Origin of the sequence: Pseudomonas sp. St29 (assembly GCF_001547915.1) — a bacterium.
Classification (GTDB): domain Bacteria; phylum Pseudomonadota; class Gammaproteobacteria; order Pseudomonadales; family Pseudomonadaceae; genus Aquipseudomonas.
The window spans coordinates 5048454-5105631 of record NZ_AP014628.1 but is presented as its reverse complement, the minus strand read 5'-3'; the positions used below and the strand labels follow the sequence as shown (position 1 = coordinate 5105631).

At 59.0% G+C, this 57178-nt stretch carries 47 protein-coding genes, 6 tRNA genes, 3 rRNA genes, 1 pseudogene and 1 riboswitch (1 of these 58 running past the window's edge); of the genes and pseudogenes, 40 read left to right on the top strand and 17 right to left on the bottom strand.

Translation table 11 applies throughout. The features are described from left to right. Nucleotides 1-78: 78 nt before the first annotated feature. Complete coding sequence (locus PST29_RS22510) at nucleotides 79-894, top strand: sulfite exporter TauE/SafE family protein (RefSeq protein WP_060844384.1); 816 nt, start codon at nucleotides 79-81, stop codon at nucleotides 892-894. 40 nt (nucleotides 895-934) lie between these two features. Here the strand turns inward: PST29_RS22510 and PST29_RS22505 are convergent, their stop codons facing one another. From PST29_RS22505 to PST29_RS31295, 3 genes are all read right to left on the bottom strand, one after another. Beyond that, nucleotides 935-1915, bottom strand: coding sequence for a hypothetical protein (locus PST29_RS22505; protein ID WP_060844383.1), 981 nt, complete (start codon nucleotides 1913-1915; stop codon nucleotides 935-937). 156 nt (nucleotides 1916-2071) lie between these two features. After that, complete coding sequence (locus PST29_RS22500; RefSeq protein WP_060840605.1) at nucleotides 2072-3319, bottom strand: ribonucleotide-diphosphate reductase subunit beta; 1248 nt, start codon at nucleotides 3317-3319, stop codon at nucleotides 2072-2074. 673 nt (nucleotides 3320-3992) lie between these two features. Beyond that, nucleotides 3993-4256, bottom strand: coding sequence for a DUF2790 domain-containing protein (locus PST29_RS31295; RefSeq protein WP_016968107.1), 264 nt, complete (start codon nucleotides 4254-4256; stop codon nucleotides 3993-3995). 411 nt (nucleotides 4257-4667) lie between these two features. Between PST29_RS31295 and acs the strand changes: the two genes are divergently transcribed. From acs to astE, 14 genes are all read left to right on the top strand, one after another. Further along, entirely contained in the window at nucleotides 4668-6623 is a 1956-nt protein-coding gene (gene acs, locus PST29_RS22490; protein ID WP_060840603.1) for an acetate--CoA ligase, read from the top strand. 613 nt (nucleotides 6624-7236) lie between these two features. Further along, entirely contained in the window at nucleotides 7237-8013 is a 777-nt protein-coding gene (locus PST29_RS22485; RefSeq protein WP_060844382.1) for an ABC transporter substrate-binding protein, read from the top strand. A 92-nt stretch (nucleotides 8014-8105) separates the two neighbouring features. Further along, the gene (locus PST29_RS22480; RefSeq protein ID WP_016968104.1) at nucleotides 8106-8795 is read left to right on the top strand and encodes an ABC transporter permease; all 690 of its coding nucleotides are present in this window, start codon (nucleotides 8106-8108) and stop codon (nucleotides 8793-8795) included. Beyond that, nucleotides 8792-9490: an ABC transporter permease gene (locus tag PST29_RS22475; protein ID WP_016968103.1), complete on the top strand. Its 699-nt coding sequence runs from the start codon at nucleotides 8792-8794 to the stop codon at nucleotides 9488-9490. The genes PST29_RS22480 and PST29_RS22475 overlap by 4 nt, the downstream gene beginning before the upstream one ends. 1 nt (nucleotide 9491) lies before the next feature. Next, nucleotides 9492-10604, top strand: a complete 1113-nt coding sequence (locus PST29_RS22470; RefSeq protein ID WP_060844381.1) for a succinylglutamate desuccinylase/aspartoacylase family protein — start codon at nucleotides 9492-9494, stop codon at nucleotides 10602-10604. A gap of 23 nt (nucleotides 10605-10627) precedes the next feature. Beyond that, on the top strand, nucleotides 10628-11392 hold the full coding sequence (locus tag PST29_RS22465; protein ID WP_011062773.1) for an ABC transporter ATP-binding protein: 765 nt from the start codon (nucleotides 10628-10630) through the stop codon (nucleotides 11390-11392). Between the two features lie 112 nt (nucleotides 11393-11504). Continuing rightward, nucleotides 11505-12485 carry a transcriptional regulator ArgR gene (gene argR, locus PST29_RS22460; protein ID WP_060840600.1) on the top strand — a complete coding sequence of 327 codons (981 nt, stop codon included), beginning with the start codon at nucleotides 11505-11507 and terminating at the stop codon, nucleotides 12483-12485. Between the two features lie 307 nt (nucleotides 12486-12792). Continuing rightward, nucleotides 12793-14013: an aspartate aminotransferase family protein gene (locus tag PST29_RS22455; protein ID WP_060844380.1), complete on the top strand. Its 1221-nt coding sequence runs from the start codon at nucleotides 12793-12795 to the stop codon at nucleotides 14011-14013. A 132-nt stretch (nucleotides 14014-14145) separates the two neighbouring features. Further along, complete coding sequence (aruF, locus tag PST29_RS22450; RefSeq protein WP_060840598.1) at nucleotides 14146-15165, top strand: arginine/ornithine succinyltransferase subunit alpha; 1020 nt, start codon at nucleotides 14146-14148, stop codon at nucleotides 15163-15165. An 85-nt stretch (nucleotides 15166-15250) separates the two neighbouring features. Continuing rightward, complete coding sequence (astA, locus tag PST29_RS22445; protein WP_016968175.1) at nucleotides 15251-16276, top strand: arginine N-succinyltransferase; 1026 nt, start codon at nucleotides 15251-15253, stop codon at nucleotides 16274-16276. After that, nucleotides 16273-17742: a succinylglutamate-semialdehyde dehydrogenase gene (astD, locus tag PST29_RS22440; RefSeq protein WP_173664445.1), complete on the top strand. Its 1470-nt coding sequence runs from the start codon at nucleotides 16273-16275 to the stop codon at nucleotides 17740-17742. Before astA ends, astD begins: the two co-directional genes overlap by 4 nt. A 135-nt stretch (nucleotides 17743-17877) precedes the next feature. After that, on the top strand, nucleotides 17878-19224 hold the full coding sequence (astB, locus tag PST29_RS22435) for an N-succinylarginine dihydrolase (RefSeq protein ID WP_060844378.1): 1347 nt from the start codon (nucleotides 17878-17880) through the stop codon (nucleotides 19222-19224). A 61-nt stretch (nucleotides 19225-19285) separates the two neighbouring features. Continuing rightward, complete coding sequence (locus PST29_RS22430) at nucleotides 19286-19573, top strand: hypothetical protein (protein WP_016968178.1); 288 nt, start codon at nucleotides 19286-19288, stop codon at nucleotides 19571-19573. A gap of 12 nt (nucleotides 19574-19585) precedes the next feature. After that, entirely contained in the window at nucleotides 19586-20596 is a 1011-nt protein-coding gene (gene astE / locus PST29_RS22425; RefSeq protein WP_060840595.1) for a succinylglutamate desuccinylase, read from the top strand. Nucleotides 20597-20652: 56 nt separating this feature from the next. Here the strand turns inward: astE and PST29_RS22420 are convergent, their stop codons facing one another. Continuing rightward, entirely contained in the window at nucleotides 20653-21162 is a 510-nt protein-coding gene (locus PST29_RS22420; protein ID WP_060844377.1) for a 6,7-dimethyl-8-ribityllumazine synthase, read from the bottom strand. 120 nt (nucleotides 21163-21282) lie between these two features. Then, nucleotides 21283-21453, bottom strand: a riboswitch (FMN riboswitch). Between the two features lie 222 nt (nucleotides 21454-21675). Between PST29_RS22420 and ltaE the strand changes: the two genes are divergently transcribed. The 8 genes from ltaE to mgtE all read left to right on the top strand — a co-directional run bounded on the left by ltaE (nucleotide 21676) and on the right by mgtE (nucleotide 29506). Continuing rightward, nucleotides 21676-22680 carry a low-specificity L-threonine aldolase gene (gene ltaE / locus PST29_RS22415; protein WP_060844376.1) on the top strand — a complete coding sequence of 335 codons (1005 nt, stop codon included), beginning with the start codon at nucleotides 21676-21678 and terminating at the stop codon, nucleotides 22678-22680. 146 nt (nucleotides 22681-22826) lie between these two features. Next, complete coding sequence (gene alaS / locus PST29_RS22410) at nucleotides 22827-25451, top strand: alanine--tRNA ligase (RefSeq protein ID WP_060844375.1); 2625 nt, start codon at nucleotides 22827-22829, stop codon at nucleotides 25449-25451. Between the two features lie 97 nt (nucleotides 25452-25548). Then, on the top strand, nucleotides 25549-26790 hold the full coding sequence (locus PST29_RS22405) for an aspartate kinase (protein ID WP_016968182.1): 1242 nt from the start codon (nucleotides 25549-25551) through the stop codon (nucleotides 26788-26790). 188 nt (nucleotides 26791-26978) lie between these two features. Beyond that, entirely contained in the window at nucleotides 26979-27167 is a 189-nt protein-coding gene (gene csrA, locus PST29_RS31290) for a carbon storage regulator CsrA (RefSeq protein WP_002554426.1), read from the top strand. Nucleotides 27168-27229: 62 nt separating this feature from the next. Beyond that, nucleotides 27230-27320, top strand: a tRNA-Ser gene (locus PST29_RS22395). Nucleotides 27321-27427: 107 nt separating this feature from the next. Then, a tRNA-Arg gene (locus PST29_RS22390) sits at nucleotides 27428-27504 on the top strand. Nucleotides 27505-27576: 72 nt separating this feature from the next. After that, nucleotides 27577-27653 (top strand) — tRNA-Arg (locus PST29_RS22385). Between the two features lie 410 nt (nucleotides 27654-28063). Then, complete coding sequence (gene mgtE, locus PST29_RS22380; RefSeq protein ID WP_060840590.1) at nucleotides 28064-29506, top strand: magnesium transporter; 1443 nt, start codon at nucleotides 28064-28066, stop codon at nucleotides 29504-29506. A 109-nt stretch (nucleotides 29507-29615) separates the two neighbouring features. Here the strand turns inward: mgtE and PST29_RS22375 are convergent, their stop codons facing one another. Further along, nucleotides 29616-29942, bottom strand: coding sequence for an Arc family DNA-binding protein (locus PST29_RS22375; RefSeq protein ID WP_016968184.1), 327 nt, complete (start codon nucleotides 29940-29942; stop codon nucleotides 29616-29618). A gap of 379 nt (nucleotides 29943-30321) precedes the next feature. On the opposite strand from PST29_RS22375, the gene phnN reads away from it, so the two are divergent. Beyond that, a complete protein-coding gene (gene phnN / locus PST29_RS22370) occupies nucleotides 30322-30903 on the top strand; it encodes a phosphonate metabolism protein/1,5-bisphosphokinase (PRPP-forming) PhnN (RefSeq protein WP_060840589.1) in 582 nt (193 codons plus the stop codon). Here the strand turns inward: phnN and PST29_RS22365 are convergent. Together PST29_RS22365 and PST29_RS31970 are read right to left on the bottom strand one after the other, a co-directional pair. After that, nucleotides 30878-31057 carry a PA3371 family protein gene (locus PST29_RS22365; RefSeq protein WP_060844374.1) on the bottom strand — a complete coding sequence of 60 codons (180 nt, stop codon included), beginning with the start codon at nucleotides 31055-31057 and terminating at the stop codon, nucleotides 30878-30880. The two genes, phnN and PST29_RS22365, sit on opposite strands and share 26 nt — an antisense overlap. Nucleotides 31058-31339: 282 nt before the next feature. Continuing rightward, nucleotides 31340-31561: a hypothetical protein gene (locus PST29_RS31970; protein ID WP_148659670.1), complete on the bottom strand. Its 222-nt coding sequence runs from the start codon at nucleotides 31559-31561 to the stop codon at nucleotides 31340-31342. A 45-nt stretch (nucleotides 31562-31606) separates the two neighbouring features. Here PST29_RS31970 and PST29_RS22360 point away from each other — a divergent pair. Next, nucleotides 31607-31683: transfer RNA gene (locus tag PST29_RS22360), tRNA-Arg, on the top strand. A 135-nt stretch (nucleotides 31684-31818) separates the two neighbouring features. Here the strand turns inward: PST29_RS22360 and PST29_RS22355 are convergent. The 3 genes and pseudogenes from PST29_RS22355 to PST29_RS22345 form a co-directional block, all read right to left on the bottom strand. Further along, entirely contained in the window at nucleotides 31819-32181 is a 363-nt protein-coding gene (locus tag PST29_RS22355; RefSeq protein ID WP_060844373.1) for a hypothetical protein, read from the bottom strand. 44 nt (nucleotides 32182-32225) lie between these two features. Beyond that, complete coding sequence (locus tag PST29_RS22350) at nucleotides 32226-32840, bottom strand: recombinase family protein (RefSeq protein ID WP_060844372.1); 615 nt, start codon at nucleotides 32838-32840, stop codon at nucleotides 32226-32228. A gap of 563 nt (nucleotides 32841-33403) precedes the next feature. Beyond that, nucleotides 33404-33751: pseudogene (locus tag PST29_RS22345) on the bottom strand (tail assembly protein); the annotation flags it as partial. A gap of 559 nt (nucleotides 33752-34310) precedes the next feature. On the opposite strand from PST29_RS22345, the gene PST29_RS22340 reads away from it, so the two are divergent. The 5 genes from PST29_RS22340 to rrf all read left to right on the top strand — a co-directional run bounded on the left by PST29_RS22340 (nucleotide 34311) and on the right by rrf (nucleotide 39512). Further along, a 16S ribosomal RNA gene (locus tag PST29_RS22340) occupies nucleotides 34311-35849 on the top strand. Nucleotides 35850-35972: 123 nt separating this feature from the next. Then, nucleotides 35973-36049, top strand: a tRNA-Ile gene (locus tag PST29_RS22335). A 10-nt stretch (nucleotides 36050-36059) separates the two neighbouring features. Next, nucleotides 36060-36135 (top strand) — tRNA-Ala (locus PST29_RS22330). A 221-nt stretch (nucleotides 36136-36356) separates the two neighbouring features. Beyond that, a 23S ribosomal RNA gene (locus PST29_RS22325) occupies nucleotides 36357-39248 on the top strand. A gap of 148 nt (nucleotides 39249-39396) precedes the next feature. Continuing rightward, nucleotides 39397-39512 (top strand): 5S ribosomal RNA (gene rrf / locus PST29_RS22320). The 16S, 23S and 5S rRNA genes sit together here with 2 tRNA genes alongside, the layout of an rRNA operon. A 545-nt stretch (nucleotides 39513-40057) precedes the next feature. Here the strand turns inward: rrf and PST29_RS22315 are convergent. Genes PST29_RS22315 through PST29_RS22305 form a run of 3 tightly spaced genes read right to left on the bottom strand, consistent with a single transcriptional unit; the run spans nucleotide 40058 to nucleotide 44287 of the window. Beyond that, nucleotides 40058-40717 (bottom strand): DUF1266 domain-containing protein, encoded by a 660-nt coding sequence (locus PST29_RS22315; RefSeq protein WP_060844371.1) that lies wholly within the window; start codon nucleotides 40715-40717, stop codon nucleotides 40058-40060. Between the two features lie 7 nt (nucleotides 40718-40724). Beyond that, complete coding sequence (locus tag PST29_RS22310; RefSeq protein ID WP_060844370.1) at nucleotides 40725-41966, bottom strand: hypothetical protein; 1242 nt, start codon at nucleotides 41964-41966, stop codon at nucleotides 40725-40727. Further along, complete coding sequence (locus PST29_RS22305) at nucleotides 41957-44287, bottom strand: hypothetical protein (RefSeq protein WP_060844369.1); 2331 nt, start codon at nucleotides 44285-44287, stop codon at nucleotides 41957-41959. Before PST29_RS22305 ends, PST29_RS22310 begins: the two co-directional genes overlap by 10 nt. Nucleotides 44288-44810: 523 nt before the next feature. Between PST29_RS22305 and PST29_RS22300 the strand changes: the two genes are divergently transcribed. The 4 genes from PST29_RS22300 (at nucleotide 44811) to PST29_RS22285 (ending at nucleotide 50124) form a co-directional block, all read left to right on the top strand. Continuing rightward, entirely contained in the window at nucleotides 44811-46415 is a 1605-nt protein-coding gene (locus PST29_RS22300) for a tetratricopeptide repeat-containing response regulator (RefSeq protein WP_060840585.1), read from the top strand. Beyond that, nucleotides 46412-47101 (top strand): sensor histidine kinase, encoded by a 690-nt coding sequence (locus PST29_RS22295; RefSeq protein WP_060840584.1) that lies wholly within the window; start codon nucleotides 46412-46414, stop codon nucleotides 47099-47101. The genes PST29_RS22300 and PST29_RS22295 overlap by 4 nt, the downstream gene beginning before the upstream one ends. Before the next feature lie 336 nt (nucleotides 47102-47437). Beyond that, on the top strand, nucleotides 47438-48679 hold the full coding sequence (locus tag PST29_RS22290; protein WP_173664444.1) for a glutamine synthetase family protein: 1242 nt from the start codon (nucleotides 47438-47440) through the stop codon (nucleotides 48677-48679). 74 nt (nucleotides 48680-48753) lie between these two features. Then, nucleotides 48754-50124 (top strand): MFS transporter, encoded by a 1371-nt coding sequence (locus PST29_RS22285; RefSeq protein ID WP_060840582.1) that lies wholly within the window; start codon nucleotides 48754-48756, stop codon nucleotides 50122-50124. A 58-nt stretch (nucleotides 50125-50182) separates the two neighbouring features. Here the strand turns inward: PST29_RS22285 and PST29_RS22280 are convergent, their stop codons facing one another. The 4 genes from PST29_RS22280 to flgA form a co-directional block, all read right to left on the bottom strand. Next, nucleotides 50183-50929, bottom strand: coding sequence for a flagellar brake protein (locus tag PST29_RS22280; RefSeq protein WP_060844367.1), 747 nt, complete (start codon nucleotides 50927-50929; stop codon nucleotides 50183-50185). 96 nt (nucleotides 50930-51025) lie between these two features. Continuing rightward, complete coding sequence (locus PST29_RS31275; RefSeq protein ID WP_060840580.1) at nucleotides 51026-51493, bottom strand: flagella synthesis protein FlgN; 468 nt, start codon at nucleotides 51491-51493, stop codon at nucleotides 51026-51028. Between the two features lie 48 nt (nucleotides 51494-51541). After that, nucleotides 51542-51859 carry a flagellar biosynthesis anti-sigma factor FlgM gene (flgM, locus tag PST29_RS22270; RefSeq protein WP_060840579.1) on the bottom strand — a complete coding sequence of 106 codons (318 nt, stop codon included), beginning with the start codon at nucleotides 51857-51859 and terminating at the stop codon, nucleotides 51542-51544. Nucleotides 51860-52010: 151 nt separating this feature from the next. Next, the gene (gene flgA, locus PST29_RS22265) at nucleotides 52011-52772 is read right to left on the bottom strand and encodes a flagellar basal body P-ring formation chaperone FlgA (RefSeq protein ID WP_060840578.1); all 762 of its coding nucleotides are present in this window, start codon (nucleotides 52770-52772) and stop codon (nucleotides 52011-52013) included. 75 nt (nucleotides 52773-52847) lie between these two features. On the opposite strand from flgA, the gene PST29_RS22260 reads away from it, so the two are divergent. From PST29_RS22260 to flgE, 6 genes are all read left to right on the top strand, one after another. Further along, a complete protein-coding gene (locus PST29_RS22260; protein WP_060840577.1) occupies nucleotides 52848-53780 on the top strand; it encodes a chemotaxis protein CheV in 933 nt (310 codons plus the stop codon). Between the two features lie 44 nt (nucleotides 53781-53824). Beyond that, nucleotides 53825-54652: a protein-glutamate O-methyltransferase CheR gene (cheR, locus tag PST29_RS22255; RefSeq protein ID WP_016967561.1), complete on the top strand. Its 828-nt coding sequence runs from the start codon at nucleotides 53825-53827 to the stop codon at nucleotides 54650-54652. A 250-nt stretch (nucleotides 54653-54902) separates the two neighbouring features. After that, nucleotides 54903-55310 carry a flagellar basal body rod protein FlgB gene (flgB, locus tag PST29_RS22250; protein WP_016967562.1) on the top strand — a complete coding sequence of 136 codons (408 nt, stop codon included), beginning with the start codon at nucleotides 54903-54905 and terminating at the stop codon, nucleotides 55308-55310. Nucleotides 55311-55313: 3 nt separating this feature from the next. Next, nucleotides 55314-55757, top strand: a complete 444-nt coding sequence (gene flgC, locus PST29_RS22245) for a flagellar basal body rod protein FlgC (protein WP_011062742.1) — start codon at nucleotides 55314-55316, stop codon at nucleotides 55755-55757. A gap of 15 nt (nucleotides 55758-55772) precedes the next feature. After that, nucleotides 55773-56504 carry a flagellar hook assembly protein FlgD gene (flgD, locus tag PST29_RS22240; RefSeq protein WP_060840576.1) on the top strand — a complete coding sequence of 244 codons (732 nt, stop codon included), beginning with the start codon at nucleotides 55773-55775 and terminating at the stop codon, nucleotides 56502-56504. Between the two features lie 29 nt (nucleotides 56505-56533). Further along, on the top strand, nucleotides 56534-57178 hold the 5' end (the start) of the coding sequence (flgE, locus tag PST29_RS22235) for a flagellar hook protein FlgE (RefSeq protein ID WP_060840575.1). 699 nt of this gene lie beyond the right edge of the window; 645 of the gene's 1344 nt are visible here — the first part of the coding sequence; it begins with the start codon at nucleotides 56534-56536; the stop codon falls past the right edge of the window.

Below are 57178 nucleotides of genomic sequence, written 5' to 3'. Positions count from 1 at the left end.
TATTGGCTGACTTGCTGAAGTCGGCCAGGGCTCGATCTTTTATTGTCCTCAGCTTCTTTCCCGGACGGATGCGGCTCGATGTTCTATCTACTGCTGGCAGTTTTTGGCTGCATGACCGGCGTCAGCGCGGTGCTGTTCGGCTTCGGCGGCGGTTTTGTGGTGGTGCCGCTGTTGTACTGGATGCTGCTGAGCAGCCAGGGCGCCGACTCGGCGGCGGGGCACTCGGCCATGCACATCGCTGTGGCCACTTCGACCTGCGTGATGATCGTCAATGCTCTGCTGGCCAGTTGGCGGCATCAGCGGGCCGGCAATCTTGTTCGCCATTACCTGTGGCCTCTGGGGGCCTACATCGCCCTGGGGGCAATGTGCGGAGCGGCCGCGGCGATGTGGGTTAGCGGCGAGGTGATTCGGTATGCCTTCATTGCCTACCTGGGCATCACCATTGCCGACTGCCTGCTGCGGCGCGGCTTTCTTGAGCCGGTGAACCAGGCTCAGGCGCGTCGCCTGGGCACCGGCGAAACCCTATTGGGTGGTGTAGGAATAGGCGTAATCGCGACGTTTCTCGGGGTGGGGGGCAGCGTCATGACAGTACCTCTGTTACGCCGTTGCGGTTTGAGCATGACCCAGGCCACCTCCATGGCCAATCCCCTGAGCGTGCCGGTGGCCCTGGCCGGAACCGCTACCTACCTGGCCCTGGCGCGCTTCAGTCCAGCCGATTTCGGGCCCGGGTTCATCGGCTATGTGGACCTGTTGGCGTTTTCGCTATTGTCCCTTGGCTCGTTGCTGGGTATCCGTCTGGCCACGCCCTGGATCGGTCGTATCCCGGATCGGGTGCATGCGCGGGTGTACATCGGCCTGCTGCTGGTGGTGCTGGTCAGCCTGTGCCTGACGTGACAGGGGCATCGCTGCGGGCAGAACCTGGTGGGGGCTGAGACTACTGTGCGTGAAGCCCCGGTGCCTCGCGGATCACGAAGTGGTCCAGGTTCTCGATGTTGGCGCTGAAGACCCCGAAGGTCGCTTCGGGGTTTTTCTTGCTCGGCACTTGCTTGAGTGTCGGGGTGACACCGTAGAAGAAACAGTACAACTCGCGCTGGCTGTCGATGGCGCTCTTGATCTCTTCGAGGAAGGCTTTGCGCTTGCGATAGTTGTCGATCAGTTTCTTGCTCAGGTAGACGTTGACCGAGTAGGGCTTCTTCTTCGATTCGCCATCGGCCTTGAACCAGACCTTGTGCTCGAAATCGATGCGAAAGCTCTGGGTGTAGTCCTTGATTTCCTTGATCTTGCCCCAGTAGATCAGCCCCTTGTTGTCCAGCAGGTACTCGATCTTCTTGAAGAACGAGGCGTAGGACGCGGTGTGCTCGCCGATCTTCAGCGGCATGCGCTTGAGCAGTTCCTTGTCGTCGATGTTTGACACGAAACATTCCACCGGGTGGGCGAAGACACAGGTCTTGTCCGGAGTGCTATCGCGCCCGGCGTGGTTGTGTTGCAGGCCGGCTGGCACGGCGGGCGGATTGTCCCGGGGCGTCTCTGCCGCCGCGGTCGGGCTGCTCGGTCGACGCTTGTACTCGCGGCGGGTCAACAGCAGTTCCGAAGGGAAGTGTTCCTCGCGTTCATCCTCGGCGGCTGCGCCTTCGATGCTGCCGGCACCTTTGCTGAGCCGGTAAGGGCAGCTTTCTATGTGCAGCGTGCCGGGCAGGTTCTTGAAGTGCGGGGTGCGAAGGTAATTGACGTTCTTGGCATTGAAGGTGCCCAGCTGATTGGCGGCATCGAAGGCAGCGCGACATTCATCGTTGGGGCACTGGAAGCTTTCCTGGGCGGAATCGAAAGCCACGGTTTCATCGAAATTCAGATCCCGCACGTCATAGATCGACAACTTGTCGTCGAGGCTGATGCAGTAGGCGGTATCGAATTTCATGAGCGCTTTGATCCTTAAGCGGGGGAGGGGTCTTTATAACCACAGCTCCTGCAGCCTGCACGCATTTTAATGGGCCGGCTGCGCAGTCTGTTTCCTCGGCCAATAAAAAAGCCCTGAACAAGTCAGGGCTTCTTATTTGTTGCATTGATCCGCGAATCAATCCCAGCTCAGTGCACCGCCAGTTTGATACTCGATCACGCGGGTCTCGAAGAAGTTCTTCTCTTTCTTCAAGTCCATGATCTCGCTCATCCATGGGAACGGGTTGGTGGTGCCTGGGTACTCTTCCTTCAGGCCGATCTGCGACAGGCGACGGTTGGCGATGAACTTGAGGTAGTCCTCCATCATCGCCGCGTTCATGCCCAGCACGCCGCGCGGCATGGTGTCGCGAGCGTATTCGATTTCCAGTTGGGTGCCCTGGAGGATCATCTGGGTGGCTTCTTCCTTCATCTCGGCATCCCACAGGTGCGGGTTTTCGATCTTGATCTGGTTGATCACGTCGATGCCGAAGTTCAGGTGCATGGATTCGTCGCGCAGGATGTACTGGAACTGCTCGGCAACGCCGGTCATTTTGTTGCGGCGGCCCATGGACAGGATCTGGGTGAAGCCGCAGTAGAAGAAGATGCCTTCCAGAACGCAGTAGTAGGCGATCAGGTTGCGCAGCAGCTCCTTGTCGGTGTCGACGGTGCCGGTTTCGAACTTCGGATCGGAGATCGAACGGGTGTACTTCAGGCCCCAGGCGGCTTTCTTCGCGACCGATGGAATCTCGTGGTACATGTTGAAGATCTCGCCTTCATCCATGGCCAGCGATTCGATGCAGTACTGGTAGGCGTGGGTGTGGATCGCCTCTTCGAATGCCTGGCGCAGGATGTACTGGCGGCATTCCGGGTTGGTGATCAGGCGGTACACGGCCAGTACCAGGTTGTTGGCAACCAGGGAGTCGGCGGTGGAGAAGAAGCCCAGGTTGCGCATGACGATGCGGCGCTCGTCGTCGGTCAGGCCTTCCGGGTTTTTCCACAGGGCGATGTCGGCGGTCATGTTGACCTCTTGCGGCATCCAGTGGTTGGCGCAACCGTCGAGGTACTTCTGCCAGGCCCAGTCGTACTTGAACGGCACCAACTGGTTGAGGTCGGCGCGGCAGTTGATCATGCGCTTTTCGTCAACCGCGACGCGGGCGGAAGAGCCTTCCAGCTCGGCCAGGCCTTCGGCGATGTCGAGCTGGTCCAGGGACGCCTTGGCCCGGGCAACGGCAGCGGAGTCATTGGCGGTCACGGCGCGGGCTTCCAGAGCTGCGGCACCACCGGCGCTGTCGAGGCGGTCCATGTTGGCTTCAGTGGCGTGGCCGGCGTTGGCGCCTTTGACTGCAACTTCGCCTTCTTCTTTGTCGAATTCGTCCCAGCTCAGCATGACGTGTCGTCTCCTGCTCGAGGGCCAGATGCCCGTGTGAAAACAAAAGGGTTGGCTTTTCACACGGCGCTACTGGCCGCGTTAAATCAATAGAAATCGTTTGTTGCAGCTGTGAACGCAGGCAATAAACAGAAATATGTGTCCGGGTGCCTTGAGGCTGCTGTCGGGCGGAACTGAGGCTTTCGGTTCCGGCGCGTGATTCAGCAGGTCGTTTTCATCCGGTAAGGGAATGTTGCGGGCCCGTTTTGAGGACGCATTATAAGGATATTTTCCGGCTCGTGGGGTGACCGATGGGCGCAGGCGGGCCGAGGAAGGCAGGGGATCCAGAGCAAAGCGCGGGTTTACAAGGCTTTGACCGCGGAAGATTTTTTTTCGGGCTGAAAAAAATCAGCCGGAAATGGCCAAAAAATAGCCAATTTTACTAGATGTTGTGTTTTTGCAAGCCATTTCACTGTTTTGAACACAACTCAAATCCACCTGGATTGGGCCAGGCAAGGGGCTGGGAACCGGCCTCGGCGGTGGCGAAAAGGTTGCGTGCGATTGCCGTGGTCGCACGTCGCGGGGGCGATGCTGTTGGCCGGACCCCGAACGGGGGCGCTGGCGAGGCATCTTTGCCGCAAGAGGGATTTCTTGCGGCCGGCAGTCATCAAGGTCTATGCAATGAACTTGGCTATTAACCGTTAGAGCAACCGTTGCCCATTACGCGGTATTGAAGAATATGCCGTTGACCGTGGGAGTCTTCATATTCCATACGCGCTGGTACAACTTCGCATACTTCTGGAACTTCGCTCATGGAGATAACTTTGGCGATATCCAGATCAGTGGAGTAAGTGTATTCCTCTACCGGTACTTGTTGCTGTGCGACATCAGTCGGGATCTCATCAGCCATCGCGGTAACGCACAGACTACTGAGGGCCAGAACTAATAAAGCTTTCATTTGCGTTTTACCTTTCTAAGGTCGTGTGGGGTCACGCAGCCTTTATGAGGCTGCGTGTGGAGCTTGAGTAAACGTTTGATTAACTGCCTTCGTGGGGGCTGCAACTTGGTTAATCAGATTGCCTGTTTGGCGAGACGGATTTTAGGCCCGGGGTGGCGGGTCATATAGGTGTACTTTTGATAAACACTTTTGACAGTTTTTGTAACAATCGCCGAAAAAGGCCTGTCTGGATGCCTGCTTGAATATTTTTGCCGAGGCTGAATGTCGCTGTAACCAGCGTTCTTGAAGGGGTGCGGCAAATAGCCGGGCATTTCGCAGGGGGTTGTTACTACCATCGTCGAATGGTTCTATAGGCGCCCCCCGGCTACAACGGGGTCATACAAAAACAACTATGTCACCGAGGTAAGAAAGATGAGTGCGGCTTCTCTGTATCCCGTTCGTCCCGAGGTTTTGGCCAATACGCTGACTGACGAGGCGACCTACAAGGCCATGTACCAGCAGTCGGTCGTTAACCCGGACGGTTTCTGGCGTGAACAGGCCAAGCGTCTCGACTGGATCAAGCCTTTTACCACGGTGAAGCAGACTTCCTTCGACGATCACCATGTCGATATCAAGTGGTTTGCCGATGGCACCTTGAACGTCTCCTACAACTGCCTGGATCGTCATCTCGCCGAGCGTGGCGATCAGATCGCGATCATCTGGGAAGGCGATGATCCTTCCGAAAGCCGCAACATCACTTACCGCGAACTGCATGAAGAAGTCTGCAAGTTCGCCAACGCCTTGCGTGGCCAGGACGTGCACCGTGGCGACGTGGTGACTATCTATATGCCAATGATTCCCGAGGCGGTGGTGGCCATGCTGGCCTGTACCCGCATCGGTGCGATCCACTCGGTGGTGTTCGGCGGGTTCTCCCCTGAAGCGTTGGCCGGGCGCATCATCGACTGCCGTTCGAAAGTGGTGATCACTGCCGACGAAGGCATCCGTGCCGGTAAAAAGGTTCCGCTCAAGGCCAATGTCGACGACGCCCTGACCAACCCGGAAACCAGCAGCATCCAGAAGGTCATCGTGTGCAAGCGCACCGGTGGCGACATCAAGTGGAACCAGCATCGCGACATCTGGTACGAAGACCTGATGAAGGTCGCCGGCAGCGTCTGCGCGCCGAAAGAGATGGGCGCCGAAGAAGCGCTGTTCATCCTTTATACCTCCGGCTCCACCGGCAAGCCCAAGGGTGTGCAGCACACCACGGGCGGCTACCTGCTCTATGCATCGCTGACCCATGAGCGGGTGTTCGACTACCGTCCGGGTGAAGTCTACTGGTGCACCGCCGACGTCGGCTGGGTCACCGGCCACACCTATATCGTCTATGGCCCGCTGGCCAATGGCGCCACTACGGTGCTGTTCGAAGGCGTGCCCAACTATCCGGACGTGACCCGGGTGGCGAAGATCGTCGACAAGCACAAGGTCAACATTCTCTACACCGCGCCGACCGCGATCCGCGCCATGATGGCCTCGGGCACGGCTGCCTGCGAAGGCGCCGATGGCAGCAGCCTGCGCCTGCTGGGTTCGGTGGGCGAGCCGATCAACCCGGAAGCCTGGGACTGGTACTACAAGAACGTCGGCCAATCCCGTTGCCCGATCGTCGACACCTGGTGGCAGACCGAAACCGGCGCCACCCTGATGAGCCCGCTGCCGGGGGCGCATGCCCTGAAGCCGGGTTCTGCCGCGCGTCCGTTCTTCGGCGTGGTGCCGGCCCTGGTGGACAACCTGGGCAACATCATCGAAGGCGCCGCCGAAGGCAACCTGGTGATCCTCGATTCGTGGCCAGGTCAGGCGCGCACGCTGTACGGCGACCACGACCGTTTCGTCGATACCTACTTCAAGACGTTCCGTGGCATGTACTTCACCGGTGACGGTGCTCGTCGCGACGAAGACGGCTACTGGTGGATCACCGGCCGGGTGGACGATGTGCTCAACGTTTCCGGGCACCGCATGGGCACCGCCGAGATCGAAAGCGCCATGGTTGCGCACCCGAAAGTCGCCGAAGCGGCGGTGGTGGGCGTGCCTCACGACATCAAGGGCCAGGGCATCTATGTCTACGTGACCCTCAACGGTGGCGAAGAGCCGAGCGAAGCCCTGCGTCTGGAACTGAAGAACTGGGTGCGCAAGGAGATCGGTCCGATCGCCTCGCCGGATGTCATCCAATGGGCGCCGGGACTGCCGAAGACCCGTTCCGGGAAGATCATGCGGCGGATTCTGCGCAAGATCGCGACGGCGGAGTACGACGGTCTCGGAGATATCTCCACCTTGGCCGACCCAAGCGTGGTGCAGCATCTGATCGACACCCACAAGACCATGAACGTCGCCTGAGGCGGGTTCCGAGTCACCCAGCCCCGTCCGGCCTTGCGCCGGGCGGGGCTTTTTTGTGCCGGGGTGATTCCCCGGCAAGCCGCACGCTACAGCCTCCGCGCGCCTGTTATTAGGCCCGCTTGCCGGTGCAGGCGAGCGAATAAATATCGGATTTATCCATGTGCCGGGTGCGAATGTTACCGATGCTGTCGAAGATGTAACCCGGCGCCCATTTTCGGGGCAATGGGAAACGCCGAGCCCCATTTCAGGGCTGTTTATACCCATATAAAAAATAAGTCATCACGCTGCGCTTGCCGGAATAGAAGGCTTTGCCAATAATAGGCCCGCAATTTGCAGCGTAGATCGGTTCCCTATCATTTGCTCTTGCATAGTTTTGAAGAGCTGTCAATGTGCTCCCCCGGTATTCTCGATGCTTCTGTAATTTGTTGTCGCATTGAGGAAATATCGGCTTCCAGCCTGTCGTTAGAATGCCGGTCACTCGCTCGTCGTTGCCTGTGTGTGAGTCCTCTCCCGGGCTTCTAAGGACGCAGCGCCGTCTTTGCAGTTTTACCCATTCGCATATTGGGCTGTCGCTCACTCTGCCGTTTTCGCCCTTTACCGATGGAGTTCTAAGATGAAGAAACTCGTGCTTCTTGGCGCCCTGGCACTGTCCGTGCTCTCCCTGCCGACTTTCGCCGATGAAAAGCCCCTGAAAATTGGTATCGAAGCGGCCTACCCTCCGTTTGCCTCCAAGGCGCCGGATGGCAGCATCGTCGGTTTCGACTACGACATCGGCAACGCTCTGTGTGAAGAGATGAAGGTCAAGTGCGTGTGGGTCGAGCAAGAGTTCGACGGCCTGATCCCTGCACTGAAAGTGCGCAAGATCGACGCCATCCTCTCGTCGATGTCGATCACCGACGATCGCAAGAAGTCCGTGGACTTCACCAGCAAGTACTACAACACCCCGGCACGTCTGGTGATGAAGGCCGGCACCCAGGTCAGCGACGGTCTGAGCGAGCTCAAGGGCAAGAACATCGGCGTGCAGCGTGGTTCGATCCATGAGCGTTTCGCCCGTGAAGTGCTGGCTCCCCTGGGCGCACAGATCAAGCCTTACGGCTCGCAGAACGAAATCTACCTGGATGTGGCCGCCGGTCGTCTCGACGGCACCGTGGCCGACGCTACGCTGTTGAATGACGGCTTCCTGAAAACCGATTCGGGCAAGGGCTTTGCCTTCGTCGGTCCGGCTTTCACTGACGTCAAATACTTCGGCGACGGCGTAGGGATCGCAGTGCGCAAAGGTGACAAGGCCGAGCTGGACAAGATCAACGCTGCCATCGCTGCCATTCGCGAGAATGGCAAGTACAAGCAAATCCAGGACAAGTACTTCGACTTCGACATCTACGGCAAGTAAGACCGTCGAAACAGTCAGTCCGAGATGGCGCAAGCAGCAGAATCTCTGAAGTTTGCGCCATTTTTTCATCCCAATTTTCGAGGACCTGAATCATGTTGAAAGGCTACGGGGCTGTCATCCTCGATGGCGCTTGGCTGACGCTTCAGCTCGCCTTGTCGTCCATGGCCCTGGCCATTGTTCTGGGTCTGATCGGGGTCGCGCTGCGTCTCTCGCCGGTGCGCTGGCTGGCCTGGCTTGGCGATCTGTATTCCACGGTGATCCGTGGCATTCCCGATCTGGTGCTGATCCTGCTGATCTTCTACGGCGGCCAGGACTTGCTGAACCGTGTCGCGCCGCTGCTGGGCTACGACGACTACATCGACCTCAATCCGCTGGCGGCCGGTATCGGCACCCTGGGCTTCATCTTCGGTGCCTACCTGTCGGAAACCTTCCGTGGCGCCTTCATGGCGATCCCCAAGGGGCAGGCGGAAGCGGGCATGGCTTACGGCATGAGCAGCTTCCAGGTGTTCTTCCGGGTGATGGTGCCGCAGATGATTCGCCTGGCGATTCCCGGCTTCACCAACAACTGGCTGGTGCTGACCAAGGCCACCGCGCTGATTTCGGTGGTGGGCCTGCAAGACATGATGTTCAAGGCCAAGCAGGCGGCGGATGCCACCCGTGAGCCTTTCACCTTCTTCCTCGCAGTGGCGGCCATGTACCTGGTGATCACCAGTGTCTCGTTGCTGGCATTGCGTCACCTTGAGAAGCGCTACTCGGTAGGCGTAAGGGCGGCTGATCTATGATCTTCGACTACAACGTCATCTATGACGCCTTGCCGCTGTACTTCAGCGGCTTGCTGACCACCTTGAAACTGCTGGCACTGTCACTGTTCTTCGGCCTGCTGGTGGCTCTGCCCCTGGGGCTGATGCGGGTCTCCAAGCAGCCGCTGGTGAACATGACGGCCTGGCTCTACACCTACGTTATCCGCGGCACGCCGATGCTGGTGCAGCTGTTCCTGATCTACTACGGCCTGGCCCAGTTCGAAGCGGTGCGGGAGAGTTTCCTCTGGCCCTGGCTGTCCAGTGCAACCTTCTGTGCCTGCCTGGCCTTTGCCATCAATACCAGCGCCTACACCGCGGAAATCATCGCCGGCAGCCTTCGGGCCACGCCCAATGGCGAGATCGAGGCGGCCAAGGCCATGGGCATGTCGCGCTACAAGATGTACCGCCGCATTCTCCTGCCGTCGGCCCTGCGCCGGGCGCTGCCGCAGTACAGCAACGAAGTGATCATGATGCTGCAGACCACCAGTCTGGCGTCCATCGTGACCCTGATCGACATCACCGGCGCGGCGCGCACGGTCAACGCGCAGTACTACCTGCCGTTCGAGGCCTACATTACCGCCGGCGTGTTCTACCTGTGCCTGACCTTTATCCTGGTGCGCCTGTTCAAGCTGGCCGAAGGCCGCTGGCTGCGCTACCTGGCACCGCGGAAGCACTGACATGCAGCGTATCGATCATCCATTGCCCTGGAGCCATCTGGGCAGCGAGCGCAGCATCTCGGTGTTCCGTTTCGGCAGCGGCGAGCGCAAGGCCTATATCCAGGCCAGCCTGCATGCTGACGAACTGCCGGGCATGCGTACCGCCTGGGAGCTGAAAAAGCGCCTGGCTGAGCTGGAGGCCCAGGGCGCCCTCAACGGTGTTGTCGAGCTGGTGCCGGTGGCCAATCCGCTGGGTCTGGGACAGTTGCTGCAAGGCAATCACCAGGGCCGTTTCGAGGCCGGCAGCGGCAAGAATTTCAACCGTGATTTCGTCGAGTTGAGCGCGCCCGTGGCCCAGCGCCTGGACGGGCGCCTGGGGGATGATCCGCACGCCAATGTACGCTTGATCCGTCAGGCCATGGCTGAGGTGCTGGCCGAGTTGCCGCCGGCAGCCAGCCAGTTGCAGGGTATGCAGCGGGTGCTGCTGAGCCATGCCTGCAATGCCGATGTGGTGCTGGACCTGCATTGCGATGCCGAGGCCGCGTTGCACATGTATGCCTTGCCGCAGCACTGGCCGCAATGGCGTTCCCTGGCGGCGCACCTGGATGTGAAGGTCGGCCTGCTGGCGGAGGACTCCGGTGGCAGTTCGTTCGACGAAGCCTGCTCGCTGCCGTGGCTGCGCCTGTCGCGGCAGTTCCCTGATGCGCAGATTCCCCTGGCTTGCCTGGCGACCACCCTGGAGCTGGGTGGTCAGGCCGACACCGGGCGCCCCCAGGCCGAGGCTTACGCCGAAGGCATCCTGGCGTTTCTGGCCGAGCAGGGGCTGATTGCCGGTGAGTGGCCGGCACCCGGGCACGACGCCTGCGAGGCCATGCCCTTTGAAGGCACCGAGCTGCTGTATGCGCAGCACCCCGGCGTGGTGAGCTTTCTGCGTCCGGCCGGGAGCTGGGTGGAAGTGGGCGAGCCGATTTTTGAAGTGATTGATCCCCTATCCGATCGGGTCAGTACGGTGTGTGCTGGCACCAGCGGCGTGTTGTTCGCCGTTGAGCGGCTGCGTTATGCCCAACCCGGTTTCTGGCTGGCCAAGGTGGCGGGGCGCGAAGCGCTGCGTCACGGGCGCTTGCTCAACGACTGACTGTTTTTGTGAGAACCGACCGCATGTACAAACTTGAAGTCCAAGACCTGCATAAGCGCTATGGCAGTCACGAAGTGCTCAAGGGCGTGTCCCTGAAGGCCGCGGCTGGCGATGTGATCAGCATCATCGGCTCCAGTGGCTCGGGCAAGAGCACCTTTTTGCGCTGCATCAACCTGTTGGAGCAGCCCCATGCCGGCAAGATCCTGCTGAACAACGAAGAGTTGAAGCTGGTGGCCAACAAGGACGGCGCGCTCAAGGCTGCCGATCCCAAGCAGTTGCAGCGCATGCGCTCGCGCCTGTCGATGGTGTTCCAGCACTTCAACCTGTGGTCGCACATGACCGCGATTGAAAACATCATGGAAGCACCAGTGCACGTGCTGGGGGTGTCCAAGGCGGAGGCTCGCGAGAAGGCCGAGCATTACCTGGCCAAGGTGGGCGTGGCGCACCGCAAGGATGCCTACCCGGGCCACATGTCCGGTGGTGAGCAGCAGCGCGTGGCCATTGCCCGGGCGCTGGCCATGGAGCCGGAAGTCATGCTGTTCGACGAGCCGACCTCGGCCCTGGACCCGGAGCTGGTGGGCGACGTGTTGAAGGTCATGCAGGCCCTGGCCCAGGAAGGCCGCACCATGGTGGTGGTGACGCACGAAATGGGCTTTGCCCGTGAGGTGTCGAACCAGTTGGTGTTCCTGCACAAGGGTGTGGTGGAAGAGAGCGGCAACCCGCGGGAAGTGCTGGTGAACCCGCAATCAGAACGTTTGCAACAATTCCTCTCCGGTAGCCTCAAGTAATCACTGCCGTTATGCACCAAATTAGGTCATGCTGCGCACCGCGCGCCAGATGGTCTAACTTGGTGCTGCCACCCTTGGCTTCTAACACTGTTTTCGTTTCGGATTGCCCGCCATGACTGCCCATCGAATTGGTTTCCTGATTTGGCCCAGCACTAAAGCCTTGACGCTGGCGCTGGCCGAGGAGGCCTTGCGTGTTGCTCAGCGGGTGCATCCGGAAGTGGTTTATGAGTTGGCGTTCCTGCAGGCCGAGGCACCGGCCGAAGGCGCCTGGCAACTGCCGGGCGAGCCTTGGGCGGGCAAGCTTGAGGGCTGCCAGAAGCTGTTCCTTTTGGCAGACGAGCCGCCCGGCCCCATGAGTTCCGGGCTCGGCAGCGCTCTCAAGCAGCTGGTGCGTGCCGGCTGCGTGATTGGCGGGCTGTCGGCCGGGGTGTATCCGCTGGCGCAGTTGGGCCTGCTCGATGGTTATCGGGCGGCGGTGCACTGGCGCTGGCAGGACGATTTCGCCGAGCGTTTTCCCAAGGTCATTGCCACCAGTCACCTGTTTGACTGGGACCGTGATCGCCTGACCGCCTGTGGCGGTATGTCGGTGCTGGACCTGTTGCTGGCGGTGCTGGCGCGGGATCACGGCGCCGAGCTGGCCGGTGCGGTTTCGGAAGAGCTGGTGGTGGAGCGCATCCGCGAAGGTGGTGAGCGCCAGCGCATTCCGTTGCAGAATCGTCTGGGGTCCAGCCATCCAAAGCTGACCCAGGCGGTGCTGCTGATGGAGGCCAATATCGAGGAGCCGCTGACCACCGACGAGATTGCCCAGCATGTCTGTGTATCCCGTCGGCAATTGGAGCGCATCTTCAAGCAGTACCTGAACCGCGTGCCCAGCCAGTACTACCTGGAGCTGCGCCTGAACAAGGCCCGGCAGATGCTGATGCAGACCAGCAAGTCGATCATTCAGATCGGCCTGTCCTGTGGTTTCTCCTCCGGCCCGCACTTCTCCAGCGCCTACCGCAACTTCTTTGGCGCCACCCCGCGCGAAGATCGCAATCAACGGCGCAGCAGCAGCCCGTTCGAACTCTCCTCCGTACCTTCCGAGCGCGGTTGATCCGCCTTCTGTAGGCGCCGGCTTGCCGGTGCAAGCGTCCTGACGCCCGCTCACCGGGCCTGCGCTGCAGCTAACTACCTGGATAATTACCTTGGGCAAAATGCCCGCTGAATCTGCCGCTAGAGCCCTGCGCAGTTTAAACTGCGCCTTTGCGACGCTATTTGTCGCATTGCCATAAACCCGCGTAAAACCGGGGTTGGCGCTATAAGAAGTTGTCGCTTGGCGACAAGGCCGGGCACAAAACTGTCCTTACAATCCCTCCATCGCTCGCCAGTTCCAGGCGGGTGTTCCTCTTCAGGAGACTCCGATGTCCGTTGAGCAAGCTCCGGTGCAACGCGCCGATTTCGACCAGGTGATGGTTCCCAATTACGCACCTGCGGCTTTCATTCCTGTGCGCGGCTCGGGGGCCCGAGTCTGGGACCAGTCGGGACGGGAGCTGATCGACTTCGCCGGCGGCATTGCGGTCAACGTACTGGGCCACGCCCATCCGGCGCTGGTGGGGGCTCTGACCGAGCAGGCCAACAAGCTGTGGCATGTGTCCAACGTCTTCACCAACGAGCCGGCCCTGCGCCTGGCCCACAAGCTGATCGACGCCACCTTCGCCGAGCGCGCGTTCTTCTGTAACTCCGGTGCAGAAGCCAACGAGGCCGCCTTCAAGCTGGCCCGTCGCGTGGCCCACGATCGTTTCGGTGCCGAGAAGTACGAAATCATCGCCGCGCTGAACAGCTTCCACGGCCGTACCCTGTTCACCGTGAACGTCGGTGGCCAGTCGAAGTACTCCGATGGCTTCGGTCCGAAAATCACCGGCATCACCCACGTGCCGTACAACGACCTGGCTGCACTGAAGGCCGCGGTTTCCGACAAGACCTGCGCGGTGGTGCTGGAGCCGATCCAGGGCGAAGGCGGCGTATTGCCGGCCGAGCTGGCTTACCTGCAAGGCGCCCGCGAGCTGTGCGATCAGCACAACGCGCTGCTGGTGTTCGACGAAGTGCAGACCGGCATGGGCCGCAGCGGCGAGCTGTTTGCCTATCAGTATTACGGCGTGACCCCGGACATCCTCACCAGCGCCAAGAGCCTGGGCGGCGGTTTCCCGATTGCGGCGATGCTGACCACCGAAGCGCTGGCCAAGCACCTGGTGGTCGGTACCCACGGCACCACCTACGGCGGCAACCCGCTGGCGTGCGCAGTGGCCGAGGCGGTGATCGATGTGATCAACACCCCGCAAGTGCTCAATGGCGTGAAAGCCAAGCACGACCGCTTCAAGACCCGCCTGCTGCAGATCGGCGAGAAGTATGGCCTGTTCACCGAAGTCCGCGGCCTGGGCCTGTTGCTCGGTTGCGTGCTCAGCGAAGCCTGGAAAGGCAAGGCCAAGGACGTGTTCAACGCCGCCGAGAAAGAAGGCCTGATGATTCTGCAGGCCGGTCCGGATGTGGTGCGTTTCGCCCCGAGCCTGGTGATCGAAAACGCCGATATCGATGAGGGCCTGGACCGCTTCGAGCGTGCCGTGGCGAAACTGACTCAAGCCTGATCCAGGTTGCAGTACTCCTCGGCGCCGGCTGTTGCAGCTGGTGTCGAGCCCCATTCCTGTGCCGGGCTGTCCCGGCATTTTTTTCCCTGCGTCGGACGGTTTCCGACCTGTTTTAGAGTAAGGAGTGACACCATGCTGGTGATGCGCCCCGCGCAAATGGCTGATCTGGGCGAGGTACAGCGTCTGGCTGCAGACAGCCCGATTGGTGTCACCTCCTTGCCGGATGATGTGGATCGCCTGCGCGACAAGATCGCCGCGAGCGAGGCTTCGTTTGCCGCTGAAGTGAGCTTCAACGGCGAGGAAAGCTATTTCTTCGTTCTCGAGGACACCGACAGCGGCAAGCTGGTGGGCTGCTCGGCCATCGTCGCGTCCGCCGGTTATTCCGAGCCGTTCTACAGCTTTCGCAATGAAACCTTCGTTCACGCGTCCCGCGAGCTGAAGATCCACAACAAGATTCATGTCCTGTCCCAGTGTCACGACCTGACCGGCAACAGCCTGTTGACCAGTTTCTATGTGGTGCCGGAGCTGGTGGGTTCGCCCTGGTCGGAGCTCAACTCCCGCGGCCGCCTGCTGTTCGTCGCCAGTCACCCGGAGCGTTTCGCCGACTCGGTGGTGACCGAGATCGTCGGTTACAGCGACGAGCACGGTGATTCGCCGTTCTGGGACGCCATCGGGCGCAACTTCTTCGACCTCAACTACGCCGAGGCCGAGCGCCTGTGCGGCCTCAAGAGCCGGACCTTTCTCGCCGAGCTGATGCCCCATTACCCGATCTACGTGCCGCTGCTGCCGGACGCCGCCCAGGAAGCCATGGGCCAGGTGCACCCGCGGGCGCAGATCACCTTCGACATCCTGATGCGCGAAGGTTTTGAGACCGATCACTACATCGACATCTTCGACGGTGGCCCGACCTTGCATGCACGGGTTTCGGGGATTCGTTCGATCGCCCAGAGCCGCGTGGTGCCGGTGAAGATCGGCGAGGCCATCAAGGGCGGCGGTCGTCAGTACCTGGTGTCCAACGGCCAACTGCAGGATTACCGCGCGGTGCTGCTGGAGCTGGATTACGCCCCGGGCAAACCGGTGACCCTGGATCTGCAAGCCGCCGAAGCCCTGGGCGTCGGCGAAGGTGCCAGCGTGCGTCTGGTGGCGGTTTAAAGCCTGCTTCCACGACCTGGAAAGCATGCCTGGAAAGCAGCGAGTTTCGCGCAGGCCATCAGCGGCCTGCGTCTGAGGAGATAGCATGATCGTTCGTCCCGTACGCAGCAGCGATTTACCCGCGCTGATCGACCTGGCCCGCAGCACCGGCACCGGCCTCACCACCTTGCCGGCCAACGAAGAGCGCCTGACCCACAGGGTCGGCTGGGCGGAAAAGACCTTTCGCGGCGAAGCCGAGCGCGGCGATGCGGACTACCTGTTCGTGCTTGAAGACGACAACGGCCGGGTGGTGGGCATTTCCGCCATCGCCGGTGCCGTCGGGCTGCGCGAGCCCTGGTACAACTTCCGGGTCGGCCTGACGGTCAGCGCCTCCCAGGAGCTGAACATCTACCGCGAGATCCCCACGCTGTTCCTGGCCAACGACCTGACCGGCAACTCCGAGCTGTGCTCGCTGTTCCTTCACGCCGATTACCGCACCGGCCTCAACGGCCGCATGCTGGCCAAGGCGCGGATGCTGTTCATTGCCGAGTTCCCGCAGCTGTTCGGCAACAAGATCATTGCCGAGATGCGCGGCATGTCCGATGAGAATGGCCGCTCGCCGTTCTGGGAAAGCCTGGGTCGGCACTTCTTCAAGATGGAGTTCAGCCAGGCCGACTACCTGACCGGGGTTGGCAACAAGGCGTTCATCGCCGAGCTGATGCCCAAGTTCCCGCTGTACACCTGCTTTTTGTCCGAGGATGCGCGCAACGTGATCGGCAAGGTCCATACCGACACCGAGCCGGCGCTGGCCATGCTCAAGAGCGAAGGCTTCAGCTACCAGGGCTACGTCGACATCTTCGATGCCGGCCCGGCGGTGGAATGCGAGACCAGCAAGATCCGCGCGGTGCGTGACAGCCAGGCGCTGGTGCTGGCCATCGGCACCCCGGGCGACGACGCCACGCCGTTCCTGATCCACAACCGCAAGCGCGAGGACTGCCGCATTACCGCGGCGCCGGCACGCTTTGCCGCGGGCACCCTGGTGGTCGATCCCCTGACCGCCAAGCGCTTGCAACTCAACGCCGGCGACCAGGTCCGCGCGGTTCCGCTGTCTGCTTCTCGGGAGTCGAAATAATGAGCACGCTGTACATCGCAGGCCAATGGCTGGCTGGCCAGGGCGAAGCCTTCACCTCGGTCAATCCGGTGACCCAGGCGGTCATCTGGTCCGGCAACGGTGCCACTGCCGCGCAAGTGGAAAACGCCGTGCAGGCCGCCCGCCAGGCGTTTCCGGCCTGGGCCAAGCGTTCCCTGGAGGAGCGTATCGGTGTGCTCGAAGCCTTTGCCGCTGCGCTCAAGGCGCGTGCCGACGAACTGGCCCGCTGCATCGGTGAGGAAACCGGCAAGCCGCTGTGGGAAGCCGCCACCGAAGTCACCAGCATGGTCAACAAGATCGCCATCTCGGTGCAGAGCTACCGCGAGCGTACCGGCGAGAAGAGCGGCCCTTTGGGCGACGCCACCGCTGTGCTGCGACACAAGCCCCACGGCGTGGTGGCGGTGTTCGGTCCTTACAACTTCCCTGGGCACTTGCCCAACGGGCACATCGTTCCCGCGCTGCTGGCCGGTAACAGTGTGCTGTTCAAGCCCAGCGAGCTGACGCCGAAAGTCGCCGAGCTGACGGTGCAGTGCTGGATCGAAGCCGGCTTGCCGGCAGGCGTCCTCAACCTGCTGCAAGGCGCCCGGGAAACCGGTATCGCCCTGGCCGCCAATCCGGGTATCGATGGTTTGTTCTTCACCGGTTCCAGCCGCACCGGCAATCATCTGCACCAGCAGTTCGCCGGGCGTCCGGACAAGATCCTGGCCCTGGAAATGGGCGGCAACAACCCGCTGGTGGTGGATCAGGTCGCTGACCTGGACGCGGCGGTGTACACCATCATCCAGTCGGCCTTCATTTCGGCCGGTCAGCGCTGCACCTGCGCCCGCCGCCTGCTGGTGCCGCAAGGCGCCTGGGGTGATGGGTTGCTGGCGCGCCTGGTGGCGGTCAGTGCGAGCATCGATGTGGGTGCCTATGACCAGCAGCCGGCGCCGTTCATGGGCTCGGTGATTTCCCTGGGCGCCGCTCGCGCGCTGATGGATGCGCAACGGCAACTGCTGGCCAATGGCGCCGTGGCCTTGCTGGAAATGACCCAACCCCAGGCTCAGGCCGCCTTGCTGACCCCAGGCATTCTGGATGTGACGGCGGTGGCTGAGCGTCCGGATGAAGAGCTGTTCGGGCCGTTGCTGCAAGTGATCCGCTACGCTGATTTCGATGGGGCGATTGCCGAGGCCAACAACACTCAGTACGGCCTGGCAGCCGGCCTGTTGTCGGATTCCGCCGAGCGCTACCAGCAGTTCTGGCTGGAAAGCCGGGCGGGCATCGTCAACTGGAACAAGCAGTTGACCGGCGCCGCCAGCAGCGCGCCGTTCGGTGGGGTGGGTGCTTCGGGCAACCATCGGGCCAGTGCCTATTACGCGGCGGATTACTGCGCGTACCCGGTGGCTTCCCTGGAAACCCCGAGCCTGGTGCTGCCGAGCGCGTTGACGCCGGGTGTGCGCTTGTCCTGACTGGCGTGGCCTTTTCGCCGGTAAGCCGGCTCCTGCAGAACGCTGTGGGAGCCGGCTTGCCGGCGAGCGAGCGCACTGCGTTCGCCATGTGTAGATACCGATGCCTATAACAAACAGATTCGTGGAGCCTCGCTGATGAAATCCTATGAAGTCAATTTTGACGGTTTAGTGGGGCCGACCCATAACTATGGCGGCCTGTCCTACGGCAACGTGGCCTCCCAGAGCAACAGCCAGCAGGGCTCCAATCCCAAGGAAGCGGCGCTGCAAGGCTTGGCGAAAATGAAAGCGCTGATGGACATGGGCTTTCAGCAAGGCGTGCTCGCCCCGCAAGAGCGCCCGGACGTGGCGGCCCTGCGCAAACTGGGTTTTGCCGGCACTGATGCCCAGGTCATCCAGCTAGCCGCCAAGCAGGCCATGCCACTGCTGGTCGCCAGTTGCTCGGCATCGAGCATGTGGGTGGCCAACGCCGCCACCGTCAGCCCGAGTGCTGACACCGCCGATGGCCGCGTGCATTTCACCGCCGCTAACTTGAACTGCAAATACCATCGCAGCATCGAGCACCCGACCACCAGTCGCGTGCTGGGGGCGATGTTCGCCGACCAGAAACACTTCGCCCATCACGCCGCGTTGCCGGCGGTGGCGCAGTTCGGCGATGAAGGCGCGGCCAACCACACGCGCTTCTGCCGTGATTACGGCCAGGCCGGTGTCGAGTTCTTCGTCTTCGGTCGCAGCGCGTTCGATACCCGTTACCCGGCGCCGCAGAAATATCCGGCGCGCCAGACCCTGGAAGCCTCGCAAGCCGTGGCTCGCCTGCATGGCCTGAGCGAGGAGGGCGTGGTCTATGCCCAGCAGAATCCATCGGTGATCGATCAGGGCGTGTTCCACAACGATGTGATCGCGGTGGGCAATGGCGAGGTGCTGTTCTATCACGAGGATGCGTTCCTCGAGACCGAGAAGATGCTCGCCGAGCTGCAGGGCAAGCTGGGTCGACGCGGCGGCAACTTCCAGTCGATCTGCGTGCCGCGCGCGCAAGTGACGGTGGAAGACGCCGTGCGCTCCTACCTGTTCAACAGCCAGCTGCTGTCCCGCGTCGATGGTTCGATGCTGCTGATCGTGCCGGAGGAGTGCCGCGGCAACGAGCGGGTCTGGCAATACCTGCAAAGCCTCACCAGCTCGGGCGGACTGATCCGTGAAGTGAAGGTCTTCGATCTCAAGCAGAGCATGCAGAACGGCGGTGGCCCGGCTTGCCTGCGCTTGCGGGTGGCCTTGAATGAAACTGAGCTGGCGGCGGTCAATCCTGGGGTTATCATGACCGCGCCGTTGTACGACACCCTGACCCAATGGGTTGGCAAGCACTACCGCGACCGTCTGTGCGAAAGCGATCTGGCGGACCCGCAGCTGCTGCTTGAGTGCCGGACGGCACTGGATGAACTGACGCAAATCCTTAAACTGGGCGCGGTTTATCCCTTCCAGATCAATTGAAAGCCCGCGCCCGGCCCATTCGACCGGGCGTGCCGCTTCACCCCAGATGAGAACGACCCCCATGAGCGATACCCTGCAGCTGATCCTTGAAGACAGCGACGGCACCCAACTGCAAACCTCCTGCACCCGTTTCGCGGTGCTGTGGCAGGGCAAGGAAGTATGGATTCAACAGGACGGCCGCGGCCAACTGCTGATCGGCGTGGACGTGGAGGAGGGTGATGACGAGTACGCCAGTCTGCTGCTGCGTCCGCTGGCGACCAACCTGGTCAGCCTGCAATTGGAAATGGAACCGGCCGACGCCGGTGACGATGATCACGTGCATGGCCCCGACTGCGGCCACGCTCACTAAGGAAGCCGCGCTATGCTCGCCCTCGGCAAACTGCTTGAACTGACCCTCGCCGGCCGTGAACCGGCAGAGAAGACTCAACTGACTGTCGACGGCGTGCGCATGCGCTGGCTGAGCGAGGGCGCCCTGGAAGTCCGGCCGCCCGAAGCTCGCGATAACGGTCTGGACCTGCTGCTGTCAGCCGGTATCCATGGCAACGAGACGGCTCCCATCGAGCTGCTCGACCGTCTGTTGCACGACATTGCCCGGGGCGACCTGAAGCCTCGGGCACGCATTCTGTTCCTGTTCGGCAACCCCGAGGCGATGCGTCGCGGCGAGCGTTTTGTCGAGCAGGACGTCAACCGGCTGTTCAATGGCCGACATGAATCGAGCAGTGGTATCGAAGCCCTGCGTGCCTGCGAGCTGGAGCGTCTGGCGGCGAGCTTTTTCAGTCTGCCGCAGCGCCAGCGCCTGCATTACGACCTGCACACGGCGATCCGCGGTTCGAAGATCGAACAGTTCGCCCTGTATCCGTGGAAGGACGGGCGTCAGCATTCGCGCCGTGAGCTGGCGCGCCTGCGGGCGGCGGGCATGGAAGCGGTGCTGCTACAGAACAAGCCCTCCATTGTCTTCAGCGCCTACACCTACGATCAGCTGGGGGCCGAATCCTTCACCCTGGAGTTGGGCAAGGCCCGGCCGTTCGGGCAGAACCAGGGGGTCAATGTCGAGCGCTTGGAAACCCGCCTCAAGCAGATCATCGACGGCAGCGAGCCCGGGCAAGAGCAGGACAGCCTCGATGGCCTGCAGCTGTTCAGCGTGGCGCGGGAAGTCATCAAGCACAGCGACAGCTTCCACCTGCACCTGCCGGCGGACGTGGAGAACTTTTCCGAACTGGAAGTGGGTTACCTGCTGGCCGAGGACATCGCCCAGACCCGTTGGGTGATCGAGGAGGAGGGCGCGCGGATCATTTTCCCCAACCCCAAGGTGAAGAACGGCTTGCGTGCCGGGATTTTGATCGTGCCGGCCACCGCCGACGGCCTGGCCTGAGGTTCGCCGGCAAGCCGAACCCCGCAGGGGCCGGCTCGCCGATGATGGGCTAACGCTTAAACCGCGACCGCACGCTGCTCATTGCGGCGCAGGGCGCGCAGCTTGTGCAGGGTGTCGGCGCAGGTCTTCGCCGCTTCCTGGCCCTTGTGCACGAAGTGCTCGAAGAAAAACTTCTGGTGCTCCTCACCCGCATGGAAGTGATGCGGGGTCAGCACCACCGAGAAGACCGGCACTTCAGTTTCCAGTTGCACTTGCATCAGGCCGCTGATCACCGACTGGGCGACGAACTCATGACGGTAGATGCCGCCGTCCACTACCAGGCCTGCCGCAACGATGCCGCTGTAGCGACCGGTCTTGGCCAGCAGCTTGGCGTGCAGGGGAATTTCGAAGGCGCCACCGACTTCGAAGAAGTCGATATCGGATTCCTGATAACCCTGAGCGAGCATTTCGGCGACAAAGCCCTGACGGCTCTGGTCGACGATTTCCTTGTGCCAGCAAGCCTGGATGAAGGCGACGCGCTCGTTGGGGTGGTGTTTGCTTTTGCTATCGATTGCGGTGGGTTGCATCTGTTCTGACTCCTGTTTGTATGAAAAACAGGGCGTATATGAATCGAATGGGATTTAAGGGTACGCGCAGAGCTTCCGTGGAGAGTCCACGTCTGCCTGGCAGCGGCCCTTAGGCGCCAATCCCGTTCTCTCTTCATCCGGACTATGACCGTCGGCCCCGGGATCACACCGGGTCTGCTGACCTTGTCGGCACCTGTGGACCTGCCACGGGTGTCACCAAGCGCTCGCGGGCTATGCACATTGCGCGCAATTACCGCCGGTGGGGAATTACACCCCGCCCTGAGAACGATTGCCCGGGGTTTTTCCCGGGCGGTGAGTTTTTAACACAGATCTGGCGGGGAAGCATCGCGCCTTTTGGATAATGTTCATCGGATTTTTCATCCTCTGGCGCAAGATTTTCTACAGTTGCTGCTTGATTAATCGTCCACAGGGCCGCAGTAATTCGCTTCGAAAGGGAATTCCCCCTGTCCAAGCGTGGACCCTGGTGTCCCCCTGTAGCCGGAGCCTGATGTGATGAGCGTGATCGATCTTCGTAGTGACACCGTGACCCAGCCGACCCCGGGCATGCTCGATGCCATGGCGCGCGCCCGTACCGGAGACGATGTCTACGGCGAAGACCCGACGGTCAATCGGTTGGAGGCCGAGCTGGCCGGGCGTCTGGGGTTTGCCGCGGCCCTGTTCGTGCCTTCCGGCACCATGAGCAATCTGCTGGCATTGATGGCCCACTGCGAGCGGGGCGACGAATACATCGTTGGACAGCAGGCCCACACCTATAAATATGAAGGCGGTGGCGCCGCGGTGCTGGGCTCGATCCAGCCCCAGCCGCTGGAGCTGCGGGCCGATGGCTCCCTCGACCTGGAGCAGGTGGCGGCGGCGATCAAGCCGGATGACTTTCATTTTGCCCGCACGCGCTTGCTGGCCCTGGAAAACACCATGCAGGGTAAGGTGCTGCCCCTGGCCTACCTGGCCCAGGCTCGAGCCTTCACCCGTGAGCGGGGGCTGGCCCTGCACCTGGATGGCGCACGGCTGTACAACGCGGCGGTGAAGCTGGGGGTGGATGCCCGGGTGATCGCCGAGCACTTCGACTCGGTATCGGTGTGCCTGTCCAAGGGCCTCGGCGCGCCAGTGGGTTCGGTGTTGTGCGGCTGCACAGCGCTGATCGGCAAGGCGCGGCGCCTGCGCAAGATGCTGGGTGGGGGCATGCGTCAGGCTGGTGGCCTGGCGGCGGCGGGACTCTATGCCCTGGAGCATCAGGTGCAGCGTCTGGCGGATGACCATGCCCACGCACAATTGCTGGCTCAAGGGTTGAGCCAGGCCGGCTACAGTGTCGAGCCGGTGCAGACCAACATGGTGTACGTAGAGATGGGAGAGCGGGCCGAAGCCCTCAAGGCATTCGCCGCCGAGCGGGGGATCAGGCTCAGCGCGGCGCCACGCTTGCGTCTGGTTACCCATCTGGACGTGGATGCCGGGCAAATCGAGCAGGTGGTGAGCACTTTTGTCGAGTTTTCCCGTAACTGACAGTGTTCTCCGTCCAATTGACTGTTTGTATCGTACAAACACGCTGTACCAAGTGATTAACGCCGATATAATGCGGCCCTTTGCCGTCGTTTCGTCTGTTGACGTTGCGCACAGGCCTTTGGCCGCAGTCTCCGTGGAAGAACCTAATGAAAAGCGCAGAAATCCGTGAAGCCTTCCTTCGCTTCTTCGAAGAGCAAGGCCACACCCGTGTAGCCTCCAGCTCTTTGATCCCAGGCAACGACCCTACCCTGCTGTTCACCAACGCGGGGATGAACCAGTTCAAGGACTGCTTCCTGGGCCAGGAAAAGCGCGCCTATACCCGCGCTGTCAGCAGCCAGAAGTGCGTCCGCGCTGGCGGCAAGCACAACGACCTGGAAAACGTCGGTTACACCGCTCGTCACCACACCTTCTTCGAAATGCTGGGCAACTTCAGCTTCGGTGACTACTTCAAGCGCGATGCCATCACCTTCGCCTGGACCTTCCTGACTTCCGACAAGTGGCTGAACCTGCCGAAGGAAAAGCTCTGGGTCACGGTTTACGCCAGTGACGACGAAGCCTATGACATCTGGACCAAAGAGGTCGGGGTGCCGGCAGAGCGCATGGTGCGCATCGGAGACAACAAAGGCGCGCCTTACGCTTCGGACAACTTCTGGACCATGGGTGATACCGGCCCTTGCGGTCCTTGCACCGAGATCTTCTACGATCACGGCGCCGACATCTGGGGCGGCCCACCCGGCTCGCCGGAAGAAGACGGTGATCGCTACATCGAAATCTGGAACAACGTGTTCATGCAGTTCAACCGCACCGCCGATGGCGTGTTGCATCCGCTGCCGGCACCGTCGGTGGACACCGGCATGGGCCTGGAGCGGATCAGTGCGGTGCTGCAGCACGTGCACTCGAACTATGAAATCGACCTGTTCCAGAGCCTGCTGGATGCCGCGGCCAAGGCCATCGGTTGCACCAACGATGCCCAGGCCTCGTTGAAAGTGGTGGCCGACCATATCCGTTCCTGCGGTTTCCTGATTGCCGACGGCGTGCTGCCGTCCAACGAAGGCCGCGGTTATGTGCTGCGTCGGATCATTCGTCGTGCTTGCCGCCACGGCAACAAGCTGGGGGCCAAGGGCAGCTTCTTCTATCAGATCGTTGCCGCGCTGGTTGCCGAGATGGGTGAAGCGTTCCCTGAGCTGAAATCCCAGCAGGCGCATATCGAGCGGGTGCTCAAGGCCGAAGAAGAGCAGTTCGCCAAGACCCTGGAGCAGGGTCTGAAGATCCTCGAGCAGGATCTGGCCGCACTGGAAGGCTCGGTGGTTCCGGGCGACGTGGTGTTCAAGCTCTACGACACCTATGGTTTCCCGATGGACCTGACCGGCGACATCGCCCGTGAGCGCAACCTGACCCTCGATGAGGAAGGTTTCGAGCGCGAGATGGAAGCCCAGCGTGTGCGTGCCCGGTCTGCCAGCTCCTTTGGCATGGACTACAACAGCCTGGTCAAGGTTGATGTGGCCACTGAGTTCACCGGCTACCAGGCCACCAGCGGTTCGGCCAAAGTGGTTGCCCTCTATAAGGAAGGGCAGTCGGTAGACATCCTTAATGAAGGCGAAGAGGGCGTCGTGGTGCTTGACCAGACCCCGTTCTACGCTGAGTCCGGCGGTCAGATCGGCGACTGCGGTTACCTGCAGGCCGGCAGTGCACGTTTTGATGTGCGCGACACCACCAAGACCGGTGGCGCGTTCCTGCATCACGGCGTACTGGCCAAGGGCAGCCTGATCGTCGGCGCCCCGGTTGAAACCCAGGTCGACGCCGACGTGCGTCACGCCACCTCGCTGAACCACTCGGCCACCCACTTGCTGCACGCTGCCCTGCGCCAGGTGCTGGGCGAGCACGTCCAGCAGAAGGGTTCGCTGGTGGACAGTCAGCGTCTGCGTTTCGACTTCAGTCACTTTGAAGCGATCAAGCCTGAGCAGATCAAGGCCCTGGAAGACATCGTCAACGCCGAGATTCGCAAGAACACGGCGGTGGAAACCGAAGAAACCGACATCGACACCGCCAAGAAGAAGGGCGCCATGGCGCTGTTCGGCGAGAAGTACGGCGACAGCGTGCGTGTGTTGAGCATGGGCGGAGACTTTTCGGTGGAGCTTTGTGGTGGTATCCACGCCAATCGTACCGGCGACATCGGTTTGCTGAAGATCACCAGCGAAGGCGGCGTTGCGTCCGGCGTGCGGCGTATTGAAGCCGTTACCGGTGCTGCGGCTCTGGCGTACCTGAACGCTGCGGAAGAACAACTCAAGGAAGCGGCGACCCTGGTCAAGGGCAGTCGCGACAATCTGATCGACAAGCTGTCGGCGGTGCTGGAGCGTAATCGTCTGCTGGAGAAGCAGCTCGAGCAGTTGCAGGCCAAGGCTGCCAGCGCTGCCGGTGACGATCTGTCCGCTCAGGCGGCTGACGTCAAGGGCGTGAAGGTACTGGCTGCGCGCCTCGACGGCCAGGACGGCAAGGCGCTGCTGGCGCTGGTGGATCAGTTGAAAAACAAACTCGGCCGCGCAGTGATCCTGCTCGGCAGTGTCCATGAGGAAAAGGTCGTACTGGTTGCCGGTGTAACCAAGGACCTGACTGGCCAACTCAAAGCCGGTGATTTGATGAAGCAAGCCGCTGCGGCAGTGGGCGGTAAGGGCGGTGGTCGTCCAGACATGGCCCAGGGCGGTGGTGTTGATGCTGCTGCACTGGATGCCGCGCTGGCCTTGACCGTGCCATTTGTCGAGCAGGGCATTTAAGGCGCCGAGCCGGGCCCGTCGTCTAGTGGCGGGTCCTTGCGCTGTGCAGTTTGATTGTTTAACGGGCGCCCCTTTACGGGCTGAGGCGGCTTAGAAAATGGCTTTGATCGTACAGAAATTTGGAGGCACTTCGGTCGGCTCTGTGGAGCGGATCGAGCAGGTCGCTGACAAGGTGAAGAAGTTCCGCGAAGCCGGCGATGACCTGGTGATTGTGCTGTCGGCGATGAGTGGCGAAACCAACCGCCTGATCGATCTGGCCAAGCAGATCAGTGGCGAAGCCATACCGGTTCCCCGTGAGCTGGATGTGATCGTGTCCACCGGTGAGCAAGTGACCATCGCTTTGCTGGCCATGGCATTGATCAAGCGCGGTATTCCTGCGGTGTCCTACACCGGGAATCAGGTGCGCATTCTCACCGACAGTGCTCACAATAAAGCGCGAATCCTGCAGATTGATGATCAGAAGATTCGCAGCGATCTGAAGGCTGGTCGTGTGGTCGTGGTTGCCGGTTTCCAGGGCGTTGATGAGCACGGCAACATCACCACGTTGGGGCGTGGCGGTTCCGATACCACCGGGGTGGCGCTGGCCGCGGCCCTGAAGGCTGACGAGTGCCAGATCTATACCGATGTGGACGGTGTCTACACCACCGACCCGCGTGTGGTACCCAAGGCTCAGCGCCTGGACAAGATCACCTTTGAAGAGATGCTGGAAATGGCCAGCCTCGGATCCAAGGTGCTGCAGATCCGCGCGGTCGAGTTTGCTGGCAAGTACAACGTTCCGCTGCGCGTGTTGCACAGCTTTCAGGAGGGTCCGGGCACCCTCATTACTATTGATGAAGAGGAATCCATGGAACAGCCGATCATTTCCGGCATCGCTTTTAACCGCGATGAAGCCAAGCTGACTATCCGTGGCGTGCCAGACAATCCTGGCGTGGCCTTCAAGATTCTCGGCCCGATCAGCGCGTCGAACATTGAAGTCGACATGATCGTGCAGAACGTTTCGCACGATAACACCACCGACTTCACCTTCACCGTGCACCGCAACGACTACCTGGCTGCCCAGACCGTGCTGGAAAACACTGCACGTGAAATCGGTGCCCGTGAAGTGGTCGGCGATACCGACATTGCCAAGGTTTCGATCGTTGGTGTCGGCATGCGCTCTCATGCGGGCGTAGCCAGCCGGATGTTTGAAGCCCTGGCGAAGGAAAGCATCAACATCCAGATGATCTCCACTTCTGAAATCAAGGTGTCGGTGGTGATTGAAGAGAAGTACCTGGAGTTGGCGGTACGTGCGCTGCACACCGCATTCGAGCTCGACGCTCCGGCCCGACAGGGCGAGTGATGCGTGTTTGAAAGGGGCGCGGTCTGACCGCGCCCTTTGTGTTTTTGATCGGCACGGGAGAAAACTGTTCTTTTGCCCGTGCTAGTCAATACTTAGGCGTGTAGGACTGCAGCCGCCCTGGTTGTAGGCCGACACCCTTTTTTTTGCAGACTGTAGTCCCTGAAAATGTAATGCGTGAGGAGATAGGTATGCTGATTCTGACTCGTCGGTGCGCAGAAAGCCTGATCATTGGTGATGGCGAGATCACTGTGACCGTGCTCGGCGTCAAAGGTAATCAAGTGCGTATTGGTGTCAACGCCCCCAAAGAAGTGGCGGTTCACCGTGAGGAAATTTACCTGCGGATAAAGAAAGAGAAGGACGAAGAACCAAGCCATTAATTTTTATCGTTTTTTTTGTTTGCAAACGGGGAGAAAGCTGGTTAATATACGCCCCGTGTTGCGGAGAGCTGGCCGAGTGGCCGAAGGCGCTCCCCTGCTAAGGGAGTACACCTCAAAAGGGTGTCGGGGGTTCGAATCCCCCGTTCTCCGCCATTATTTGCTTAGTACGTTGTAATCTGGCTTCTTCTGTAAGTTGTTGAAATTACTAGAAAAAGTGCTTGACAAGAAGATTAAACGGCCTATAATGCGCGGCAACAAATGCACTCGTAGCTCAGCTGGATAGAGTACTCGGCTACGAACCGAGCGGTCACAGGTTCGAATCCTGTCGAGTGCACCATTTAAGAGTTAGTTGCAGCGATGTAGTTAACTTGGCTTCAACCAGTTGTGGTCTGGTCTAAAAACACAAAATGCACTCGTAGCTCAGCTGGATAGAGTACTCGGCTACGAACCGAGCGGTCACAGGTTCGAATCCTGTCGAGTGCACCATACACCAGAAAGCCCGCATCGAAAGATGCGGGCTTTTTGCTTTCTGCGATTTACCCATCTATCTCTCTTCTTGCGGTTTGGGGCTGGAACGGCTTGGTTCGTCGGCAGTCGAATAGCCAGCCTGCCTCCAGGTTTTTTCTGTTGGCATGTGTTTTCTGTTTCGGCGCGGGCGTCGCAGTTTCACAGATTCGGACGCTGCTTAGGTTTGTGTCGCAAGCGCTTGTTCTTGCCACGATTTTTTAACGTTTAAAGCTGCCAAGGGGTGTATCATTGCGCCCGTCAGCCCCGCCGGGGCTTGTGGAATACCTCCATGGACTTACCCAGTAGTTATTCAGTATCCCGTTTTCACAATCATGAACTGACTGATTGATCCTTCCGGCGTGCTCCTCTGCTGGGAGTGGAGTTCGCCTATGACCGAAGTAGAAGTAAAGAAGACGCAGGAAAGCCTGCAAGACCGCCTCGCTCAAGTCGTTGAGCTGCTGCAGCGCCAGCGGGTAGTCGAAGACCTGACACACCGTCAGGAAGGTCACCACCACGATCGGGTCGAGAACCTGGTCCACCGGCAGAATCTCGTCGAGTTGCAGCGCAAGCTTGATGATCTGCACTCTGCCGACGTTGCCTACATCCTTGAAGCCTTGCCGCTGGAAGAGCGACTGACCGTTTGGCAATTGGTCAAGGCTGAGCGCGATGGCGACATTCTTCTCGAAGTATCCGATTCCGTTCGTGAAACCCTGATCGCCGACATGGATGATCATGAGCTCCTGGCCGCTGCCAAGGAGATGGACGCTGACGAACTTGCTGACTTGGCTCCCGAGCTGCCGCGAGACGTTGTCCATGAGCTGATGGAGGCTCTCGATGGCCAGCAGCGTGAGCGTGTTCGTTCTGCGCTGTCTTATGACGAGGAGCAGGTTGGTGCGTTGATGGACTTCGAGATGGTGACGATCCGCGAGGATGTCAGTCTCGAAGTCGTGCTGCGTTACCTGCGCCGGCTCAAGGAGCTGCCTAGTCATACCGACAAGCTGTTCGTGGTGGATTACGACGGTGTGCTCAAGGGCGTGCTGCCGATCAAGCGCCTGTTGGTCAATGATCCGGACAAGCAAGTCTCGGAAGTCATGGCCAGCGATCCGGTGAGCTTTCATCCTGATGAGGATGCCTATGACGCGGCTCAGGCATTTGAGCGCTATGACCTGATTTCTGCTCCTGTGGTCGATAAGAATGACAAGTTGATCGGTCGTTTGACCATCGACGAAATGGTCGACCTGATTCGTGAAGAGAGTGAAACCGAAGTCCTCAATATGGCGGGTCTGCGCGAGGAGGAAGATATCTTCGCCTCGGTCTGGAAGTCCTTGCGCAACCGTTGGGCCTGGCTGGCCATCAATCTGATCACGGCGTTCGTTGCGTCGCGCGTGATTGGTCTGTTTGAAGGTTCCATCGAGAAATTGGTAGCCCTGGCTGCCCTGATGCCGATTGTTGCCGGTATTGGCGGCAACTCGGGTAATCAGACCATCACCATGATCGTTCGGGCCATGGCCTTGGATCAGGTAAGCACCGGTAATACTTCGCGCTTGATGCGCAAGGAGCTGGCGGTGGCTCTGATCAATGGCCTGGTCTGGGGAGGGGTGATCGGTGTTGTTGCCTATATGCTCTACGGGAGCTGGTCGCTGGGAGTGGTGATGACTGCTGCGATGACCCTGAACCTGTTGCTGGCAGCTTTGATGGGGGTTCTGATTCCCATGACTCTGGCGCGCCTGGGGCGCGATCCGGCAATGGGGGCTAGCGTAATGATTACGGCCATGACCGATAGTGGCGGTTTCTTTATCTTTCTCGGCCTGGCGACAATCTTCCTGCTTTGACTCTTCCTTCATGCATGGGTAACCCGCGAAGCGCCTTTATGGCGCTTCGTTGTTTTTATCGCAGGCAAAAAAAAGCCAGCAACTAGGCTGGCTTGAGCATTCTGGGGAGTCAGTTGGCGTCTGCGGCCATTTCAGCGTCGTGGGCTATCAGCGAAACCAAAGCGTTTTGCTGACGATGTGAAAGTTGGCGGAAGCGTTGAAGTAGTTCGCGCTCATGCAAGGACAGCTCTGGGCTGTCCAGGCGCATGCTCAACTCTTCACCCAAGGCGCCTTCCTGAATAAGACTCTGTTCCAGGCGCGCGATGATTTCGGAGTTCATGCTGCGGTGATGATTGCGAGCCACCTCGGCAATGCGTTCACGCATCCCGTCGGGTAGACGTACGACGAACTTGTCAGCCGTACGGCTGGAATAAATTGCCTGTTTCAATGGGCGCATATATTTAACCGGTTAGTTCAGGGGAGCGGTTCTCGGAATTGGCCGCGAGCTGTCTTTTAGGACAAGCCGTATTGCCAAATGTTCAACCTGAATTGTTAAGAGGCCCGCATCATGCCTCAAAATTGCCAGATCCTTGGCGTCAATTCTGTGACAAATATTGAACTGGATAAAGGCGTTATGCCAGCACCAATTATCAGAAATGCGGACTGGTTTGAAAAGATCGCCGACTCCACATTGTGGGCCGCATTCTCCCATCCGACGGGGGTGTTAGTGCACGGACGAGCGTGCATGCTATGTGGATGAGAGCGTAATCCCTACTTGTTTAGAGGATAGTGGCAAATGGCCGATTTACTAGTTGGGCTGTCCTGGGTGGCGACTCATGCCGGGTAGGGTGATTTATCTGATGGGGCCCTCAGGAGCCGGCAAGGATAGCTTGATTGATGCGGCCAGGCAGCCTATCAGCACATTGGGGTGTGAGGTGGCAAAAAGAGTGATCACCCGCTCGGCTGAGTCTGTGGGCGAGGAAGCGCTCGAAGTTACGTCCGAGGAATTTGAACGGCGTGTCGCGTTGGGTGAGTTTGCTTTGTTCTGGCGTGCCAATGGTTTGGGTTATGGCATTCCCAGGCAGATTGATGCTTGGCTGGCGCAGGGGCGAAATGTCCTGGTCAATGGTTCTCGAGGGTATTTGCGTCAGGCGCGAAAGCGCTATCCCGATCTGATTCCTATAGTTCTGACGGTCGATAACGAAGTGCTGCGCCGGCGTTTGCTGCGTCGTGCCAGGGAAAGCCTACCGGAGATTGAGCGTCGTCTGCAGCGCAACCAGCAGTTTGTCAGTGCTGCCTGGCTGGATGAAGAGCGTGTCATACGCTTGGATAATTCGGGTGCGCTCGAGGCCACTTTAGTGCGTCTGTTGGCCATACTCCGTGAGCAGGGTGTCAGCGCAGTACCGGGTCAAACTTGATCTTGCGTCCGGCCAGAAGTGCCAACAGGAACAGGCCGAACATCGAGCCGCAGATGATCAGCGCAGCATTTCCTAGTGAGTCGTCAGGTAGTAGCAAGGCGGAAATGCCGCTGAGTAGAGTCAGAAAAAGCAGGCTTTTGGCTGCATTGGACATGATGGTTCCTGGGGCGCGTTATTAAATAGCCCAGCGTATATTTTGTTTGGTGCTGGGTTGCTGCTGATGCTGTCTATTGGGCTGTTGGGCAGAAGAGCTGGGCTGGGTGTTGATTATCGACAGGTACGGTTTAGGGTCTTGCTTGTAATTAGGAGGGACGGGCTGGCAGATCTGGCGTTGTCTACGGGTTGAAGGTGCAAGGTCGCAAGCACGATGGTGGCGATCACATTCAATAGAAGCAGAGCACTGTGTATGGGCGTTATCTCTGCATTCTTCATCTGCTTACTCAGGCAGCTCGCGTGCCAGGAGTTTATCCTTAAATAAACCCTTTAAAAACAAAGGCTTGATTTGGTGGCGAAAGAGCGGCCAATTGTATTTTGCAAGGATTGCTGTTGGTGGTGATGCAATTTGCAAGCTGGGATCGTCAGCTAACAAATCGCTTCTGGCTGTTCGTGTAAAAAGCCCTATGGATGACATGACAAACGTGGCCTTGGCCGTTAACATGCTCGCCGTCCTTTACGCCTGACATCCTCAGGTGCTCGTTGTTTTGTCTCAGTAGCTCAATTGGATAGAGCATCCCCCTCCTAAGGGGAAGGTTGGCAGTTCGAACCTGCCCTGGGACACCATATAAATCAAGGTCTCCAGCAATTTAAGCCCTCAGCGTCAAAACCACATGGGTGCAGGGTGGGTGCAAAAGGATTGCTTCAGGCAACAAAAAGCCCCGCTCAGGATCTGCTGGCGGGGCTTTTTTTATTCTCTATTTATGGGGCTGGCGGATAAAGCTCGCCATCATCACCCTGGGCTTTCGCGCCAAGTCGACTCGCGACATCGATCATTTTTTTTATCGCGTCATCAGAAGGGTTTTTGGTGTAGAGCTCACCCAGTATCGGGTTAAACCAGATTGGGAATGTCTCTGTGCCTAGCGATACTAAAAAATCGTTCTTGGTATTCTTCGTGTCCGGAGTGATCTGAGGGTCTTGGGCAATGTATTTTTCCCAGTCTGAAATGCTGATGGTTGGCCCATCTTCGTCTGCCCAAAATGCCTTTCGGGTGATGTGTATATCGTACCCAGCAAAAACTGCGCTGCTGGTTAATGCCAGAAAGAAAAAAGCTATTACCCGCATACCAGATCCATCCGTTTTTAGTGTTGAAGGCTTCCAGAATTGAGCTAGGCGACCAAGTCTCTAATTCTGAGAACGGTGGTGGTGGAGCAGTTGGCGTGTCGAGCTGTTGCGCGAATGCCGAGGCCGGCGCCGAGCAGTTCGGTCACGCGCTTATGCAGATCGGCATCTACCGGGCGCCCCTGGTATTTACCGGCTGCCTTGGCCTTCTCGATACCCTGGGCCTGCCGGTCGCGGCGCTGCTCGTAATCCTTGCGTGCGATAGCCGCCATCATCTCCAGCAGCATTGAATTGATGGCGCCCAGCATCCGCCTGGTGAACTCGTCGCCTTTGGTGTCCTGCATTCCCTGGTGGCTGGTCGGCAGGTCGAGCGCGACGATGCGCAGGCCCTTGGAGTCGATCGCGGCCTTGAGCTTTTGCCAGTCCTCAACCGGGAGGCGGGAGAGGCGGTCTATCGACTCCACCAGCAACACGTCCCCCTTGCGGGCATCCTTCAGCAGGCGCAGCAGCTCGGGCCGGTCGGCGGTGGCGCCGCTGGTATTCTCCAGGTACACGCTTGCAATGACCTTGTTATGGTCGCTGGCGAACTGCTCGAGCGATGCCCGGGCGCGGCCGGCGTCTTGCTCTTCGGTGGATGCTCGGAGGTATGCGCGGATGAACATGATGGATGCCTGTATCAGTTAGGGCGTTCTACTAATACTGTTGTACTTTGGGTGTCACTTATCAAGCGAAAAGCCCGAGAAAGGCAAAATAAGCCTGTATCTGGATAGGCATACACAAAAAAACCGGCTGCATATACGGGCCGGTTTTTTGGATGAAGCTGAGGGTACGAACAACGTACTTACTTGCGTAGCACAACGTCTGCGGTCAAGAGACAGTCGCTGCCGTGGAATTCTGCTGTCTTCCAGCCTTCTTTTAGGGCTTGATCATTGAACCAGTTCCGCACTGGGTCAGTTACTTTCTGCCGCTTATCTGTTGGGTTCGCCCGATTGTAATTCCCCAAAACCTGATTCGCCTTTGCGATAACCGTTGGTGAGTTTGGGGAGCAATCGCTTGGGTCTGGAAACTCAAAGGGACGTCCTGCCATGACACTTTCCTATCTGTGGTTTGTTTCTACTCTTATAGCTTTTTGATATCACTCTGTGAATTTAGCCTTTGGTGGAAAGGTCGTAGATGAATTTTTGTGTTAGCGATAACTTCTTGATTGATGATTACGTGATCATTTTTACATCTGGTCTTCGGAGTAGATCCCGGCGCTGATCACCGCGCTGCCGACGATCATACGGCCATAGAGCAGCGGGACAGGGTTGCCTTGGACGCTAGTGTTCACGGCACCGTTGAAGCTGTAGCTGGGTCGGTTGTTTGGGCTGTCCTGGGTGCCTAGGCCTTTTGCTTGGGGGCTGAGCATCTGAATGACACCACCGGCTAGCATGGCAAGCCCTGCGGGCAGCAGAGGCTGGTAAACAAGTCCTACGACGACGAGCACTGCACCGACAATAGTTTGCAGTAAGCCAGCTTGCTTAGAGCCTCTAATGACCGGTGATATACGAATCACTCCTTTGCCGGTGGGCTGTTGCCGCTGACCGAAAACTGACCCAGTAAAGGCTGTTCTGCCGACTGAAACCTGATGCCTTCGGTGTGTGCGTTGCTCTCTGGACGTCAACGTCATTGTTCGGTCGCTGCTGTAATGGCCTGGTTTCATTGCTGGAGTGCTGCGTCGCTCGTGAAGGTTATGGCAGCGTGCTTTCGCCTTGTTAACGATTCGATCGTCTCGGTCGAAAGCGGTTAAAAAGAGGTGTTGACAGCAGCGTGTAACGCTGTAGAATTCGCCTCCCGCTAACGAGAGATCGAAAGCGCAAGTGGTTGAAGTTGTTGAGGAAATCTTCAAAAACTTCTTAAAAAATCGCTTGACAGTAAATGAGGCTGCTGTAGAATGCGCGCCTCGGTTGAGACGAAAGATCTTAACCAACCGCTCTTTAACAACTGAATCAAGCAATTCGTGTGGGTGCTTGTGAAGTCAGGCTGATAGTCAAAAAGATTATCAGCATCACAAGTTACTCCGCGAGAAATCAAAGATGTAACCAACGATTGCTGAGCCAAGTTTAGGGTTTTCTCAAAACCCAAAGATGTTTGAACTGAAGAGTTTGATCATGGCTCAGATTGAACGCTGGCGGCAGGCCTAACACATGCAAGTCGAGCGGCAGCACGGGTACTTGTACCTGGTGGCGAGCGGCGGACGGGTGAGTAATGCCTAGGAATCTGCCTGGTAGTGGGGGATAACGTCCGGAAACGGGCGCTAATACCGCATACGTCCTACGGGAGAAAGTGGGGGATCTTCGGACCTCACGCTATCAGATGAGCCTAGGTCGGATTAGCTAGTTGGTGAGGTAATGGCTCACCAAGGCTACGATCCGTAACTGGTCTGAGAGGATGATCAGTCACACTGGAACTGAGACACGGTCCAGACTCCTACGGGAGGCAGCAGTGGGGAATATTGGACAATGGGCGAAAGCCTGATCCAGCCATGCCGCGTGTGTGAAGAAGGTCTTCGGATTGTAAAGCACTTTAAGTTGGGAGGAAGGGTACTTACCTAATACGTGAGTATTTTGACGTTACCGACAGAATAAGCACCGGCTAACTCTGTGCCAGCAGCCGCGGTAATACAGAGGGTGCAAGCGTTAATCGGAATTACTGGGCGTAAAGCGCGCGTAGGTGGTTTGTTAAGTTGGATGTGAAAGCCCCGGGCTCAACCTGGGAACTGCATCCAAAACTGGCAAGCTAGAGTATGGTAGAGGGTGGTGGAATTTCCTGTGTAGCGGTGAAATGCGTAGATATAGGAAGGAACACCAGTGGCGAAGGCGACCACCTGGACTGATACTGACACTGAGGTGCGAAAGCGTGGGGAGCAAACAGGATTAGATACCCTGGTAGTCCACGCCGTAAACGATGTCAACTAGCCGTTGGGAGCCTTGAGCTCTTAGTGGCGCAGCTAACGCATTAAGTTGACCGCCTGGGGAGTACGGCCGCAAGGTTAAAACTCAAATGAATTGACGGGGGCCCGCACAAGCGGTGGAGCATGTGGTTTAATTCGAAGCAACGCGAAGAACCTTACCAGGCCTTGACATCCAATGAACTTTCCAGAGATGGATTGGTGCCTTCGGGAACATTGAGACAGGTGCTGCATGGCTGTCGTCAGCTCGTGTCGTGAGATGTTGGGTTAAGTCCCGTAACGAGCGCAACCCTTGTCCTTAGTTACCAGCACGTTATGGTGGGCACTCTAAGGAGACTGCCGGTGACAAACCGGAGGAAGGTGGGGATGACGTCAAGTCATCATGGCCCTTACGGCCTGGGCTACACACGTGCTACAATGGTCGGTACAAAGGGTTGCCAAGCCGCGAGGTGGAGCTAATCCCATAAAACCGATCGTAGTCCGGATCGCAGTCTGCAACTCGACTGCGTGAAGTCGGAATCGCTAGTAATCGCGAATCAGAATGTCGCGGTGAATACGTTCCCGGGCCTTGTACACACCGCCCGTCACACCATGGGAGTGGGTTGCACCAGAAGTAGCTAGTCTAACCTTCGGGGGGACGGTTACCACGGTGTGATTCATGACTGGGGTGAAGTCGTAACAAGGTAGCCGTAGGGGAACCTGCGGCTGGATCACCTCCTTAATCGACGACATCAGCTGCTTCATAAGCTCCCACACGAATTGCTTGATTCATTGAAGAAGACGATAGAAGCAGCTTTAAGCTCCAAGCTGATAGCTCCAAGCTAACAGTTACAAGCTCGAAATTGGGTCTGTAGCTCAGTTGGTTAGAGCGCACCCCTGATAAGGGTGAGGTCGGCAGTTCGAATCTGCCCAGACCCACCAATTTTGTTATGGGGCCATAGCTCAGCTGGGAGAGCGCCTGCCTTGCACGCAGGAGGTCAGCGGTTCGATCCCGCTTGGCTCCACCATAAACTGCTTCTGAAAGCTTAGAAATGAGCATTCACATTGAATGTTGATTTCTAGTCTTTTGATTAGATCGTTCTTTAAAAATTTGGGTATGTGATAGAAAGATAGACTGAACGTTACTTTCACTGGTAACGGATCAGGCTAAGGTAAAATTTGTGAGTTAAATTGCAAATTTTCGGCGAATGTCGTCTTCATAGTATAACCAGATTGCTTGGGGTTATATGGTCAAGTGAAGAAGCGCATACGGTGGATGCCTTGGCAGTCAGAGGCGATGAAAGACGTGGTAGCCTGCGATAAGCTTCGGGGAGTCGGCAAACAGACTTTGATCCGGAGATCTCTGAATGGGGGAACCCAGCCATCATAAGATGGTTATCTTGTACTGAATACATAGGTGCAAGAGGCGAACCAGGGGAACTGAAACATCTAAGTACCCTGAGGAAAAGAAATCAACCGAGATTCCCTTAGTAGTGGCGAGCGAACGGGGACTAGCCCTTAAGTGGCTTTGAGATTAGCGGAACGCTCTGGAAAGTGCGGCCATAGTGGGTGATAGCCCTGTACGCGAAAATCTCTTAGTCATGAAATCGAGTAGGACGGGGCACGAGAAACCTTGTCTGAATATGGGGGGACCATCCTCCAAGGCTAAATACTACTGACTGACCGATAGTGAACTAGTACCGTGAGGGAAAGGCGAAAAGAACCCCGGAGAGGGGAGTGAAATAGATCCTGAAACCGTATGCGTACAAGCAGTGGGAGCAGACTTTGTTCTGTGACTGCGTACCTTTTGTATAATGGGTCAGCGACTTATTTTCAGTGGCGAGCTTAACCGAATAGGGGAGGCGTAGCGAAAGCGAGTCTTAATAGGGCGTCTAGTCGCTGGGAATAGACCCGAAACCGGGCGATCTATCCATGGGCAGGTTGAAGGTTAGGTAACACTGACTGGAGGACCGAACCGACTACCGTTGAAAAGTTAGCGGATGACCTGTGGATCGGAGTGAAAGGCTAATCAAGCTCGGAGATAGCTGGTTCTCCTCGAAAGCTATTTAGGTAGCGCCTCATGTATCACTGTAGGGGGTAGAGCACTGTTTCGGCTAGGGGGTCATCCCGACTTACCAAACCGATGCAAACTCCGAATACCTACAAGTGCCGAGCATGGGAGACACACGGCGGGTGCTAACGTCCGTCGTGAAAAGGGAAACAACCCAGACCGTCAGCTAAGGTCCCAAAGTTATGGTTAAGTGGGAAACGATGTGGGAAGGCTTAGACAGCTAGGAGGTTGGCTTAGAAGCAGCCACCCTTTAAAGAAAGCGTAATAGCTCACTAGTCGAGTCGGCCTGCGCGGAAGATGTAACGGGGCTCAAACCATACACCGAAGCTACGGGTATCACGTAAGTGATGCGGTAGAGGAGCGTTCTGTAAGCCTGTGAAGGTGAGTTGAGAAGCTTGCTGGAGGTATCAGAAGTGCGAATGCTGACATGAGTAACGACAATGGGTGTGAAAAACACCCACGCCGAAAGACCAAGGTTTCCTGCGCAACGTTAATCGACGCAGGGTTAGTCGGTCCCTAAGGCGAGGCTGAAAAGCGTAGTCGATGGAAAACAGGTTAATATTCCTGTACTTCTAGTTATTGCGATGGAGGGACGGAGAAGGCTAGGCCAGCTTGGCGTTGGTTGTCCAAGTTTAAGGTGGTAGGCTGGAATCTTAGGTAAATCCGGGGTTCTAAGGCCGAGAGCTGATGACGAGTTACCTTTTAGGTGACGAAGTGGTTGATGCCATGCTTCCAAGAAAAGCTTCTAAGCTTCAGATAACTAGGAACCGTACCCCAAACCGACACAGGTGGTTGGGTAGAGAATACCAAGGCGCTTGAGAGAACTCGGGTGAAGGAACTAGGCAAAATGGCACCGTAACTTCGGGAGAAGGTGCGCCGGTGAGGGTGAAGGACTTGCTCCGTAAGCTCATGCCGGTCGAAGATACCAGGCCGCTGCGACTGTTTATTAAAAACACAGCACTCTGCAAACACGAAAGTGGACGTATAGGGTGTGACGCCTGCCCGGTGCCGGAAGGTTAATTGATGGGGTTAGCTAACGCGAAGCTCTTGATCGAAGCCCCGGTAAACGGCGGCCGTAACTATAACGGTCCTAAGGTAGCGAAATTCCTTGTCGGGTAAGTTCCGACCTGCACGAATGGCGTAACGATGGCGGCGCTGTCTCCACCCGAGACTCAGTGAAATTGAAATCGCTGTGAAGATGCAGTGTATCCGCGGCTAGACGGAAAGACCCCGTGAACCTTTACTATAGCTTTGCACTGGACTTTGAATTTGCTTGTGTAGGATAGGTGGGAGGCTTTGAAGCGTGAACGCCAGTTTGCGTGGAGCCATCCTTGAAATACCACCCTGGCAACTTTGAGGTTCTAACTCAGGTCCGTTATCCGGATCGAGGACAGTGTATGGTGGGTAGTTTGACTGGGGCGGTCTCCTCCTAAAGAGTAACGGAGGAGTACGAAGGTGCGCTCAGACCGGTCGGAAATCGGTCGTAGAGTATAAAGGCAAAAGCGCGCTTGACTGCGAGACAGACACGTCGAGCAGGTACGAAAGTAGGTCTTAGTGATCCGGTGGTTCTGTATGGAAGGGCCATCGCTCAACGGATAAAAGGTACTCCGGGGATAACAGGCTGATACCGCCCAAGAGTTCATATCGACGGCGGTGTTTGGCACCTCGATGTCGGCTCATCACATCCTGGGGCTGAAGCCGGTCCCAAGGGTATGGCTGTTCGCCATTTAAAGTGGTACGCGAGCTGGGTTTAGAACGTCGTGAGACAGTTCGGTCCCTATCTGCCGTGGACGTTTGAGATTTGAGAGGGGCTGCTCCTAGTACGAGAGGACCGGAGTGGACGAACCTCTGGTGTTCCGGTTGTCACGCCAGTGGCATTGCCGGGTAGCTATGTTCGGAAAAGATAACCGCTGAAAGCATCTAAGCGGGAAACTTGCCTCAAGATGAGATCTCACTGGGATCTTGAATCCCCTAAAGGGCCGTCGAAGACTACGACGTTGATAGGTTGGGTGTGTAAGCGCTGTGAGGCGTTGAGCTAACCAATACTAATTGCCCGTGAGGCTTGACCATATAACACCCAAGCAATTTGCTTAAGAAGCGAGTTGCGGTGTGTGAAGACGAAACGAACCGAAAGTTTGCACCGCTCACAAAGCACACAAACCTATTACATACACATTCGCTGGCACGTTGCATAAGCAACGGACTGGCTACCGAATTTCTTGACGACCATAGAGCGTTGGAACCACCTGATCCCATCCCGAACTCAGAAGTGAAACGATGCATCGCCGATGGTAGTGTGGGGTTTCCCCATGTGAGAGTAGGTCATCGTCAAGATTAAATTCCGAAACCCCAATTGCGAAAGCAGTTGGGGTTTTGTTTTTGCGCTGCAGAAAAGCTGCGCTGCTGCAGCCGGCCATGACCGCTCGGCTGCGGCTGGCAGCGCCCCGCGACAGTGCCTGGGTTGCGGCCTACCCCCGCTGTAGCGGGCTCTACCGCCATTGGCTTGAAAGGGAGGGGACGGTCGACTGAGTGCACCAGAGTCGCTGTTCTCGCTCTCTCCGATCAGGCCTTGTAGCAGGAGACTGCCTCCCAGCACCCACTCATGGAGTCACCTGGGATTGTTCAGGTCGCGGTGATCGGTGTTGCTGATACTCGGCTGGGAGAAGAGGGGGATGCTCTATGTAATGCTGCTCCCCGGAACCAGCTTGGCGGCTGATGCGCTGAGCGGATGGTTCCGCCAGTACATGACCCATTACAGGGTTCCCAGCAGCGTGAAGTTCGTCCTCGACTCCCCTGCCAATAGGACGGGCAGGGGCCTCATCAGGCCGATGAGGCCATTCAATGGTACGGGGACAGGACACTTCCCCACTTGTGTGATTTCAATCCGCTACTGGCGAGAACGCCGGCAACCCCTGCCAGGCAACCCCAGCCCACATGCCGCTGCCCGGCGTCAGCAGGCGGCCAAGGCTTGCTTCGTTGAACGCCTGCCCCAGTGAGTCGGCCCTGAATGCCGCTACCCACTGACTGCGTCCGAGCATGAAGGCTTTGCCGAAGTCTTCCCAGTCGCTGAAGCAGTCCTGGGCTCGCTGTGCGTTGAGGAGCAGGATCCGCCAGCCGCTCTCGGTTTCGATCCAGCCCATCAGCATTGCGCAACGGACGAAGAAGGCGCAGCGCACGCAGGCAAAGGCCATGGCCGCTCGCGGATCGTCGCTGGCGTTCAGGCCGTGCAGGTCAATCCGAAACCACTGGCGTTCCAGAGTGCTGTTCAAATGCTCACGGACTTCATCATCTGTGGCATTGCTGCGAAAGCCGATCTGATGCAGCAGTGGGGCCCTGAGAGTAGTTTTCGCCTGATCCATGAAGTGGGTGGTATCGGGATCGAAGAAGCCCGTCATCCCGGTGGCGTCGACCATGGGTTGCGCCAGCGTCAACGCCCAGCGTTTGCGCGGGGTGAATACCACCAGCGAGGTAGGCGATTGGCGGCGGTAGTAGCGCCAGACCAGCCAGGCGCCGAAGGCTACTGCTATTACTGTCATCATTTGCGGTTCACCGATTCCTGGCCTGCCAGGCGGCTATTTCCTCCGCCTGGAGTGGGGACATATCTGTCCATGTCACCCCTTCGGTCCGGTATGACGGGGCGTCGGCGTGGGGTTGTGGCCAGGGACTTTTCTTGAAGATATGCCGGGTGGCGTACTTCACCGACGGCGCCCTGGGCGCCACCTCCAGCAGCAGGTCGGACTGACGGGCCGCCACCAGCCACTCGACCATGGCCGAAGGAGCATCCAGCCGGTAGAACAGTTGCGGGTAGCGCGCCACCAGGCGCGTCTGGGTCTGGGCGTCGCTGACTTCCTCAATGCGCAGCCAGCCGGCTTCGGTGCGCACGATGCCGATGGCAATGCAGTCGGTCGGGGTCTGCAGGTCGGTATCCAGGGTATTGAGGAACCGCAGCAGGTCCTGAAAGTAGCGTTCGATAGGTGGACGGTTCTGCTTGCCTTTGACTTGCTCCACGGTCAATGCGCCATCCTCCTGGATGATCAGGCTGACGGTGATGTGGGGCTGGCCTTGGGCATCACGCAGGCTGAACACGCGCATGCTCTGTTGTTCCACGGCTTCGGCATAACGCTCGCCGTAGCCGCCGGTCAAGGCTCGGCGGTTGGCAAACTGCCCCAGGCAGTGGCGCATCACGTAGCTTTCGAAGGCCATTTCTGCCCGCAGCAACGGGCTTTGCGGGCGCAGCTCGACCCAGTTGTGATCGGCGCAGGCCAGGGTCAGATCCAGGGCGTCGGCCGAGCTTTGACGCCAGCCCTGCTCAACACGGGCTGCCATCTGTGCATGCTCTTTTTCCCACAGCGCCAGGGCCTGGGGGCAGGTGATGCGATCGAGCTTGCCCTCCAGTGCCGTGCCTTTGCGCGACGTCAGGAACTCCACGAGCACAGCCTCATGCTGCAGCAACTGTGGTCCCAGTGGGTCGATCCAAACCAAGGGCGCCACTGCGTTTGGTCTTTCTTCGCTCAGGGCTTTGGCCGCGGCCTTGAAGTGCCCGGCTACCCAGGCGGGCAAGGTGTCGCTGCCCAGGGCGCTAGCGGCTTCCTCCAGGCTGAAAATGGGGCGCGCCGGCTCAAAGTTACCGACCAGATGCCGGTAGAAGTGATTGAGCAGCCAGCTCTGCACCGGCCCTTCATCGCCCCGGCCCTGACTGCGTTGGGCGATGCCGGCCTTGAGCTGGTCGGCATTGAGCAGATTGCGCGGGGCATAGCTGGAGGTGCGTGGGTCGGTGCCTATTTCCATATCTGCCACCAGCTTTTCTTGGCGACTGTTTGCGCCGGTGCCTGGAGCTGCGCCAGGAACTGTTCGGTGCGGGCCCGGCATTTGATGTCGTAGTCATCTTCGTCATTGCACAGGGCCAGGGTGCGTGTGCAGTAATCGATGGCTTCGGCGGTGCGTCCCCGGGCGTGGTGGAAGTCTACTGAGGAGGACATCACCGAGACTTCGTTCATGGCCAGGACCAGTGGTTCATAGCGCTGCCAGAGGCTGTCGGCATTATCCGGGTGGGCATGGGCCAGATAGCGCGCCAACTTGACTCGGGCGAACAGGGCTGAGCTGTCCAGTTGCTGGTCGCTGACGCCTTGTTCTTCCTGCCATTTGAGCAGGCGTTCGAGCCAGATGAGGATTTCGCTGTCGCGATCCAGCGAGTACAGGGCGTAGGCCACCGAGGCGATGTAGTCGTTTGGATCGTGGCGGCTGTAGCCGAATTCCGCCGAGTAGTGCCACAGCTGTTCTGCGGCTTCGACGATGCCGGGCTTGTCGTCCATGCGAATGCGCGCGCTGAGCAGGCCGTTGTAGTGTTCGGCGAACGAGCTGGCAGCGATGCCTCGCAGGTGCAGGTCAATCGCCTCCTCGTTGCGGTTCTGTTCGTTGTAGTAGCGATAGTTGATCGCCAGATTGTTGCAGAGCATGGAATACAGGTGGGCACAGGCGTCAAACGGATGACCGCTGCCATTGGCGAAGTAGCGTTCCATATGGGCCTGGCCCTGCTCGTAGGCATCTCTCTGTGCCTCGCGCAGCAACCAATAGGCCTGGTCGCGGGCTTCTTTGGGCAGTTTGTCGGCCTCGGCTTCCACCAGGTCGTCGATGAACGCCGCGTAGTTGTAGCCATACATGCCGCTGGCCAGGATCGGCTTGGGTTGCTTCAGGGCCTCGATCACCCCCAGGTTCTTGACCTGCGCCGCAAACAGCGAAAAGGCGCTGCGGTTGTCCTGCATCCGTCCGGCCTGGATGGCCGCCTGCAGTTGGCTGGCCTCGCTGGCAGCATCGATCAGGCCGCGTTCAGCGTCATGCACGGCGGCCAGGCGCCGGATCCACGGGTGCTCGGGGGCGCGGCGCAGGGCTTCGGCCCGTGCTGCGGCAAACAGTGGATCAAGCAACTGCGGATCTTCCATGGCTGCATGCAGCGCCGCGAGCAGCGCGGAGGCGCCCGCCTCGTTGGCATCGAGCTCTGGCAGTGCCGAGAGAAAGCTCTGCAGGACCTCTTCATTGATGCAAGCGCGCATCACGCAGATTGGCCACCAGGGGTTGTGATCCTCGGGGTCCTGCAAGCGGTTGAGGATCAGGCGCGCGGTGGCCGGCCACATTTCGGTTTGTCGCTCGTAGACATCGATGAAGGCGCGATGCCCAGCTTCCTCGATGCGTCCGGCTTCCATCAGCCAAGGCAGTTCATATTCGATGAAGTTGCTACCGCCGTCGGAGTCCAGGCTCAGGGCGGCGGCGTTACAGATCTTCAGGGCTCCGGCCAGGTCACCCTGGGCGTGCAGGGCGCGGGCGGCCAGGCGTGCGGTGCGCACCTCCCACTCGCGGCGCCTTGGCAGGGAGAGGTGGGCGGTCAGTTGGGCGATGGGTTGCTCGAACAGCGCCAGGCGCAAGGGGATGATCTCGATCAGCGCATTGCCCAGCCACAGCCAGTCGCCTTCGTCGATGTCCTGATCAGGCCCGGCGCTGCGCAGCGCATTGATCGCTTCCAGGGCGGCGCTGCGGGCGTCTTCATCACGCTCGTGATGGGCCAGGACGCGGGCGCGGCGCTGATACTGATCGGCGGCATCCCAGGCTCGCAGTGCCACGCGGGCAGGGTTGCTCAGAGTCAGGGCGTAGCGCACTTCGATGGTTTTTACTGCGACTTCGAGGCGGCCGCCCTCCAGTTCGTCGAAGATCCGGAAGCGACGGTAATGCTCGACATTGAAGTCCAGGGTTTGCGTGGCCATCTGGTTGAGCTGTTCGAGGACCTCGAGCAGGGTCGCGTCGTCATCCAGATAGCTGGCGACCCGCAGGCGCAGGATGGCCAGGTTCATCAGCAGTTCGGCGCGCGCCGGCTCGGGCGAGGCCTGCAGCAGGGCGTTGCCATCGTTCTCGATCACCGCCCGGGCCGCCGCTGAGTCGCCGGCCTGCATCCACAGAGTGTGCAGGCGGTCGATGGACGCCAGAGAGTCGGCCCGCAGGGGCTGTGCCTGCAGTTGGGCCAGCCAGGTATTGCCTTCCTGCTCCTGCTGTTGCGCCTCAAGGCGGTCCATGAACTGTTCCAGTTCGATGCCGGTTATCACGCTGCTGTCATGCGCCATCGTTAACTCCATTTGATAATGACCTGCGCATCCGATGATGCACTGCCTGGCGGACCGGCATTGCCTCGTCGTGGGTACCGTCTTCGGGTGTCATGCCGATCCTTCGACACCCGGGTAGCAAGCCGGTGGCGCCTGCTACTGATAGACCCCCTGGCTCCGGCCGACCCTGCGCGCAGTGTCGGTATTCCAGGCCAAAAACGATCGAGGCTTCAAGGCGCAGCACGCTATCAGGTGATGTTTCGGAATCCAAGGTTTGCCCATGCAGCAACGCTGTTTTTCTGCGCAGGGCCGTCTAGGCTGGCAGCTGTTAAATCCTCTCGTGCCTCTATAAGGGATTGGCAAGTCCGGCCGATAACTTCAGTGGACAATTGTGTTCCCAAGCGGCGACCTGCATCACAGGTCGACTTGAAAGTGCTTGATAGCCTGTGGCCAGCAGCTATTATCTGCGCGCCAAAAACAGGCTGCGAAGCCGGGCGGGTCTTGCTGTCCCTGGATTGATCTTCTTACTTGCCTGGAATCTTCGATGCTGGCGTACCACCAAAAGAGCTTTTTGATCGTCGATGATTTCTCGGACTTCCGCAGTTCGGTGCGTTCGATGTTGCGTGAGCTGGGCGTCAAGGACGTGGACACCGCCGATAGCGGCGAACAGGCCCTGCGTATGTGCGCGCAGAAGCGCTACGACTTCATTCTTCAGGATTACCACCTGGGCGACGGCAAGAAAAACGGCCAGCAGGTGCTGGAAGACTTGATGCTGGAAAAGCTCATCAGTCACGAGAGCGTGTTTCTCATGGTGACTGCCGAGAGCAGCCAGGCAATGGTGCTCAGTGCCCTGGAGCACGAACCCGATGCCTACCTGACCAAGCCGTTCAACCGTTCCGGCCTGGCCCAGCGCCTGGAGCGTCTGCAACAGCGCAAGACCCTGCTCAAACCCATTCTCCAGGCCCTGGACCGCGGCAAGCCGGTGGAGGTGCTCAACGCCTGCGTCGCCCTGTGCAAGCAAGACCCGCGTTACGCGCCCCTGTGCCTGCGCTATCGGGCCGATGCCTTGCGCGACATGCATCAGAACGAGGCCCTGGAGCGTCTGTACAACAGCATCCTGGCCGATCGGCCACTGCCTTGGGCCTACGTCGGCCTGGGCCGCTTGCTGTTCAAGCGTGGACAGATAGGTGAAGCCAAGGCGGTGTACGAAAAAGCCCTGAAGACATTCCCAATGATGCCGGGGCTGTACGACGGATTGGCCGATGTGCTGGTGGCCGAAGGTGATACCAAGCGCGCCCAGAGCGTGCTCGAAGAGGCCGTGCGCCTGTCGCCGCTGGCGGTGCGTCGTCAGGCGTTGCTGGGCAAGCTGGCCATGGCCAACGAAGACTTTGACAGTGCTTCCAGGGCCTATCGCCAAGCTGTATCCCAGGGCGCCCAGTCGCGCTTCAAGGACCCGGAAAGCAACCTGGGCCTGGCCCATGCCCTGATCAGCAAGGGCAGCGAAAAGGGCCTGGACACCCGCACCCGCCTGGAGATCAATCAGACCCTGAGTGCGGTAGCCAAGGAAAATCCCACCGACCCGGGGCTGCAGATTCGTGCGCGTTTGATGAAAGCCACCAGTCTGCTGCTCAATGATGCGGAAACCGCGGAGAAGCTCACCGAGCAGGCGCTGATGCGTCTGGACGGCATGGAGCAGTTCATGAGTCCGGAAGCGGCATTGCTGGTGGCCAAGCAGTTGCAGATGCTCGGGCAGGCCAGTGCTGGCGCGACGATGTTGAAGAACTGTGCGGAGATCTATGGCGACGATCCGAAGGTCATGCAGAACATCGCCAAGCTCACGGACGATCCGACTATTCTCAGTTCGTCCAATGCGGCGGCCGACATCAACCGCCAGGGCGTGCGCAGTTACAAGGCCGGCAACCTCAGCGAGGCTCGCGAGTTGTTCCGCAAGGCCCTGGCCATGCAGCCGAAGAACATCAGTATTGCCCTGAATATGGCGCAGTCGCTGTTGCACGGCACAGACCCGAATACAGACGCGGCACTCCTGGAAGAATGCCAGGCGTGCCTGAAAATGGTCGGCATGATGCCCGATACCGATGCGCGTTATCCGCGCTACCAGAAGCTGCGAAGCAAGGCGTTTGGCGAATGAACGAAGAGCAACAGGCGCTCGATTTTTCCACGGTGATCGCCTCCACCGTACACGACATGAAAAACTCCCTGGCGATGCTGATGCAGGCCCACGGTCAGTGGCAGGCTCGACTCTCCGAGGCGCAGCGCGCGCCCGAACAGGGAGTGATCGATTACCACTTCGCCCACCTCAACGGCATGCTGGTGCAGCTCCTGGGGCTGTACAAGCTGGGCGTCAATCAGTTGCCGTTGCAACCGGCCTACCATGAGCTGGATGACTTCATCGAGGCGCAGTTGGTGAACCATCAGGATGTGTTCAAGAGTCGCGGCATCTCGGCCACCTATGAGGTCGATCCCTTGAGCCCCCTGGGCTTTTTCGATCGAGAACTGATCGCCTCGGTGCTGGCCAATTGCATCAACAACGCGCTGCGTTATGCCCGTCATGCCCTGTTGATCACGGTCAGTGACGAAGAGGGGCAGGTGGTGCTGTCCATCAACGACGACGGCGACGGCTACCCGCAGGCGCTGATCGAGCGCCAGGACGATTATGTCCAGGGCATCAATCAAAGCAGCGGCAGTACCGGGCTGGGGCTGTATTTTGCTGGGCGCATCGCCCAGTTGCACCAGCGCAATGGTGTCTGCGGACACACCCGTATCAGTAACGGTGGCCCCTTGGGCGGCGGGCTGTTCAAGCTGTATCTGCCTTGAGCGTCTTGTCAGTCCGGGTGCGGAAGAGGTTCTGAAAGGCCTGGCCTGGCCGGTCAGCGCTGGTGGGGGCTTTCTTTCTGCTACAGGTTCGTGCCGGACCTGGCTTTATGGGTTGTTCGCCGGGAGCGGGTCCGCTCCCGGGATTTTATTCTTGCCTGCTTGAAATCCTGAACGGGTGATGCGTATTTTGTACGGGTCGCCGTTCGCGGCTCGTATAACAACAAGGATTGAGTCATGACAACCGATGGCCACAGTTCACTCGCCGAGCGATTGACGGGCATTGATGAGATTGAATGCGTCACCGCGGATCTCAATGGCGTGCCGCGGGGCAAGGTGATGACCGCCGAGGGCTTTCTCGAAGGGCGGCGCTTGCAGATGGCTCGGGGGGTGCTGCTGCAATGCATCATGGGCGGGTATCCGCCGGCACGTTTTTACGGCAGCGACGACGGCGACCTGGCGCTCAATGCCGACCCCCGGCAGATTCACCGCCTGCCCTGGAGCCAGACGCCGCGGGCGCTGGCCATCTGTGACGCGGACGAACTCAGCGGTGAAAGTTCGCGTCTGTCCACCCGGGGCCAACTCAAGCAGGTGATCTCGCGTTATGCGGCCCTGGGCCTGGCGCCTGTGGTGGCCACTGAGCTTGAGTTCTTCGTGTTTGCGGCCAATGACGATCCTGCTCAGGCCTTTCGGCCGCCGGTTGGCCTGGATGGTCGACGGGAAGAGGGGTATTCGGCGTTCAGTGTCAGCTCCAACAACGGCTTGCGGCCGTTCTTCAAGGAAGTCTATGAATGCATGGCGGCCCTGGGCCTGCCTCGCGATACGTTCATGCATGAGATGGGCGTCAGCCAGTTCGAGATCAACCTGTTGCATGGCGATCCGTTGCTGTTGGCGGATCAGACTTTCCTGTTCAAGCACCTGCTCAAGGAAGTGGCGCTCAAGCACGGGTTGATCGTGGTCTGCATGGCCAAGCCGCTGGCCCGCACGCCCGGCAGCTCCATGCATATCCACCAGAGTCTGGTGGAGATCGGCAGTGGGCGTAATGTCTTCAGTGACGAGGCCGGGCAACCGACGGCGATGTTCCGTCATTTCATCGGCGGCCTGCAGGCCGGCCTGGCGGATTTCACGGCGTTGTTCGCGCCTAACGTGAACTCCTATCAGCGCTTGTGCCATCCTTACGCTTCGCCGAACAATGCCTGCTGGTCGCATGACAATCGGGCTGCGGGGCTGCGTATACCGGCCAGTTCACCGGTGGCGCGACGGGTGGAAAACCGCCTGCCGGGCGCGGATGCCAACCCGTATCTGGCAATTGCCGCCAGCCTGGCTGCGGGTCTGCATGGGATCGAGAACGAGCTGGAGCCCACGGCGGCGATCCAGGGGGAGTTCGAAGTACCGGACAATTTGTCCCTGCCTTGTACCTTGCATGCGGCACTGGAGCGTCTGAAACGTAGTCAGTTGGCCAGGGAACTGTTCGGTACCGAGTTCATCGAAGGCTACATCGCTTCGAAGACCATGGAGTTGACCAGCTTCTTTGATGAAATCACTCCCTGGGAGCGGCGTGTGTTAGCGGCCCAGGCATAACCTAACCCGTCGCTGGCCGGGCCCCGATCTGTCCGGGGGCCGGCACCTCATTCAAGGAGCCGCTCGGAACGCCGATGCGCCAAATCTGGAAATCCTTTCGAGCGCTTTATTTCGCCTCGCTGATGATGTTGATCGGCTCGGGTCTGCTCAGCACTTATCTGGCCCTGCGCCTGGCTGCCGACCATGTCGATGGCCTGTGGGTGGGGGCCCTGATGGCGGCGAACTATTTCGGTCTGGTATTGGGCGGCAAGCTGGGTCATCGGCTGATTGCCCGGGTCGGCCACATCCGTGCCTACGCCACCTGTGCCGGGATCGTCGGCGCGGCGGTGCTTGGGCACGGTCTGGTAGATTGGCTGCCAGCCTGGCTGGTGCTGCGGATGATCGTTGGCCTGGGGATGATGTGTCAGTACATGGTCATCGAAAGCTGGCTCAATGAGCAGGCCGACGCCAATCAGCGTGGCCTGGTGTTCAGCGGCTACATGATCGCTTCTTACCTGGGGCTGGTGCTGGGGCAGTTGATACTGGTCATGCACCCGGCTCTGGGGCCGGAGCTGTTGATGCTGGTAGCCCTGTGCTTTGCCTTGTGCCTGGTGCCGGTGGCCATGACCCGGCGTATTCACCCGGCACCTCTGCACCCGGCGCCGATGGAGCCGCGCTTCTTTATCAAGCGGGTGCCGCAGTCCCTGAGTACCGTATTGGGCTCGGGCCTGATCGTCGGCTCGTTCTACGGCCTGGCGCCGCTCTACGCCTCGCAGCAGGGGCTTAGCACTGAGCAGGTGGGTCTGTTCATGGGCAGCTGTATCTTTGCCGGGCTGGTGGTGCAATGGCCGCTGGGCTGGTTGTCCGATCGTTATGATCGGGCCCTGTTGATTCGTTGTTTTGCCTTGTTCCTGGCAGTGGTGGCCTTGCCCTTGGCGGTGCTGCCGGCAGTGCCTCTGGAACTGCTGTTCGTCCTTGGATTCCTCTGTTCTCTGGTGCAGTTCTGCCTTTATCCGCTGGCGGTGGCATTTTCCAATGACCATGTGGAAAGTGATCGACGGGTCTCGCTGACGGCGATGCTGTTGGTCACCTATGGCGTTGGGGCAAGCGTCGGCCCGTTGGTGGCTGGGGTGCTGATGAAGTTGTTCGGCAGCCAGATGCTCTATGCCTTCTTCAGTTTCTTTGCCCTGGTGCTGGTCTGGCGGATTCGACCGAAGGCGGTGACCAATCTGCATCAGGTGGACGATGCGCCGCTGCATCACGTGGCGATGCCGGACAGTATGTCCAGCTCGCCTCTGGTGGCGGCTCTCGATCCGCGGGTAGACGAGCAGGTGGTCCAGGATCAGATGCAGACCGCTCCCGCGCCGGACGCCACGCCGGCTGCAGAGCCCGATACGCCGCAAGCGCCGGATGAGGTGCCGCCCGAGGATTGCGCTCGGGATCACCTGAGCGGGGCCAGGCCCTAGAAATGCAAAACGGGCAGTCGCCGCAAGGCTCTGCCCGTTTTCAATGGTGTCTGCTGAATCAGAGGTCGTCTTTGTCGAAGCGCCGTGCTTCACGCTGCAACTGATAGACGAAGCGCTCTACCTGGCGCTGGACCAGGCCGCTCATGTTATGAAAGCGCACGCCGGCAAATGTGGTGTCGATGCGTTCTTCGTGGTGCAGATAGCGCAGCTCGACCGGGGCAGTCATGCTGCCGAAGGGCAGGGCGGCGATAAAACGTTCGTAGACCTGGCCCAGTTGCAGGCGCGAGGAAATATCGCCATCGAAGCGCAGTTTGCAGCCGGTGGCGGAGATATCCAGCAGCTTGCCGGTCAACGGGGACTTGAGTTTTTCGCCGCTCAGTTCGATATCCACCAACTGCGCCAATTTGAGTGCGGCACGGAAAGCGTTGCGGCGCTGATGGTAGACCACTTCGTCCGGCAAGGTGGTGCGGTAGCAGCGGCCGCTATTGGACTCGTCCAGGGTTGGCGTGCCATTGCTTTCCCAGGCGATGCGCACGCCTTCATGAAAGCCTTCAACACGAAACGGTTCGCCTGCCAGCAGGAAGCGCTCGCCGTCGCGGGGAATCATTTCATCGAGAGCAATCATGTTGCTGTCGCGGTCCACTTCCACCAGATAGCTCTGGAAACGCTGGCTGCGCTCATGGAAAGTGATGATCAGCGGGTCGTGGCTCTCTTGCAGCAACCGCAGGTTGGAGGAAATTTCCAACGCAGTGGTGAACACCTTGGGTGGCTGCGGAGCATCTTCCGCGTTTGAGGCGTTGAACACGGTTCATCAATCTCCAGACAAAATACAACTACACGCAGGAGCTGGCATTCTGCCAGCATGTTTCACGGCTTGGTAGCGCGCGCTCATTTTTGGGGTTTAAGCCTGACTGAGTGGGCGGGGCTTCGCAAGCATAGAGGTGGAGCCGCGGGCGTCATAAAGGGCTGGGGGTTCGCCGCCGTTGAGAATTTTCAACTGGTTGGCAGTGCTGGCCTGCTGAATCTGGATCGAGCGGCCATTGAGCTCGTTGGTGGCCTGGCAGTCGGCGAGCAGTTGGGTCAGTCGGCTGCCCTGCTCAAGCAGTTGATCGCCCACGCTCGAGTGACTGGCCAGTTGTTCAAGACCGGCACGATTGGTCGGCAGGTTAAGGCTGGCGAGGATCTCTGTGCGTTTGCGGCCATGCTGTTCCAGCAAAATGACCAGGGCCTGTTTCTGCGCCAGAATATCCTCCAGCAGCGGCATGTCACGGCCGTGCAGAGCTACGGATTCGGCTCTGAGCAGTTCCAGCAGTTGTTGCGCTGGAGCAAGGTCATCGTTGATCAGTTGCAGTAGATTCGTGTCGTGCATGGCTGGCCTTGGGGATTAAGCGTCCAAAAGCCTGGCGCAAGCCTGGGGCTAGCGCTGGGCTTCGAAGTTGAGCAGTTTGCTGGCTACACGGTTGCTGTCGACCTTGTAGCTGCCATCGGCAATGGCTTGCTTCAACTCGGCCACTCGGGCCTTGTCGACAGCAGGCTGATCGCGCAGCTTGTCGGTGATTTTCTGCAACTGTTGAGCCTCATTGCTGAGGTGTACCGATTCCCCGCTTTTGCTGGTCTCGGCTGCAGTTGCCAGCGGCACGGACTTGCCGGCATCGCCGGTTTCCTTGCTGGTGCCGGTACGCGTACTGCCTGTCAGTAAAGGGGAGCTGTTTAAACGGCTGAAGTCGATGACCATGATGAAGAAAACCTCTGGGTATTTGGACGCTTGCCATGTTTTCGGCCATACCCTGAAAAACTTTAGGCTCGATTGTCGATAAGCCAACGCAGGTATCTGCGACCTCTGATTGGCCACAGTTTAGGGAACGAGCGAGTCGAGCGCCAGTTATCTACATGGCAACTTCCACCTGTCCAGGGGCGGTGACACGAGCCTTGATCACTCGTTGCGAATTCAGGTTCTTGACCCGAATCTGCTCGCTCATACCGCCGTTAGACAGTGCTTCTCCCGGCATTCGTACATTCAGGGTGCCGCTGCGTGCCGAGATCACTACGTGATCGCCTTTGCGCACCACCTCTGCCTGTTCCAGATGACCCAGGGTAACAAGTTGGTCGGCGACCATTGGTCGGACAAGTTTCTGACCAATGGCCTGGTCTACCGAGGTCAGGTAGCCCTGATTGCTCAGGCTGATGTCCCGCTCGCGCAGCACAACGTCTTCGGGCTCGATGATGCCGGCGCGTTTGAGTGGTCGTGAACTGGTGACCACCTCGCGGAACAGTTTGACCTGGGCCGGGACGAACACGGTCCAGGGCGAGCTGCCTTCGCAGCGTACCTTGACCGTGACCCTGCCCAGTGGCTGGGCAGGACTTTCCAGGCTCGCTGTCAATTCCTTGTCGCACGCCGGCATGCGCATACGGGGATCCAGCTGGTTGACCTGAATTTCGTAGCGTCCTTCCGTTTGACTGGTAGCCAGGTAGTCTTCTACCGTGAATTCAAGAAACCCTTGAGTGACGCCGATAAGTAGATCAGGCAGGGTGACCGAATCAGCAACGGCAGGGCCGCCAGGGTTTAAGATACACAACGCCGACAGCCCGCAGAGCAATGTGCGGTAGGGGGATGTCAGGCGTCGGAAAAATGTCGTTTTGGCGTTCATAACAGTTAAAAAGCAAGCGCCGTGCCGTTTAGCAATGAGCGTGCGTCGGATCTTAAAGCTTCGGGGAGTCTGGGCATGGCTGGTGTAATGGATTCGGTAAACCAGCGCACGCAATTGGTTGGGCAGAATCGCCTGGAACTGCTGCTGTTCCGTCTGGACGGTGAGCAGCTCTACGGGATCAACGTGTTCAAGGTTCGCGAGGTGCTGCAATGCCCCAAGCTGACCCTGATGCCCAAATCCAATCCTGTGGTGTGCGGTGTCGCGAATATACGAGGGGCAACCATTCCGATCCTGGATCTGGCAATGGCCACCGGTGCTGGCGGGTTGCAGGATCAGAGCAATCCGTTCGTCATCATCACTGAGTACAACACCAAGACCCAAGGGTTTCTGGTGCGCTCGGTGGAACGCATCGTCAATATGAACTGGGAAGAAATCCATCCGCCGCCCAAGGGGACTGGCCGTGACCATTACCTCACGGCAGTCACTCGGGTGGACAATCAGTTAGTCGAGATCATTGACGTCGAGAAGGTGCTGGCGGAAGTCGCTCCTACCTCGGAGTCCATTTCGGTGGGCGTGGTGGATGTCGAGACCCAACACAAGGCTGTTTCCCTGCGGGTGCTGACCGTTGATGACTCATCGGTGGCGCGCAAACAGGTGACTCGCTGCCTGCAGACCGTAGGTGTCGAGGTGGTGGCCTTGAACGATGGGCGACAAGCGTTGGACTACTTGCGCAAGCTGGTGGATGAGGGCAAGAAGCCGGAAGAGGAATTCCTCATGATGATTTCCGACATCGAGATGCCCGAAATGGACGGCTACACCCTCACGGCCGAGATACGTAATGATCCACGCATGCAAAAGCTGCATATCATCCTGCATACTTCGTTGTCAGGGGTGTTCAATCAGGCGATGGTGAAGAAGGTCGGTGCCGATGACTTCCTTGCCAAGTTCCGTCCTGATGACCTGGCTTCCCGGGTAGTTGACCGGATCAAAGCAGCAGACCACAGCTGAGGGCATCAGCCCCTGGCGGACATAAGATTTAAGAGGCGGCAGCATTGTCTACGGGTAATTTGGATTTTGAACAGTTCCGGGTCTTCCTGGAAAAAGCCTGTGGTATTTTGCTCGGGGAAAATAAGCAATATCTCGTCTCGAGCCGTCTCAACAAACTGATGGAGCAGCAAGGTCTCAAAACCTTGGGTGAGCTGGTTCAGCGGATTCAGACCCAGCCTCGCAGCGGATTGCGCGAGATGGTGGTAGACGCGATGACGACCAACGAAACCTTGTGGTTTCGTGACACCTATCCCTTCGAAGTATTGAAGAACAAGGTGCTTCCCGAAGCGATCAAGGCCAGCCCCAACCAGCGTTTGCGGATCTGGTCGGCGGCTTGCTCGTCGGGGCAGGAACCCTATTCGTTGTCGATGTCCATCGATGAGTTCGAGCGCAGCAACATGGGCCAGTTGAAGATGGGGGTGCAGATCGTTGCCACCGACCTGTCCGGAACCATGCTCAACAACTGCAAGACCGGCGAATATGACAGCCTGGCAATTGGGCGCGGGCTTTCTGCCGAGCGTCTGCAGCGTTATTTCGACCCCAAGGGGCCGGGACGCTGGGTGGTCAAGGCGCCGATCAAGAGTCGAGTGGAGTTTCGCTCGTTCAACCTGCTGGACAGCTATGCCAGTCTGGGCAAGTTCGATGTCGTGTTTTGCCGCAATGTGCTGATCTACTTCTCGGCCGAGGTCAAGAAGGACATCCTGATGCGCATTCACAGCACTCTGAAACCTGGCGGTTATCTGTTTCTGGGGGCTTCCGAAGCGCTCAATGGCCTGCCGGACCATTACCAGATGGTGCAATGCAGCCCGGGGATCATCTACCAGGCGAAGTGATCGACAGTTGCAGCAACGAAAAGGAGGCCATCAGGCCTCCTTTTTTGTGCGCGTCAGTTTCTTGCAAGCAGTGGCAAATGCGGCAGGGCGCTTGCCGCTTTGCCGGCGATTCGCGGAAGGCCATTGCCGCTTTTCTGGCATTGCCGTCTTGCCGCTGTCGGCAAAGCCTTGATTTACGGGGCTTAAGGACTTGGCACGTAGCTTGCTATATCCAGATTACGAAAAATCAGGTCACCCAAAGGTTTCCGACATGAGCATCAGCTTCGATAAAGCGCTCGGTATCCACGAACAGGCTCTTGGCTTTCGCGCCAAGCGCGCCGAAGTGCTGGCCAACAACATCGCCAACGCCGACACCCCGAACTACAAGGCTCGGGATCTGGACTTTTCCGCCGTGCTCGCCGAGCAGAACGAAAAGGTCAAGAACGGCACCTTCGCGTTGAACATGACCAACACCCGGCACATCGAAGCCCAGGGCCTGAGCAGTGGCGACGAGTCGCTGCTGTATCGGACCCCGATGCAGCCTTCGATCGACCAGAACACCGTGGACGCCCAGCTGGAGCAATCGAGCTATGCGCAGAACTCGGTGGACTTCCAGGCCAGCTTCACGCTGCTCAACAGCAAATTCAAAGGGCTGGTAGCAGCCCTGCGCGGAGAGTAATCCATGTCCCTCGCCAGTGTTTTCAATATTGCCGGTAGTGGCATGAGCGCTCAGACCACGCGTCTGAACACCGTCGCCAGTAACATCGCCAACGCCGAGAGCGTGTCGTCGAGCATCGACCAGACCTATCGCGCGCGTCATCCGGTATTCGCCACCATGTTCCAGGGTGCCCAGAGTGGCGGCAGCGATTCGCTGTTCCAGAACCAGGACGCCGCCGGCCAGGGCGTGCAGGTGCTGGGCGTGGTGGAAGACCAGAGCAATCTGGAAGCTCGCTACGAACCGAACCATCCGGCCGCCGACGCCAAGGGTTATGTCTACTACCCCAACGTCAACGTGGTGGAGGAAATGGCCGACATGATTTCCGCCAGCCGCTCGTTCCAGACCAACGCTGAAATGATGAACACCGCCAAAACCATGATGCAGAAGGTCCTGACCCTCGGTCAGTGATAAGGGGCGAAGCCAATGAGCGTTACTGACACCACCAGCGGCCCGTCCCTCAAGGACGTATTGGCCAACTCGTCAAAGAAAACCACGACCACTACCAGTGCCGACGGCCTGGCGGCCGCTACCAACAGCACCACTGGCAAGCAGTCCCTGGGCAAGGATGCGTTCCTCAAGCTGCTGGTGACCCAGCTGAACAACCAGAACCCGCTGGATCCTCAGGACAACAGTGCGTTCGTTGCCCAGTTGGCGCAGTTCTCCACCCTGGAAGGGATTACCACCCTCAATAGCTCGGTGAACTCGATCACGGGCAACTACAAGTCTTCCCAGGCGCTGCAGGCTTCGTCCCTGGTGGGCCGTTCGGTGATCGTGCAGACCGGCACTACCCAGGTTGACACCAGCAAGAGCATGACCGGCTCGGTCACCGTGCCATCCAGCGTCAGTTCGGTCACCGTGACCGTCACCGATAAGAACGGCAACACCGTCAAGACCATCGACATGGGCAGCCAGAAGGCCGGCAGCGCCAGCTTCGTCTGGGATGGCACCAAGACGGACGGCACCAAGGCGGATCCGGGCAGCTACAGCTTCAAGGCCAGCACCACCATCGATGGCAAGGGTACTGATCTGATCACCTACCTGCCGGCGACGGTCAACAGTGTGACTATCAGCCAGACCGGCGGCGAGTTGATGTTGAACCTTGCCGGCATGACCAGCCCGATTGGCCTGTCCAAAGTACAAACCATTGGTATCTAGAGCCGACTAACCGGCACAAGGAGTGGAATATGTCTTTCAATATCGGCCTTAGCGGTCTCTACGCTGCCAACAAACAGCTGGACGTTACCGGCAACAACATCGCCAACGTCGCCACCACCGGCTTCAAGTCCTCCCGCGCGGAGTTCGCCGACGTCTACTCGGCCACCAAGCTGGGCAGCGGCACCCAGGTGATTGGTAACGGCGTGCGCCTGGCCAACGTTTCCCAGCAGTTCACCAACGGTGACATCAACAACACCGGCAACGTGCTGGACATGGGCATCCAGGGCCAGGGCTTCTTCGTGCTGAGCACCAACGGCTCCCTGACCTACACCCGTGCCGGTACCTTCAAGACCGACAAGGATGGCTTCATCACCAACAGTGATGGCACTGCGCGTCTGCAAGGCTATGCCGTGGATGCCAATGGCAAGATCATCAACGGTGTGTTGACCGACCTGCGGATCGACACCTCGAACCTGGCGCCCAAGCCAACCGACTCGATCTCCTCGACCATCAACCTGAACTCCGACGCCGATCCGATCAACGTCAACCCGGTGGCGCCGGCTCCGGCTTATGTGTTCGATCCGACCAAGAACACCACCTACACCAAGCAGTTCAGTACCCCGGTGTATGACACCCAGGGCAACAAGCACGTCATGGATCAGTACATGATCAAG

Bases quoted from the DNA above. Each gene is read 5' to 3' on its own strand.
- PST29_RS22510 (WP_060844384.1), top strand. From the start codon at position 79: ATGTTCTATCTACTGCTGGCAGTTTTTGGCTGCATGACCGGCGTCAGC.
- PST29_RS22505 (WP_060844383.1), bottom strand. From the start codon at position 1,915: ATGAAATTCGATACCGCCTACTGCATCAGCCTCGACGACAAGTTGTCG.
- PST29_RS22500 (WP_060840605.1), bottom strand. From the start codon at position 3,319: ATGCTGAGCTGGGACGAATTCGACAAAGAAGAAGGCGAAGTTGCAGTC.
- PST29_RS31295 (WP_016968107.1), bottom strand. From the start codon at position 4,256: ATGAAAGCTTTATTAGTTCTGGCCCTCAGTAGTCTGTGCGTTACCGCG.
- acs (WP_060840603.1), top strand. From the start codon at position 4,668: ATGAGTGCGGCTTCTCTGTATCCCGTTCGTCCCGAGGTTTTGGCCAAT.
- PST29_RS22485 (WP_060844382.1), top strand. From the start codon at position 7,237: ATGAAGAAACTCGTGCTTCTTGGCGCCCTGGCACTGTCCGTGCTCTCC.
- PST29_RS22480 (WP_016968104.1), top strand. From the start codon at position 8,106: ATGTTGAAAGGCTACGGGGCTGTCATCCTCGATGGCGCTTGGCTGACG.
- PST29_RS22475 (WP_016968103.1), top strand. From the start codon at position 8,792: ATGATCTTCGACTACAACGTCATCTATGACGCCTTGCCGCTGTACTTC.
- PST29_RS22470 (WP_060844381.1), top strand. From the start codon at position 9,492: ATGCAGCGTATCGATCATCCATTGCCCTGGAGCCATCTGGGCAGCGAG.
- PST29_RS22465 (WP_011062773.1), top strand. From the start codon at position 10,628: ATGTACAAACTTGAAGTCCAAGACCTGCATAAGCGCTATGGCAGTCAC.
- argR (WP_060840600.1), top strand. From the start codon at position 11,505: ATGACTGCCCATCGAATTGGTTTCCTGATTTGGCCCAGCACTAAAGCC.
- PST29_RS22455 (WP_060844380.1), top strand. From the start codon at position 12,793: ATGTCCGTTGAGCAAGCTCCGGTGCAACGCGCCGATTTCGACCAGGTG.
- aruF (WP_060840598.1), top strand. From the start codon at position 14,146: ATGCTGGTGATGCGCCCCGCGCAAATGGCTGATCTGGGCGAGGTACAG.
- astA (WP_016968175.1), top strand. From the start codon at position 15,251: ATGATCGTTCGTCCCGTACGCAGCAGCGATTTACCCGCGCTGATCGAC.
- astB (WP_060844378.1), top strand. From the start codon at position 17,878: ATGAAATCCTATGAAGTCAATTTTGACGGTTTAGTGGGGCCGACCCAT.
- PST29_RS22430 (WP_016968178.1), top strand. From the start codon at position 19,286: ATGAGCGATACCCTGCAGCTGATCCTTGAAGACAGCGACGGCACCCAA.
- astE (WP_060840595.1), top strand. From the start codon at position 19,586: ATGCTCGCCCTCGGCAAACTGCTTGAACTGACCCTCGCCGGCCGTGAA.
- PST29_RS22420 (WP_060844377.1), bottom strand. From the start codon at position 21,162: ATGCAACCCACCGCAATCGATAGCAAAAGCAAACACCACCCCAACGAG.
- ltaE (WP_060844376.1), top strand. From the start codon at position 21,676: ATGAGCGTGATCGATCTTCGTAGTGACACCGTGACCCAGCCGACCCCG.
- alaS (WP_060844375.1), top strand. From the start codon at position 22,827: ATGAAAAGCGCAGAAATCCGTGAAGCCTTCCTTCGCTTCTTCGAAGAG.
- PST29_RS22405 (WP_016968182.1), top strand. From the start codon at position 25,549: ATGGCTTTGATCGTACAGAAATTTGGAGGCACTTCGGTCGGCTCTGTG.
- csrA (WP_002554426.1), top strand. From the start codon at position 26,979: ATGCTGATTCTGACTCGTCGGTGCGCAGAAAGCCTGATCATTGGTGAT.
- mgtE (WP_060840590.1), top strand. From the start codon at position 28,064: ATGACCGAAGTAGAAGTAAAGAAGACGCAGGAAAGCCTGCAAGACCGC.
- PST29_RS22375 (WP_016968184.1), bottom strand. From the start codon at position 29,942: ATGCGCCCATTGAAACAGGCAATTTATTCCAGCCGTACGGCTGACAAG.
- phnN (WP_060840589.1), top strand. From the start codon at position 30,322: ATGCCGGGTAGGGTGATTTATCTGATGGGGCCCTCAGGAGCCGGCAAG.
- PST29_RS22365 (WP_060844374.1), bottom strand. From the start codon at position 31,057: ATGTCCAATGCAGCCAAAAGCCTGCTTTTTCTGACTCTACTCAGCGGC.
- PST29_RS31970 (WP_148659670.1), bottom strand. From the start codon at position 31,561: ATGTTAACGGCCAAGGCCACGTTTGTCATGTCATCCATAGGGCTTTTT.
- PST29_RS22355 (WP_060844373.1), bottom strand. From the start codon at position 32,181: ATGCGGGTAATAGCTTTTTTCTTTCTGGCATTAACCAGCAGCGCAGTT.
- PST29_RS22350 (WP_060844372.1), bottom strand. From the start codon at position 32,840: ATGTTCATCCGCGCATACCTCCGAGCATCCACCGAAGAGCAAGACGCC.
- PST29_RS22315 (WP_060844371.1), bottom strand. From the start codon at position 40,717: ATGATGACAGTAATAGCAGTAGCCTTCGGCGCCTGGCTGGTCTGGCGC.
- PST29_RS22310 (WP_060844370.1), bottom strand. From the start codon at position 41,966: ATGGAAATAGGCACCGACCCACGCACCTCCAGCTATGCCCCGCGCAAT.
- PST29_RS22305 (WP_060844369.1), bottom strand. From the start codon at position 44,287: ATGGCGCATGACAGCAGCGTGATAACCGGCATCGAACTGGAACAGTTC.
- PST29_RS22300 (WP_060840585.1), top strand. From the start codon at position 44,811: ATGCTGGCGTACCACCAAAAGAGCTTTTTGATCGTCGATGATTTCTCG.
- PST29_RS22295 (WP_060840584.1), top strand. From the start codon at position 46,412: ATGAACGAAGAGCAACAGGCGCTCGATTTTTCCACGGTGATCGCCTCC.
- PST29_RS22290 (WP_173664444.1), top strand. From the start codon at position 47,438: ATGACCGCCGAGGGCTTTCTCGAAGGGCGGCGCTTGCAGATGGCTCGG.
- PST29_RS22285 (WP_060840582.1), top strand. From the start codon at position 48,754: ATGCGCCAAATCTGGAAATCCTTTCGAGCGCTTTATTTCGCCTCGCTG.
- PST29_RS31275 (WP_060840580.1), bottom strand. From the start codon at position 51,493: ATGCACGACACGAATCTACTGCAACTGATCAACGATGACCTTGCTCCA.
- flgM (WP_060840579.1), bottom strand. From the start codon at position 51,859: ATGGTCATCGACTTCAGCCGTTTAAACAGCTCCCCTTTACTGACAGGC.
- flgA (WP_060840578.1), bottom strand. From the start codon at position 52,772: ATGAACGCCAAAACGACATTTTTCCGACGCCTGACATCCCCCTACCGC.
- PST29_RS22260 (WP_060840577.1), top strand. From the start codon at position 52,848: ATGGCTGGTGTAATGGATTCGGTAAACCAGCGCACGCAATTGGTTGGG.
- flgB (WP_016967562.1), top strand. From the start codon at position 54,903: ATGAGCATCAGCTTCGATAAAGCGCTCGGTATCCACGAACAGGCTCTT.
- flgC (WP_011062742.1), top strand. From the start codon at position 55,314: ATGTCCCTCGCCAGTGTTTTCAATATTGCCGGTAGTGGCATGAGCGCT.
- flgD (WP_060840576.1), top strand. From the start codon at position 55,773: ATGAGCGTTACTGACACCACCAGCGGCCCGTCCCTCAAGGACGTATTG.